This window comes from Pseudomonas sp. BF-B-15 (genome assembly GCF_019946675.1).
In the GTDB taxonomy this organism is placed as follows: Bacteria; Pseudomonadota; Gammaproteobacteria; order Pseudomonadales; family Pseudomonadaceae; genus Aquipseudomonas; species Aquipseudomonas migulae.
The window spans coordinates 1-57671 of the sequence record NZ_JAGYFZ010000019.1; the positions used below are offsets into that span (position 1 = coordinate 1).

The window sequence follows — 57671 nt, forward strand, 5'->3', positions numbered from 1 at the left end:
ACTCGAGGGACCCATCGCCGGCAAGCCGGCTCCTACAGGGGGGGCAGTCAGAAATCAGCGGCGGGTCAGGGGTTGCTGGGTGAACTTCACACCGGCCAGGCCATGGGCAATCAACGCGCGGATGTTGCCGTGATCGCTGCCTTCGGGGGTGGCCACGACGGAGCGGTAATGCTCGCCGAATGCCAACAGCGCTTCTTCATCGCTCAACCCTTCCAGCAGCGCCAGGCCCAGGGTCTTGCACGAACCTTCGTTTTGCCCGGCGGCGTTTTCCACGCCACCGTTGTTGAACGCCTGTGGCTGGTAGTCATAACCGGCGGCGATGAAGGCCAGGGTGTCGGCAAAAACGTGTTCGCCGCTCTTGAGGCTGGCGCGCAGGGTGTTCAAATCACTCATTGGGTTTTCCTTTGGCGAACGCTGCTTGTTGCTCGGCGCTGGCTTCTTGCTGATATTGGGCTTTCCACTCGGCGTACGGCATGCCGTAGACGACTTCACGGGCGTCGTCGAGGCTGACCTCGATCTGACGTTCGTCAGCCGCGGCCTTGTACCATTTGGACAGGCAGTTGCGGCAGAAACCCGAGAGGTTCATCAGGTCGATGTTCTGCACATCCTTGCGGCTGTCCAGGTGCGCGACCAGCCGGCGGAAGGCGGCGGCTTCAAGTTCGAGGCGTTGTTGGTCAGTCATGATGGGCTCTGTGTTACTCAGTCGTGCGCGAGATAATAAAAGTCTGGCGAGCAATGCGCCAGACGCGGTCAGCGGCTCGCGGCCAGGGTGATCGACACCGACTCGGCGAAACGCAGGGCGTGGGGCTTGTCGACTTCGACCTCGGCGTACAGCACCGACTCATTGGCCATGACCAGATCGAGAATTTCCTGGGTCAGGCGTTCGAGCAGGGCAAAGCGATTGCCTTCCACGTGAGCGATGATCGCTTTGGTGATGGTCCGGTAATTCAACGCGTGATCGATGTCGTTGTCACGCACCGCTTCCTGGGCTGCATACAGGATCGTCAGGTTGATCAGCACGTCCTGCTTGTTGAGGATTTCATCCTCGTTGATCCCGATGAACGTCCGCAGGCACAGGTCCTTGACCCGTATGCGTGCCATTCCTGGTTGAAGTTGTGGCATTGCTACTTGCTCCGTCCAATCAATTGCAGGAACTCCTGACGGGTGTTGCTCGACTCGCGGAAGGCGCCGAGCATCACCGAGGTGTTCATGGTCGAATTCTGTTTCTCGACGCCGCGCATCATCATGCACATGTGCTGTGCCTCGATGACCACCGCGACACCGGCGGCACCGGTCACTTGTTGCACCGCGTCGGCGATTTGCCGGGTGAGGTTTTCCTGGATCTGCAGGCGACGGGCAAACATGTCCACCAGCCGCGCAATCTTCGACAGGCCCAGCACTTTACCCGTTGGAATATAAGCCACATGCGCCTTGCCGATGAAGGGCAGCAGGTGATGTTCACAGAGTGAGTACAGCTCGATGTTGTCGACAATGATCATTTCATCGTTGTCGGAAGCGAACAACGCGCCGTTGACGATTTCTTCGACACATTGCTCATAACCATGACACAGGTACTGCATGGCTTTGGCTGCACGCGCCGGCGTATCGAGCAGGCCTTCGCGGTCGGGATTTTCACCGAGACCGATGAGGATCTCGCGGTAGTTCTGGGACAGGGCGTTCTGGGGCCGGGATAACGTCATGAAATATCCTCGCGGGGCAACTTACTTGAGGTGCCGCCCGCCGTTGACGGTCAGGGTCGTGCCGGTGACATAAGGGTTGTCGAGCAAATAACGCAGGCTTTGGTAGATCACGTCGCTACCGGGTTCGATACCCAATGCGGATTTGGCCAGAGCCTTGGCGCGGTACGCCGCGTCGTCGTCAGGGTTGAACAGTAGCAGGGCGGGCGCGATGCCGTTGACCTTGATGTCAGGCGCGTACTTCGCCGCGAAGGACAGGGTCAGGCTGTCGAGCCCGGCTTTGCTGGCGCAGTAGCCGATGTGCTTGCTGCTGCCCTTGCGCGTGACGTCATCGCTGATGTGCACGATGTCCGCCGGGGTCGAGCGTTGCAACAAGTCGGCACAGTGCAGGTTGATCAGGTAGGGCGCCAGCATATGCACGCTGAACATGCGGGTAAACGCTGCGGCGTCGGTGTCCGGCGTTTCGGCCAGCCATTCGGATGCGTTGTGAATGATCGCCCGCAGGCAGTCGGTGTGGGTTTTCAGTTCGCTGATGAAGGCGAGAATCCCGCCCTCGCTGGAAAAGTCGGCGAGGATTGCCGTCGCCCCCAGATCGCGCAATGCCTGTACGCCGGGGCGTTCAGTGCGATAGCTGAAGATCAGTGCATGGCCGTCTTCGAGCAATCGCTGCGCGCAGTGCAGGCCGACACGCTGGCCGGCACCGGTGATGAGGATCGGGGCGGATGAAGAGGTCATGAACGGCTCGCGTCGCGGTGAGAACAAAACTATACCAGCGCAACGCGACGTTCACCTATGACCTGTAGGAGCGAGCCTGCTCGCGATGGTCGTGAACGATAACACTGGGGGCCTGATACCCCGCGGCGCTTGGGCGTCCATCGCGAGCAGGCTCGCTCCTACATAGGTCTCATCGGTTTTGAGGGGAGGGTTCAACAGGTAATCGGCGTGTCGGCGCGCTGTTCAGCCAACCTGCCAACAAACGGGTCGACAGCGGAATAAAGAGGTAGACCATCAACGGCGTCAGACACAGTGTGCTGATGAACACCCGAGGCAGCAGGCTCATTTCGCCGAGCAACGGCCCCAGTACGAAGTTGAACAACAACGACACCGGGAAGAACGCCAACCAGATTGCCACGGCCTGTTTCCAGCGAGGCGGACGTGCGCCGGCAGCACCGAACCAGCCTTCGATGCCGCTCACGCGATGTTCCGTCTTATGTGCAAACAAGTCGCTGCCGCGCGCGAGCCAGGCGGTACGCGAGGCCGAATGCTCCCAGGCGTGCATGGTCTGCGCGTTGGCGAAGCGGAAAATGATCTGGAATTCGTCATCGTCGGGCGGCGGGGCGAGCACGCCTGAGCCGAGATAACCCTGGAAGTCGGTGGCCAGTTGTTCGCCTTCGCGCAACCAGGTCATCAGGTCCTGATAACGCCCATCGGCGACGCGGCGCGCAACCATCAGCGTGACGGGGGAGGTAGACATTATGTATCTCCGTATGACAATTGCGTTACTCCGGATAGGAGTTTCGCCAGGCGCAGCGCCGGGGTGATGGGCTGCGTCTCGGAACAAGCAAGGATTAGTCCGGATTCTACAGGTTATGGCAGCGACAATCGTCGTTCATCAATGTATTGAATGGTGATGGGACAAGAGAGGTAGAATGGGATCCAATTTATGCGCGGACGTTGATTGCCCTATGCCTGTCTTGACTGAAGATGTCGCTGGTTTGCCGCGTGCTCTTTCCATAGAAAAGGAAGAACTGTTTCCGATCCGTGAAGTATCACGGCTGACGGGCGTCAATCCGGTCACCTTGCGGGCGTGGGAGCGACGTTATGGTCTGATTCAGCCAATGCGCACCGAAAGCGGGCATCGCTTGTACGCAATGACCGATATCGAGCGGGTCCGCAGCATCCTGGGCTGGATCGAACGTGGCGTCGCCGTCAGCAAGGTCGGCAAGATACTGGCCAAGACTGCCCCGCTTCAAGCGTTGTCGCACATCATTCCCAACGAACTGGTGCAGGCTGACTACGCGCAGTGGCAGGAACAAGTCAAAGCGGCGGTGAGCGTGTTCGATGAGGTGCAACTGGAGCAGGTCTATGGGCAGATCTTTTCCAGTTACCCCCTGACCGTGGCGTTTCAGGACATTCTGATGCCACTCTGGAAGCAATTTCTGCAACGTCAGGAAGTGTTCGGCCAGGCCAGCGAGTGGCTATTCCTGGACGGTTTTTTGCGTTCCCGGGTGTTACAGCGGCTGCTGCTGGTGCGCGTCATGCAGCCACGGCGCGTGATTGTCTGTCCCCTGAACGATCAATGTCGTGAACTCGAACTGTTGGTCACGGCGTTGTTTTTGAGCAGTGTCGATTCGGCCATTCAATTGCTGGCGGTTGGTCAGCCCTTTGATGAACTGGCGCTGGTCTGCGAAAGGGTCAAGCCCCAGGCGTTGGTGCTGTTTTCCAATCACGCGCCGACCAGTGATTTGCCGCGACGTTTGAATCGTCTGGCGATGAGCCTGGATTGCCAGTTGATGCTGGCCGGTGACGCGTCGGAACTGTCGCAGGAGAGCCTGGACGGATCGTCCATCGGCTGCCTGGGTAACGAAGGAGTGGTGATGCGTCAGCGCCTGAAACAGTTCCTGGCAGGCAACCTGGATACCTGAATCACAGATGCAGGGTCGGGTGGGTCAGTCGATGCTGCTGAAGGATGTACTGGCGAAGGCGCTCGGTTTCATCCTTGTCGCTCTGACTCAACTGATAGGCAAAGAAGCCGTTCTCGGTTTCTCTCTCGAAGGTGCCGCGCAACGCGATACGTTCGTAGCCTGACGGGCTGAACCACAACGCGAAATGCTTGGGCGGTTTGGTCTTGTTGCGAACTTCCAGCAAAACCCCTTTGAACGACACTTCATGCACCCACATCGTGCCGGGATGGCCGGCGGCATTTTCCAGGGCGACCGGTTCTTCGAGGAGCAGGCGCCATGGCCGGACCAACGGTCCGTCTTCATAAATGCTGGGTACGCCGAGACGTAAATGCAGCGCGTGAAATTCGTCTTCCACCAGGTGCAGCGGGAAGGTCATTTGCTGATTTTCGAAGTTGGCCTGGATCGTGACTTGCTCATGAGCAGCAAGGCGCGTGAGCAAGTCACGGATTTGCGAACCACCATTTACAAGCAGACTCGACGTCGCATCCCGCACATTGAGTTGCGGGTTGTGTTGCATGGTCTGGATAAAATCCAGCTCATCCTGGGTCAGGAGTGCGTCGCGCTGCATGATGGGCTCGAAAGGAAAAGTAACAAAGTCATCGGTGATTGTAGTTAATGACAATCAATTCTCGGTTTTGTTTGCGCCGTTCGTCGGTTTGAGCGCGGCGAGCTCGGCCTGAAGCTCTGCCACTTGCGCTTCAAGCTGCGCTACCCGCTGCTGCGCCTTGACCTGCACGGTGACGTCCTTTTGCACGCCGACAAAATACGTCTGACCGTCACTCGGGTTTTTCACCGTAGAAAGCGACAGCTCATTCCAGAAGGGCGTGCCGTCCTTGCGGTAGTTGCGCAGGATTTCCCGGCAGGAGCCGCCACTGCTCAACGCATTGCGAATCAAGGGCAGCGCTTCCTGGTCGCGGTCACCTGATTGCAGAAAGCGGCAATCCTGGTAGAGGATTTCTTCGCTGGTGTAACCGGTCAACCGTTCGAACGCCGGGTTGACGTAAATCAGGATGTTGTCGTGTTCACCTTCTTTTTCGGCAATCACGATGCCGTCGTTGGACGCGTCAATCACCATTTGCAGCAGTTGTGCGTTGATCATCGGAGAATCCTTTCCAGATTGATTGAGCGCAGCATTCTAAAAGAACTCTAGCGGCCTTCAATGCTTAATGAGAGCTAATCGCAGCTTTTTTGCTGTGGCTGTTAATATCCCTCATCTTTTTACTCAGCTTCAGGATCAGATTGATGAAAGTCGCCATCTTTTCGGGCTCGGTGTACGGCACGGCTGAAGAAGTCGCTCGCCACGCTGCGAATATTTTGAAAACCGCGGGCTTCGAAACCTTTCACAACCCGCGCGCCAGCCTTGCCGATGTACAGGCGTTTGGCCCGCAAGCCTTTCTGGCAGTGACTTCGACCACGGGCATGGGCGAACTGCCGGACAACCTGCAACCGTTGTATTTCGCCATTCGCGATCAATTGCCGGCCGCCTGGCGTGGTTTGCCGGGCGCGGTGATCGGCCTGGGCGATGCGAGCTACGGCGATACGTTCTGTGGCGGCGGTGAGCTGATGCGCGAGCTGTTCGGCGAACTGGGCATCCGCGAAGTGCTGCCGATGCTGCGCCTGGATGCCAGCGAAAGCGTCACCCCGGAAACCGATGCCGAACCCTGGCTGGCGGAACTCGTCACCGCTCTGCAGGGCTGACTGGCCATTCGCGAAGCAAGGCAAGCCAGGATTGTGCCGATTCGGGGCTGCGGAATCGGTTCGCTGCCCCCTTGTTGGCGGCGGTACTTTGACATGGATCCAAGCTGTCTGGCGCAGTGACTCGCTAGGTCATCAAGCTGGCTGCCAATGCAACTACATGAACCCCGGGGGCTGACTAGACTGCTAAACGTGAGCAAAACAATAAGAACAGGAGTTCCTTGTCGTGAGCGTAGCCCCCGTCCAATCGCCCCACAGTGTCAAAGACCAGGTCAGTGCCGCCGAGTGGCAGACCCGCGTCGATCTGGCCGCCTGTTATCGTCTGGTCGCCCTGCATGGCTGGGATGATCTGATCTTCACGCACATCTCCGCCAAGGTGCCAGGCACTGAAGATTTCCTGATCAACCCGTTCGGGTTGATGTTCCACGAAATTACCGCTTCGAGCCTGGTCAAAGTCGATCAGGCCGGCAACAAGCTGATGGACAGCCCTTACGAGATCAACCCGGCGGGCTACACCATCCACAGCGCCGTGCACGAAGTGCGGCACGATGTCGTCTGTGTATTGCACACGCACACGGCGGCCGGCGTTGCGGTGTCGGCGCAGAAGCAAGGCGTTTTGCCGATCAGCCAACAGTCGCTGTTTGTTCTGTCGAGCCTGGCGTATCACGCCTATGAAGGCGTTGCGCTGAACCACGAAGAGAAGGCACGGCTGCAAGCCGACCTCGGTGAAAACAATTTCCTGATGCTGCACAACCATGGGTTGCTGACCTGCGGCGGCACCATCGCCGACACGTTCCTGATGATGTTCACCTTTCAGCGCGCCTGCGAGATCCAGGTGCTGGCACAGAACGGTGGCGCGGAACTCATCGCCATCGAACCGCAGATTCTGGCGGGCGCCAAGGCGATGATCGCCGGCGTCACCAAAAGTGCACAAGGGATGGGCGGCGCACTGGCCTGGCCGGCGCTGCTGCGCAAACTCGATAAACAAGACGCGGGATATAAACTCTGATGCCTCTCGCCGAGATCCCCCTGTGTGTCTGGCGCAAGCGCAGCCAGACGTTCGACTTTCGTGATCAGACGGTACGTTACTGGACGGCGGGGCAGGGTGAGCCGCTGTTGCTCATTCATGGCTTCCCGACCGCCAGTTGGGACTGGCACTACCTGTGGCAGCCGCTGGCCCAGCGTTATCGGGTGATTGCCTGCGACATGCTCGGTTTCGGCGATTCAGCCAAACCGGTGGATCATGAATACAGCCTCTTGGAGCAGGCCGATCTGCAACAGGCGTTGCTGGAACATTTGAACGTCGAGCAACCGGTGCACGTGCTTGCCCACGATTATGGCGACAGCGTGGCTCAGGAACTGTTGGCCCGGCATTACGAGGCACGCATTCACCTCGCCAGTTGCGTGTTCCTCAATGGGGGGCTGTTTCCTGAAACCCATCGCCCGGTGCTGATGCAAAAACTGTTGCTCAGCCCGTTGGGCTGGATGATCGGCCGCGCGTTTTCCCGTGATGCGCTGGTGAAGAGTTTTCGCCATATCTTCGGACCGCAGAGCCGTCCTACCGAGAGTGAGATGGATGATTTCTGGAGCCTGATCGACAGCAATCACGGGCCACGGATCATGCACAAGCTGATTGCCTACATCCCCGAACGTCGGGTTCAGCGCGAGCGTTGGGTGAGTGCCATGCAGCGCGGCGAAGTGCCGTTGCGGGTGATCGATGGCGAGGTCGATCCGATCTCGGGCGGGCACATGGTCGAGCGCTATCGGGAGCTGATCCCGAACCCGGACACGGTCCTGCTGCCCGGCATCGGCCATTACCCGCAAACCGAAGCACCGGCTCAGGTGCTCAAGCATTATCTGGCGTTTCGCGACCGGCTGATTTCAACGCCGCTGAAAGTGGCCTGTTCGTAGGCATCACCGCAACCTTGCCGGCTAATGCGTCCTTGAGGGTTGTGGTGCTTGTCGGATTGCCATCGCCAGCAAGCCGGCTCCTACAGGTTTTGTGGTGTTTGGTGAGGTGGTGTTCACCCCAATCCTTGCCGGCGAATGCGTCCTCGAGGCTTGTGGTGCCTGTCGGATTGCCATCGCCGACAAGCCGGCTCCTACAGTGTTTTTGTGGTGTTTAATGAGTTTGGGGCACCCCGGTCCTGTAGGAGCCGGCTTGCTGGCGATGGGCCGAGACTCGGTCCACGCGCTCATCATCCCCCCGCCTTATCGAGCACCATTCAGCCTACCCCGTGTTCATTGTGACCGGCAGCGCCTTGCCTGAGACTCGGACTTATTGTCCCTCGGCCTGCTGGAGTCCCCCTAATGAATGAGCCTGTGCGCTTCGAAGATAAAGTCGTGATCATCACCGGAGCCGGTGGTGGCCTGGGCCGCGCTCATGCGCTGTTGTTCGCGAAACAGGGCGCCAGGGTGCTGGTCAACGATCTCGGTGGCTCGGCGCAAGGTGAAGGTGCAAACGCTTCGGCAGCAGACCGCGTAGTCGCGGAAATCCGTGAGGCCGGCGGCACTGCCGAGGCCAACCATGACTCCGTCACCGACGGCGACAAAATCGTCCAGAACGCCCTCGACGTTTTCGGCCGGGTCGACGTAGTGGTCAACAACGCCGGGATCCTGCGGGACAAGACTTTCCACAAAATGGACGATGCCGATTGGGACCTGGTCTATCGCGTCCACGTCGAAGGCGCCTACAAAGTCACCCGCGCCGCCTGGCCGCACATGCGCGAGCAAAATTATGGTCGCGTGATCTTCACCGCATCCACCTCGGGCATCTACGGCAACTTCGGCCAGTCCAACTACGGCATGGCCAAGCTCGGCCTCTACGGCCTGACCCGCACCCTGGCCATCGAAGGCCGCAAAAACAACATCCTGGTCAACGCCATCGCCCCAACCGGCGGCACCCGCATGACCGAAGGCCTGATCCCGCCGCAAGTGTTCGAACAACTCAAGCCGGAACTGGTCAGCCCGCTGGTGGTGTACCTCGCCAGCGAAAACTGCCAGGAAACCTCGGGGCTGTTTGAGGTCGGTGGCGGCTGGATGGGCAAGGTGCGTTGGGAGCGCAGCCTCGGCGCCGGGTTCGATCCACGGGTCGGGTTTTCACCGGAAGATGTGGCGGCGCACTGGCAGCAGATCTGCAACTTCGAAGGCGCAGCGCATCCAAAGGACAACATCGAGGCGCTGAAGGAAATGATGGGCAATTTGCAGAAGTATTCCCTCTGATTCCTTCGCCTCGCGCAGGGCTCGCCTGAGTCCTGCCTCCGCGCAAAACCATCGCCCATAAAAAAGGCCGCTGCAAACGCAGCGGCCAAAGTAAGACGTTGGATCAAGGAGCTACAAATCAACGTCAGTGAACACGGGGCGATGAGTCGAAACCCTCGACACATCTGAAATCTGTCGCCAATGGCGCGGACTGACCGCAGGCCATCGCTGTGTGCTGTCAGGCCGTTTGCCGTGAAAGCCCGACAAGAATAAGCGCTTGAGTCCAAAGGAAAAATAGCGATTCCAGACATGCAGTATTGCAGCCTGGGCAACAGTCTCGCGCTCATGCATCCGGCTGATGAACCTCCATCCACTTCATCCATACCTCGCGCAACTCCCCGCGCCGCAAGGCCATTCATCCTTTAGAGCGACACAACGAATACCTCCTTGGTGCGCTTATCGCTCCCGACCTGCGGCAGTAGGGTGTGGCCTTCTGTCACTCACCGGGGAAGACGCATGACAAAAACAACAATGCGCGCCATCTTCACACCGCAGGCGCTGGCCGCTGCGGTTGCCTTGGGTTGCTGTGCCCAGGCGCAGGCCGTTTCATTCAACATTGGCGAAATCGAGGGGACATTCGACTCCTCGCTGTCCGTCGGCGCGAGTTGGGGCATGCGCGATGCCGATAAATCGCTGGTGGGCATCGTCAACGGCGGGACCGGCCAGGCGTCGACCGGTGACGACGGGCGTCTGAACTTCAAGAAGGGCGAAACCTACTCCAAGATCTTCAAGGGCATTCACGACCTCGAACTGAAGTACGGCGACACCGGCGTGTTCGTCCGTGGCAAGTATTGGTACGACTTCGAACTGAAGGACGAAGACCGCGAGTTCAAGCCGATCAGCGATCACAATCGCAAGGAGGGTTCCAAGTCTGCCGGCGCGCAGATCCTCGATGCGTTCGTCTATCACAACTACTCCATCGCCGATCTGCCGGGCACCTTGCGCGCGGGTAAACAGGTGGTCAGTTGGGGCGAAAGTACCTTCATCGGCAACTCGATCAACAGCATCAACCCGGTCGACGTTTCAGCGTTCCGTCGTCCTGGCGCGGAAATCAAGGAAGGCCTGATTCCGGTGAACATGCTGTTCGCCTCTCAGGGCCTGACCGACAAACTTACCGTGGAAGGTTTCTATCAACTGGAGTGGGACCAGACCGTTCTCGACAACTGCGGCACCTTCTTCGGCGGGGACGTGGCGGCAGATGGCTGCAACACGGGATACACGGTCGCCAGCCCGGCGATTGCACCGTTGCAACCGATTGCTGCCGCATTCGGCCAAGGCTTCCAGGTCGGCAAGGAAGGGGTGATTGTGCCCCGTGGCGGCGACCGCGACGCCCGCGACTCCGGGCAATGGGGCACGGCGTTGCGCTGGTTGGGTGATGACACCGAGTACGGCCTGTACTTCATGAACTACCACAGCCGCACCCCGAATGTCGGCACCACCACTGCCGGGGCGGGGACGCTGGCACGGATACCGGCCATCGTTTCTACCGCCAATGCCGTTGCGCCCGGCACTGGTTCGGCACTGGCCCAGAGCGTAATGCTCGGTCGCGGTCAGTACTACCTCGAATACCCGGAAGACATCCGCCTCTACGGCGCGAGTTTCTCCACCACCTTGCCGACCGGCACCGCATGGACCGGCGAGATCAGCTATCGCCCCAACGCACCGGTGCAGGTCAACAGCACCGACCTGACACTGGCCTTGCTCAACCCGATTGCCGGCGGCGCTGCTTCACCAATCGCCACCCGGCCAGGCGCGGACAACAAAGGCTATCGCCGCAAGGAAGTGACGCAGATCCAGAGCACCCTGACGCACTTCATCGATCAGATCGCCGGCGCGGACCGTTTGACCCTGGTGGGTGAGGCGGCCGTTGTTCACGTCGGCGGGCTGGAAGACAAAAGCAAGCTGCGTTACGGCCGCGACTCGGTCTACGGACAGTACGGTTTCCGCGGTGATACCGACGGTTTCGTCACCTCGACGTCCTGGGGCTACCGCGCCCGCGCGATCCTTGATTACAACAACGTCATCGCCGGAATCAATTTCAAACCCAACCTGTCGTGGTCCCATGACGTCGCCGGTTACGGCCCCAACGGGCTGTTCAACGAAGGCGCCAAGGCCATCAGCGTCGGCGTCGATGCGGACTATCGCAACACCTATACCGCGAGCTTGAGTTACACCGATTTCTTCGGCGGTGACTACAACACCCTGGAAGATCGCGACTTCCTGGCGCTGAGCTTTGGCGTGAACTTCTGATCTGGCTGAGAAGGATGATTTCAATGCGCAAAATGATTCTGCAATGCAGCGTTCTGGCCCTGAGCCTGTTGGCCGTCGATGTAATGGCCGCGGTGTCGCCGGAAGAAGCCAATAAACTCGGCACCAGCCTGACGCCGTTGGGCGCCGAGAAGGCGGGTAATGCCGATGGCTCGATTCCGGCCTGGACCGGCGGCATCCCGAAAAACGCCGGCGCGGTGGACAGCAAAGGGTTCCTTGCCGACCCGTTCGCCAATGAAAAACCGCTGTTTACCATCACGGCGGCAACCGTCGACAAGTACAAGGACAAGCTCTCCGACGGCCAGATCGCGATGTTCAAACGCTACCCGGAGACCTACAAGATCCCGGTCTATCCGACCCACCGTACAGTGGCCTTGCCAGCGGACATCTACGAGTCGGCCAAGCGCAGCGCGCTGAATGTAACGCCGATCAACGACGGCAATGGCCTGGCCAATTTCACCGGCAATCGCTACTACGCGTTTCCGATTCCGAAGAACGGCGTTGAGGTGATCTGGAACCACGTCACCCGTTATCACGGCGGCAATTTGCGTCGCACCATCACCCAGGCCACGCCGCAGTCCAATGGTGACTTCACGGTGATCCGCTTCAAGGATGAAGTCGCCGTGCCCTCGCTGCTGGGGGACTTGAAACCCGGCAGCGACGACAACGTGCTCAGCTACTTCAAGCAGGAAGTCACGGCGCCGGCGCGGTTGGCCGGCAACGTGTTGCTGGTTCACGAGACCCTCGACCAGGTCAAGGAACCGCGCAAGGCCTGGATCTACAACGCCGGTCAGCGTCGCGTGCGGCGTGCGCCGCAGGTGGCCTATGACGGCGTCGGCACCTCGTCCGACGGGTTGCGCACCACCGACAACTTCGACATGTTTTCCGGCGCACCGGATCGCTATGACTGGAAGCTGATCGGCAAGAAGGAAATGTACATCCCTTACAACAGCTACAAGCTCGACTCGCCCAACCTCAAGTACACCGATGTGATCAAGGCCGGGCATATCAATCAGGACCTCACACGCTACGAGTTGCACCGGGTCTGGGAGGTGGTCGCCACGGTCAAGCCCAACGAACGGCACGTGTACGCCAAGCGGCACATGTACATCGACGAAGACAGCTGGCAGGTGGCACTGGCCGATCACTATGACGGTCGCGGTCAGCTTTGGCGTGTGGCCGAAGGTCATGCCCAGTTCTACTACGATCACCAGGTTCCGGCCTATACCGTTGAAGCGCTGTACGACTTGATCGCCGGTCGCTACATCGCACTGGGGATGAAGAACGAGGAGAAGCGCAGCTTCGAATTCGGCATCGATGCCAAAGCAGGTGACTACACGCCAGCAGCGCTGCGGAGTACAGGGGTGAGGTAATCATTCCTACGGGCTCTACAGAAAAAGGTGACTTCGCGGTCACCTTTTTTATAGGTGTCGATAAGTGTGTTGAATACTTCTTCAACAAGCCGTGTAGAGAGGGCTAGGGTGGCGCCACAATTATAAAAAGGCGCACCACTATGACCGCCATGACCCCGTGTCTGGACCGTCCTGGACTTCTGCCCCGTTTGTCGTCCCATCACCAGTCTCGAGAGCGGCTGATCGAGCCGTTGATGGCCTCGACCGCACGCGTGAAATTGCTCTGTGCGCCGGCTGGCAGTGGCAAGAGTGCGCTGCTGATCGAATGCCTGTTGCAGGCGCCCGAGCAGTGCCGGGTCTGTTGGTTGCCGTTGGCGGGGGCGCCGATGGAGGCTGCCGATTTTCGGCAGCGGCTGGCCCACGCGTTGGGATTGGTCGCGGCGGACGAATCCGCATTGCTGTCATCGCTGGCTCAATGGCAGACGCCGACCTGGCTGTGCCTCGATGACTATTGCCGCACGCCCAACCCGGAGCTGGACCTGCTGCTCGACCGGTTGCTGGCCATCAGCAGCCCGATGATTACCTGGTGGCTCAGTGGTCGCCGCCGCCCGCAATGCAATTGGCCACGCTTGTTGCTCGCCGATGAGCTGTACGACTGCGAGCGCGCCACGCTGGCCTTCACTCAAACGGAAATTGCCCGACTGCTGCATCACCTGGAGCCGGAGCAAGCGGCGAAACGAGCCGGCAGGATCATCGAACTCAGCGGTGGCTGGTGCGCAGGTGTGCGGATAGCGCTGCTGCAAAAATGCGACTGGTCGCGCAACGAGTCGCTGCACGGTCGGCCGGACACCCTGCACGATTACCTCGAACACGAATTGTTCGGCATGCTGACCCCGGAGCTGGCAGAAGCCTGGCGGGTGCTGGCCCACTTGCAGCGATTCAATGCGCGGTTATGTGACCACCTGTTCGGTGCAGGCGAGGGCGCCCAATGCCTGAGCACGTTGCAGGCGTTGGGCTGCTTCATCGAGCCCTGGCAGGACTCGACCGACTGGCTGCAGATTTTCACCCCCCTCACGCAATTGATGCGCGAAGAGCAGTGGCCGGCGGGACGTTCCTGGCATCGCCGCGCTTGTCAGTGGTTCGCCGCCGAACTGGACTGGAAAGCTGCGTTTGAACAAGCCTTGTTGGCCGAAGAGTTCGAGGTCGCGGTCAGCCTGTTGCAGCATTTCAGTTTCGAGCACCTGTTCGAAGAGCAGACCGTGGTGCTGTTGTTGCGTCTGCATGAACACAAAGGCGACGAGCTGATGCTTGGCTCGCCGCAACTGGTGGGGTTGATCACCGCGGCGTTGCTGTTTGCCGGGCGGTTCGAGCAGGCGGGTGAGTGCATCGGGCATTTGTCACGCTTCGCCCCTCAGCCGTCGGCGTTGCATCAACGGCAGCTGATGGCGCGTTGGCAGGCGATGCAGGGTTGGCTCCTGCATTTGCAGGGGCGCATGGAGCCTTCGCGCGCGCATTTGCTTGAGGCACTCGACGAACTCGACCCCTCGCTCTGGACGGCTCGGCTGATGTGCCTGTCAGCGCTGACCCAGCAAGCCTTGCTCAGGGGCGAGCTCGACGTGGCGCAGGCGACCAACCGTGAGGCGTTGTGCCTGGCGCGAGCGCAAGGTTCGCTGGTGTTCGAGGGGCTGCTGGAACTCGATCATGCGCAATTGCTCGAGCAGCGTGGTGCGTCCGGCCGGGCTGAAACCCTGCTGGCCAACATGCATGGATTGCTCGTCCAGCAGCAACCGCTGGCCCAACCGCTGCTGGGGCGGATTGCCTTGCAGCGCGGACGCTTGAGCCTGTGTCAGGGACGAGAGACGCAGGCGGCCGCGTACTTCGAGAGCGGCCTGCAAATCTGCCTGCGCAGCCAGGACAAACGCGTGCTTTACGGTTTCCTCGGCCTCGCGCAATTAGCCGCCAATCGCCAGGACTACGCCCAGGCCTTTGTCCTGCTGCGTGACGCCGAACGATTGATGCAACAGCGATGGATTCCAGACACGGTCTACCGAAGTGTTCTGCTGCAATACAGCTGCCATTTCTGGCTACAGCAGGGCCGTCCGGATTTGGCCCATGAAGCCCTGACCCGGGTGCTACGCCACTATCACGGCGTCCATGCTCGTCAGGCGCCGCCGGCGACGCTGGAGCTGATTCCCGGCCTTGAATACCTGCTGGTGCTGACCGAAGTGTATCGAGGGCAGGCGCCAAACCCTCTGGTGCAGCTCGAGGCTCAGTTGCACTGGGCGCGCCAACGGGGAATGGCGGGGCTGCAAGCGCAATTGCACCTGGCGCTGGCAGAAGTGGCCTGGCTGACGGGCGACACGCCTGCCGCTCGCGAGGCGATGCAGGAAGGTTTGGCACTGGTCGAGCGCTGCAATCTTCAACAGGCCCTGCGCGATCTGCAATTGCGCCAGCCACGCTTGCCGGAGGCGATCGGGCGTACCGAGTCGGGTAACCCTGCTGAACCGCTGGCTTCGGTCCAGAACCGCTTGAGTCAGCGTGAAATAGAAGTGCTTGAGTTAGTCGCCCTGGGTAACTCCAATCAACAGATAGCTGATCAGTTGTTCATATCGTTACATACCGTTAAAACCCACGCGCGGCGGATCAATGGAAAGTTGGGTGTAGAGCGGAGGACTCAGGCTGTGGCCAAAGCCAAAGTTCTGGGGATTGTTGTTTGAAGTGTTCGGTGTGTTTACGTCTACATACAAGTTTTGGGGTGTACTAAATTAGTTGGGTTGTTTATAAAGTGGGCGTCGGCCCGTCAATCAGTGTTTATATTTTTTGAATGTGTTTTGGCCGACTTCCATTATTAGTAAGGATGCTATTTGTGAGTAATAATTTGCTGGAAGAAGTAAGTAAAAAGTTGACTGGTGCGTTCGGTGTTTTAGGGTATGCCATTAATGTTGATGAAACTTACCTGAACTCGGTAGTGATCAACGACGAGGGAAAGCAGGTGGTTGATTACTCCGAGAGTTTGAGCTGGGCTATCATGGAACAAGTGCAGGCGGATGAGTTGCCCAGGTTCAATACTGAATACGCGGGTATTTTTTCAAAGCGATGGACTTTTGATAAAGCTGATCGCGTTGCCTATTTGGACAGCATTGATCTTAATACTGCAGGTCGTATTGTGGTTGAGTCCTACCGAGAAGCAATTAAGCGCAACAGTAGCCTGCCAGCTTAATTAACCAGTGACAACGGATGGCTCATATCCCATTCGCCAACTAACGGCCCGCGTCGCAGCCAGCAATCGCTGCGCCGCCGGGCCGTTTTCGTCGGCGTGAAACAGTGACGCCGGGCCAACGATGGTCATGACGGCCACCACATTCCCCACCGCGTTGAACACCGGGGCCGACAACGCATCGACGCCGGGCATCAACAATCCATGCACATGGTGCAGGCCGCGCTCGCGGATCTGTTCACACAAGGTCACATAAGCCTGATCGTCCGCCAGCGTATGGGAACTGTTTGCCAGCACTTCCTGCTCGCGCAAATCCACCGTTTCACGCTTGGGCAGATAAGCGCCAAACACCAATCCCGTGGATGAACTGAGCAACGGCAACACAGAGCCCAATTGCGTCACCACGGTCACCGCGCGCACCGCCGGTTCGATATGCACCACGGTTGCGCCCTGATTGCCCCACACCGCCAAAAAACACGTTTCATTCAATTCATCGCGCAGTTCGGCCAAGGGCAGGGCGGCGACTTTCAGCACGTCCATACTGTTAAGTGCGGCCAACCCCACGCGCAGCGCTTCGCGGCCCAGGCCGTAATGGTTGGTGGCGGTGTTCTGTTCGGCAAAACCGCTGGCGATCAACGCCTGTAGATAGCGGTGAACCTTGCTTGCCGGCATCTGCACATGCTCGGCCAGGCGCGACAGTGAAGTCGATGGCGACAACTCGGCCAGTGCCTTGAGGATGTCGGTGCCGACCTCGGCCGAGCGGACTTTCTGTTTGTCGTTGTTGCGCGGCGTTTCCATGGAGGCAGTCTGATCCCGGGACGAATGGGCGTCTTTATAGCTTGACGGTCAATACCAATCAAATTACGTTATGCGTAATTGAATTACGATAAAAATAACCCAGGCGTGCCGAGACCTCTGCAACAGAGCGACAGGCCATTGCCTACTCCCTGTTCAGGAGGCTCCATGAACCTCGATTCAACGGCGCCCGCGCTGGCTTATCAGTCCGGTTTCGGCAATGAGTTCAGCAGTGAAGCGTTGCCCGGCGCACTGCCCGTCGGCCAGAACTCCCCGCAAAAAGCCCCATACGGCCTCTACACTGAGCTGTTCTCCGGCACCGCGTTCACCATGGTTCGCGCCGAAGCGCGGCGGACCTGGATGTACCGCATTCAGCCGTCGGCCAATCACCCGGCGTTCGTCAAACTGGATCGGCAACTGGCCGGCGGACCGTTGGGTGAAGTGACCCCCAATCGCCTGCGCTGGAACCCGTTGGACATCCCGACCGAGCCCACCGATTTCATTGACGGGCTGGTGAGCATGGCCGCCAATTCGGCGGCGGAAAAACCGGCCGGAATCAGCATTTACCATTACCGTGCCAACCGCTCCATGGAGCGCGTGTTCTTCAACGCGGATGGCGAACTGCTGCTGGTGCCGGAGCTGGGCCGCCTGCGCATTGCCACCGAGCTGGGCGTGCTGGAACTCGAGCCGCTGGAAATCGCCGTGCTGCCGCGCGGTCTGAAATTTCGCGTCGAACTGCTCGACCCGCAGGCGCGTGGCTACATTGCGGAAAACCACGGCGCGCCATTGCGCCTGCCGGACCTCGGACCGATTGGCAGCAACGGTCTGGCCAATCCACGGGACTTCCTGACCCCGGTCGCTCATTACGAAAATCTCAAGCAGCCGACCACCCTGGTGCAGAAATTCCTCGGCCAGTTGTGGGGTTGCGAGCTTGATCATTCGCCGCTGAACGTGGTCGCCTGGCACGGTAATAACGTGCCGTACAAATATGACCTGCGCCGTTTCAACACCATTGGTACGGTCAGCTTCGATCATCCGGATCCTTCGATTTTCACCGTCCTGACTTCGCCGACCAGCGTCCATGGCCTGGCCAATCTCGACTTCGTGATCTTCCCGCCACGCTGGATGGTCGCCGAAAAAACCTTCCGTCCACCGTGGTTCCACCGCAACCTGATGAACGAATTCATGGGCCTGATCAAGGGCGAGTACGACGCCAAGGCCGAAGGCTTCGTGCCCGGCGGTGCGTCGCTGCACAGTTGCATGAGCGCCCACGGCCCGGACGGCGAAACCTGCACCAAGGCAATCAACGCAGAACTCGCACCAGCGAAAATCGACAACACCATGGCCTTCATGTTCGAGACCAGTCAGGTGCTGCGCCCGAGTCGCTTCGCCCTCGACTGCCCACAACTGCAACCCCATTACGATGCCTGCTGGGCCACGCTGCCCGCTACTTTCGACCCGACCCGGAGATAACCCATGACTCAGACTTCCATCACTCGTAGCTGGGTTGCCTCCGCCAACGGCCATGTCGACTTCCCGTTGCAAAACCTGCCGCTGGGCGTGTTCAGCGTGAAGGGTTCTGCGCCGCGCAGTGGCGTGGCGATTGGCGAACACATCTTTGATCTGCAAGCGGCACTCGACGCCGGCCTGTTCGACGGTGCTGCAAAAGCGGCGGTCGAAGCCACCCGTGGCGGTCAGCTCAATGCGTTTTTCGAACTCGGCCGCGAGGCTCGTGTTGCCCTGCGTGAGCGCTTGATCGAACTGTTCAAGGAAGGCAGCATCCTGCACGGCAAGATCGAAGCCCAAGGTGCAAAACTGCTGCCGCTGGCGGCGAACTGCGAGATGCACCTGCCGGCGAAAATCAACGATTACACCGACTTCTACGTCGGCATCGAGCACGCGCAAAACGTCGGCAAACTGTTCCGTCCCGACAACCCGCTGCTGCCGAACTACAAGTACGTGCCGATCGGTTACCACGGCCGCGCATCGACCATTCGCCCGTCCGGCACCGACGTTCGCCGTCCGAAAGGCCAGACCCTGCCGGCCGGTCAGACCGAACCGACCTTCGGCCCGTGTGCACGGCTGGACTACGAACTGGAACTGGGCATCTGGATCGGCCAGGGCAACGACATGGGCGACTCGATTGCCATCGGCGACGCCGCCGATCACATCGCCGGTTTCTGCCTGCTCAACGACTGGTCGGCGCGGGATATCCAGGCGTGGGAATACCAGCCTCTGGGGCCGTTCCTGTCGAAGAGTTTCATTACCAGCATCTCGCCATGGGTGGTGACGGCCGAAGCGCTGGAGCCGTTCCGTCGTGCGCAACCGGCGCGTCCGGAAGGCGATCCGCAGCCGCTGCCTTACCTGTTCGACAAACGTGACCAGGCCGCGGGTGCCTTCGACATCGAACTGGAAGTGCTGCTGCTGACCGAAGGCATGCGCGAGCAGAACCTGCCGGCCCATCGCCTGACCCTGAGCAACACCCGACACATGTACTGGACCGTGGCGCAAATGGTCGCGCACCACAGCGTCAACGGCTGCCAGTTGCAGGCCGGCGATCTGTTCGGCTCGGGCACTTTGTCGGGGCCGGAAAACGGTCAGTTCGGCAGCCTGCTGGAAATCACCGAGGGCGGTAAAAAGCCGATCGAACTGGCCTCCGGCGAAGTGCGTAAATTCCTTGAGGACGGCGACGAAATCATCCTGCGCGCCCGTTGCAGCCGCGACGGTTTTGCCTCCATCGGTTTCGGCGAATGCCGTGGCAAAGTGCTGCCGGCGCGTTAAGAGGAACGGGTCATGGAACTCTATACCTACTACCGTTCGACCTCGTCTTACCGGGTGCGTATCGCCTTGGCGTTGAAGGGCCTGGATTACCGGGCGCTGCCGATCAACCTGATCGCGCCGCCGGGCGGTGAGCATCGCCAGCCAGCGTATCTGGCGATCAATCCGCAAGGCCGGGTGCCGGCCTTGCGCACCGACGAAGGCGAGTTGCTGATCCAGTCTCCGGCGATCATCGAGTACCTGGAGGAACGTTATCCACAGGTGCCACTGCTGTCCAAAGACCTCGCCGCTCGCGCGCATGAGCGCGGTGTGGCGGCGGTGATTGGCTGCGACGTGCATCCGCTGCACAACGTCAGCGTGCTCAACAGGCTGCGGCAGTTGGGGCACGATGAAGCGCAGGTGGTCGAGTGGATCGGGCACTGGATCAGCCAAGGGCTGGCGACGGTGGAACAGTTGATTGGTGATGAAGGTTATTGCTTCGGCGCTGAACCGGGGCTGGCTGATGTGTACCTGATTCCGCAGCTGTACGCGGCTGAACGTTTCAACATTTCGCTAGAGGCGTATCCACGGATTCGTCGAGTGGCGACGCTGGCCGCGACGCATCCAGCGTTCATGAAAGCGCACCCGGCCAATCAGCCAGACACTCCTTGAAAACATCACACCGCCCCCTGTAGGAGCAAGCTTGCTCGCGATGAACGATGACGCGGTGTTCCTGACTGACCGCGGCGTCTCAATCGCCAGCAAGCCGGCTCCTACAGGTTCAAATACCGCACAATTCCCTGTAGGAGCGAAGCTTGCTCGCGAAGAACGATCACGCGGTGTTCCTGATGGGCCGCGGCGTTTGAATCGCCAACAAGCCGGCGCCTGCAGGTTCAGTGGACGATTGAGTTGGGGGGCAGGTGGCCGAGTCGTTCGGTCAGGCGGATCCGCTGGATCGGGTCGTCGCTGAGCAGCAGCGCATGCTCCAGATCGAAACGCTCGGCGTTCGGGCAGTCCAGCCGCTGGTAAAGGCTGGCCCGGGCCAGGTAATCGGAGGCGCTGGCGTTGCCCAGTTCCAGCACGCGTTCGGCGTCGATCAACGCGCCAATGTAGTCATCGTGGGAAAGGTGCAACTGGCGCAGGTTGCGTGACAACCGCTGGAGCATTTGCACCGGCTCGGCCGTCAGCAAATGTTCGGCGCTGAGTTTCATGTTCGGGCCGTACTGGCGTTGCAGCAGTTCCCGGCAATCGTTGGGGTACAACCGTCGACCGCCGCAAGGGTCCAGCAGGTGATCGGCCCCCGGAACCCGCAGCAGGAAATGCCCAGGGAAGTTGACCCCGACCAAGGGAATTTCCAGGCCTCTGGCCAGTTCCAGCGCAATCAGGCCCAGGGCCAATGGCTGGCCACGTCGGCGCTCCAGCACTTTGTCGAGCAAGGCCACTTGCGGTCGCAATGGCGTGAAATCGTCCTGGGCGTATCCCAGATCATTCAGGCGTCGCAACAGCGGCTGGGCCAGCTCGCTCACCGGCAACATCGGCAAGCCGTAACTGACGCGCTGTTGCAGGTCCTTGAAATTTGCCAGTACCGCCTGCGGATCCACCTCTTTATCGTGCTCGACGGCAATCCACAGCGCCGCTTCGAACAGCGCGGGCGGTGATCGTTGCAGACAGTCGAAAAAGCGTTGGCGGGGCGTCATCAAAATCTCCGGGACATGCCTCGTTTTAGCCTCCCCTGCGGCATTCGTCCAGTGCCGCGCAGGTTATGTCCGAAAGCCTGAATGGCGGCGCCGCTTATTCCGGTGCGCTTCTGCAAATTTTGGGCGCAAGCCTATACTGGCGACTACAAGAAGTGATTCGGGAGCCCTTACGATGTTCGCTCTCATGCAAAGCACTCGCCTTGAATCGCTGCATCTGAGCGTCGACTCGGTCACCGGGTTGAAGGCGGTCATTGCTATTCATAACAGCCGTCTGGGGCCTGCCCTGGGCGGGTGTCGTTACCTTGCCTATCCAAGCGACGAGTCCGCGGTCGAGGATGCCATTCGTCTGGCTCAAGGCATGAGTTACAAGGCGGCACTGGCCGGCCTGGCTCAGGGTGGCGGCGTGGCGGTGATTGTTCGACCGGTCCATGTGGAAAACCGCGCCGCGTTGTTCGAAGCGTTCGGGCGCTGCATCAATCAGCTCGACGGGCGCTACATCACGGCCATCGACAGCGGCACCTCAGTGGCGGACATGGATTGCATCGCCCAACAGACCCAGCACGTCACCAGCACCACTTCGGCGGGCGATCCGGCGCCTCACGCGGCGATGGGCGTATTCACCGGCATTCGTGCCACCGCCATGGCCCGCCTGGGCAGCGACAACCTCGAAGGCCTGCGCGTGGCCATCCAAGGCCTGGGCAATGTCGGTTATGCCTTGGCCGAGCAGTTACACGCTGCCGGTGCCGAACTGCTGGTCAGCGACATCGATCACGGCAAAGTGCAACTGGCGATGGAGCAACTCGGCGCTCACCCGATTGCCAACGAGGCGTTGCTCAGCACGCCTTGCGACATTCTCGCGCCGTGCGGCCTCGGCGGTGTGCTCAACAGCAATACCGTCACGCAACTGCGATGTTCGGCGGTGGCCGGTTCGGCGAATAACCAACTGACTCATCTGGATGTCGCGGATCAACTGGAACGGCGAGGCATTCTTTATGCGCCGGATTATGTGATCAATGCCGGCGGGCTGATCTACGTGTCGCTCAAACACCGTGGCGAAGAGCTGACGACCATCACCGCACACTTGTCGAAAATCAGCTCACGGCTGACCGAAGTGTTCGCCCATGCCCAGGCTGAGAAACGTTCCCCCGCCCGGGTGGCAGACGAGTTGGCGGAGAAAGTCTTGTACCGGTAAAGGCTCGCCGCGCCCTTCACTTCGCTGGCAAATTCTAAAGACCTGACTACGCTGCAAGCGGGATGGCGCAACGCCACCCGCCCGGTTGATGAGGGCCTGCCAGCGTCTGGGGCAATCATGACTGGCGCACTGCTTTTTCGTGATTTCAAGGAGCGAATCATGTCTTCCAGTTCTTCTCTCACCTGCAATTTCACGATCAACTCCAGCCTTGATATTGGCGTGTCGTTTGTCAGCGACGATAACGGCGCCAATTACGGCGGGCAGATCACTATTTTCACCCCCGGCACCGCAGGTCCGGTGAGCACCGGTTTATGGGACAACGACGGCAACGTCTTCTTCACCCTCTACCAGTCTGAAAACCCGGCCATCAACTGCGTTATCAATTCGGGATCGACGCCCGGTTCCTGGGACCCCTACGTGGAGGTCGCCCAGCAAAATGGCCTGATCTGCACCATCACCGGCCCGGTGCAGCAACCCGGTGAAAACACGTTTGGTTATACCCTCAATGTCGCGCAGGGCACGGGCGTTGGTCAGGGCGCCGTTACGGGTCAAGCAGCAGGATCGCCGACGCCGCAATACGTTGCGCGAATGATGCTGCCTGCCGGCGGTAAAGAGGCGTGGACGCTGATCATGCAGGGCAATACCCCGGTGCCCGACGAAATCAGTGTTGGCTCGCCGGTCGTCATGGCATGGGCGCGGTTTGACGACGGGACGCAGGTCGCCGGCGGTGTCTACAAATCGGCCACCCCGACAGACTACAACGTCAAGTTCATGTGGGTGCTGGACGCCGACGGTAATCAGTACCCCGGTTGGCCCATCGATGTCAGCGATCACGAGGACTTCCTCAACAATGGCTACCTGTTTTCACTGACGCCTGACAGTGAAGAGGTCTACCTGTTGAACGTCGTTGAACGGCCATGGGTGAAATCATGAGCACTTCTTACACCTTCTCCGTCAGCCTGTTTGACGCGAGCGCCAACCCGAACGGGTTGCAGGTTTGGCAGAGCGGCACGTTGACGTTCGACACCGATTCGGTGACGGGCGCATTGGCGCTACCGGATTTCTACCAGGATCCGATCCCGTACGAGGGAAGCACCGTATCGCCAGCAACGTTGGCGGGCACGATCATCGAGGCCTCGGGCAAAAGTGCCGAGGCACAGATCACCTTCACGGTGACCTATAACTTTGATGGTTTCCTTTACAACGGTAGCTATGTCGGCGGTTTGATCAGCGTGCTCGACTACGCTGCGCAAGAAACGTATCTCTACGTCATCCAGGGACTTTCTCCGCAGTCGCCATGGGGTGCGTCAGTACGTGGAAGCTCGACAGCTGCAGACGAGCGAACGCCGCGAACGGTTTGAGCCGCGTTTTTCGCAGGCATGAAAAAGGCCCTGAGTCATTCGACTCAGGGCCTGTTCAATTCGGCTGTTGCTTACTTCGGCGTTTTAGCGGCTTTGGCTGGCTTGGTCGGCTCAGCTGTTTCTGCCACTTCAACCTGTTCTGCGACTTCAACAGGCGCGCTCAGCAGCTCGGACAACGCATCCGGCTGGCTCTTGAACGCCTTGGCGAACACATCGCGATTCTTCGCCATGTAGATCCCGGCTTCTTCCACTTGCTGCTCGGTCAGGGACGGAACGGCTTTTTGCAACACTTCAGCCAGCAATTCGGCCAGTTCGAGCATTTTGTCATGACGGTCAGCTTCGGCTTTATCCATGATTTAGTGGAACTGAAGGTGCCTAGTTAACCTCACAAAAACAGATGGATTTAGGTGTGGCCGATCTGTTGAGTGAGGACTAAGGTGAATACGGGGCATCATCGTAATGCTTCGGGATCATGGATAGCGACCGCCAGACGGAGTCCGCTGACGCGCATCTGTACCCACGAACGTTTTCCAAAACGTCGGGGTCGCGCGCATGCTTATAAAATACTCATACCATCCTTCTTATATTTGCCCTGATCGCCAAAGAGGCCTAGCGTCTAAAGTCGTGTGGGCTTTTAATTCTACCGACACGCCGTGTGATCTCACAGCGGCCGCGCCCCCTTCAATTGGCACTCCAAATACTCATGAGATACGGTTCGTGCTGCAGTCTGGCTGGAGATCGGTGAACACCCGTACCGCGAAATCGGCGGGTGTAATATGAAGCCTATCAAGCATAACCCAGAGTTACGGGCGGCCTTGCTGTACAAATTGGTGAAGTTTCAGGCAGGCGGGCTAGGTAGATGCTTGTTAGTCAACTGCAAGACGTTAACTCCTTCATTGGCAGTCTCAATCTATGAAACATCATATGCGATAGGGGCCGCTAGGAATAAGGGGAGTATATTCACTGTTCTTCACCATGTTGCTTATTTATACACATGGGCTAGTTACAAAAACATCGATTTAGAAATGTACTTGCTCAAGGGGTTTGGGCTTCGTTATAAGCAGATTAAAGGTTTTGCGGATTGGCTCAATGAGATCATTGATGGGGACTCAAATGCGGTTAGTCCCTATAATCGAAAAGTAATGCAGAGTTGCAAATCTTTCGTGATATGGTTTGTTTTCAACTATGTAGCGAATGATGAGTTGATTAAGGCAGATGTTGAGTTGATGGAGTTGGTTAAGGCTCAGCGTTATTTTTGGAAGAGGGCGACCAAAGGAGGTAGTGGCGGAGAAGTCGCTTTAGATTTGAGCGATGATGAGTTGGCCTCCATTCAGAGTCTCCTCAAAGATAAGTTAGACAAGGCAATAGGTAATAAAAATATTTGCCATAGAAACTATTTATTATGGCGTTTAGTAAAAGCTTTTGGTCTTAGGATAGGGGAAGTCCTGGCGCTAAGGTTAGATGATCTAGATTTGTCGGGCAGCGACCCGTACATTGAAATTGTTCATCTAGACAAAAGAACTTCACGCCCAGATCCTAGAGCCCCCTATCATCCTAAAGTAAAAACTTTAGGTAGATATTTGTATATTCAGCCGGAGGATGACGATCTGGTTGCACTGCTTGAAGAATATATCAGTAAATATAGAGTGGTGGAGAAAAACGTCATGGGGGGCATGAAAGTTACAAATTTTTTGGATCATGATTTTTTGTTTATTGCGCATGGCCCAACTGGTGGAGCCAGGCCCATGTCTTGCTCTTCCGCTAGTCGTATCGCGAATACCATTCAAGTCAAGTCGGGGGTAACGTTTCGCTGGCATCTTCTACGTCACTCGAAGTTCAATCGCTTATACGCTGCGGCCCAAGTATCTCCAAATCGGGACGCGGCAATTGATAGTATTATATACATGGGGGGGTGGAGTAGCGAAGCGTCATTACTGCTTTACGCAAATAGGGCAGTGAGGGACTCTACGCGTCGGAAACTTAATGAGAATAATAAGAGGAGGGTGGCAGATGGAAGTTAATGAGCAGGGCCGATATGTAGACAATAATAACCGCGTTTTTACGAAGTGTTATGCGGATCCTTCTACATGTTTTCTCATTGATGTCACTGGACCACGGGTAGAAAGCTTTTGGCGGGGAAGTAGGTATTGGATAGATTTCTCTAATTATATTTTTTCCCCGGAAGTGGTTGTTGCTGCTCACAAGTATGTTTGCGAGAAGCTCGAGGACCACACTCCAGCAATAATTAACGAAGTGAAATCGGCTCTTAAAATGTTAGCCTCAATCTGGGTCAAAGACTGGATTAACTTTTCTTCACTGTCATGGAATGAGCTTTTTGAGATTTTTGCAACCGCTACAAAATCCGAAAAAACTTATTTTAGGAGGTTGTACACCTATTGCTCTGATAATGAAATGGCCGGTGCTGACGAAATTTATGCATCTGAGCTTCAGCAGTTAGTTGTGGGGTCCGCAGCAACGAGGGTCATATTGGAGTGGGACCAAAAGCGTGGAGCGTTGACTACTGCAGAGCAGGAGTTGGTGCGCCGGGCAATGCTTGAGAGGGGAGAAGAGTCCTGGGACGCTAATGTCGCAAGATTGTTTGTATGGATCTCCTTCGAAACATTAAAGCGACCAGCGCAACTAGCAGGAATGAAATCTGATGCTCTTTGGTCACCCCAAGTTATATCTGGGGAAAAAGAGTTTTTTTTGCGAATCCCAAAAATAAAATATAACTCTGGACAGCCTAGCGAGCTATGGCCCATCACCCCAGAATTGGCCGATGAGATAATAAGGTACTCGAGTCGCATAGGTGTAAGTGAGGCGCAAACGCAGAAAGGTCGACTTATTGTAACATCCAAACCTGGAGCTAAATCAAATTTTAACACCATGATTAAAAACTGGTGTAAAAAAATGAAGGTCATAAGTCCGAGGACAAACGAGTTGTTGCTTCTAACACCCTACCGTATTCGTCATAGCGGAGCTACTCAGATGGCCATGCAGGGATGTACTAGTGAGGAAATAAGGTATGTATTGGAGCACAAGAGTCTCTTTGCTGTCGATGCATATATTGATTGCTTAGCATCAGATTTTTGCCCGCTTTTGGATCGTGTAGGGAGGAAGCTCGGCGGAGTCTTTTCGGAACTCACCTCTGCATTTTTCGCTGGAAAGGTGGCGTCCAATCTCCCTGGCAAGCCCATACTAATCCCAGTAATTGAGAAACCTGCAGTAGTGGGGAGCTGCGGGAGTAATGGTACCTGCGGCAAACACCCATTTTTTAATTGTTATAACGGATGCCCATTTTTTATTGCTTGGAGCGATGCGGATCATCACCGCTCATTGCACTATGTCGAATCAATGTTAGAGAAATGGAACGTTGCAGTTCATGGCAATGAGCGTAGCAAGGTGCTTAAAGAGTTAGAACGTGTATATCAATCAATTATGGATGTTATCACAACGATAGAGGAAGGTAAATAATTTGGACTTTTCGACGAGGTTAGATGAGATCGGCCTACCTTCGGAGTTGCACGAGAAGTGTATTCGTTGGATGACCGTATTGGATGATGATATTGACTTTTTTTCTGATAAGTGGAATGTCGTGCGGTGGAAAACACGACCGGGAAATGCACGAGTTTCACATATTAACTATTTATCCATAAATAACGTTGGGCTCAGGGCAGTGGCCAAAGTATTTATCACAAACAAAAGGTGGGCATCTAATATTGGTGATATGAGTGCTGCTGGATATCTCTCTGTGATAAAAAAGCTAGATCAGTTGGTGGGCAATAAAGGCGTTAAGCAGCTAAATAATCTTGACTTTGAAAACGCGGCGGGAACAAGCAGTATTATTGTTAAAAACAGATTTTCTCATTTTGGCAATTGGTTGAGAATAAATTTAGGTCTTAGAATTAACTATAAGCCTCTTGCAGGAGATGCGGCAGAGCATGGTCGTGACGGGACCGAAGAAGGACGACAGGCTAAGCTAATACCCATTGAAGTCATGAGGGATTTTTTTCACCTGGCCTCGAACGAAACGCTTTTTACCAGAGATCGATTTTTTATTAATGCAATTGTTCTTAATGCGGCTGTTGGGGGACGCATTAACGAATTGGCAACCTTACCGGTCGATTGTCTCATCAACGTCGAAGGGGTCTGGGTCATCAGGCTATACCCAGAGAAGGGGGGGAATCATACATTAAGGGTATTTCCTCAAGATTTGTTTCCCGCAGTAGAGGCCGCAGTTGATTATCTGAAAAGCCTCACATCGGAGGGGCGACGCATAGCGCGGGCAGAGCGAGAAAATCCAAGTATTGATTGGTATAGAGTTTGGAGATCTCGCGAGGCTACCGAATATTATGCCCGTAAGTTTTGCTATGAGTGGACCAGTGAGCACAGCATATATACGCCGCAGGCAGTTTGGGTAAAAACCAATGGCCAATTTGTAGATTGTATCGGAATACAACAACGCTTCGGGATAAAAGAGGGGGCAAATTTTTTAGGCATAACAGTGCGGCATTTCAAAAAACAGATTCAGAGACAGGAAGCGCTAGGTGAAGGGAGCTACTATTCGTGGGATTCGAACTGGCGCCTTTTTCCTGTGACGCCTGACACGCCAAATTGGAAAACAATATTGTTAAGGCATCCTCATTCATTGTCATTGTCCCGAATGGAGCAGTACTATCGGGCAAAATTTGCACAAAATAGAGAAGCGATTGATGTTGTAGCTAAAGTTCTTGATGAGGCTATGCTGCGACAATTAGCGAAGATCCCCGAATCATTCGTATATGATATTGAGTTGGAGAGGGAATTCCAGAAAGTAATGCAGCCGGTTATCCGAGATTCTGGAAATACCGTATTGGAAGTTGAAGATGCACTGATGGTTCTTCCGCGTTTTTTCTTAAGTAGTTCCTTTAAAGTGGACTTGGATCATTATGCGATGATATCCAAAGGTAGTTTCTCACATTGGCTGGCCGAGGCAGGCAAGGGTTTGAACTCAGTCTTTGCCAAGTATAATATAATTGATCCTAGGACTGGTGATGTGGCTAAGTTCAAGTGGCATGATATTCGACATTGGTTACACACCATTTACAAGCAGGGCGGGTTGACCGACGTGCAAGTAAACGCACTTATGGCCAGAAAGGATATATCGCAGGCGCGGGTCTACGATCAAACTCTGGCTATTGACAGAAATAAGGTTGTCCAGGAGTTGATGATGAGCATTCGCCAAGATAAAGCTATAGGCAAAGTTCAAGAAACTTACAATATTTTGATAGGAACGGATCGTCAGACAGCAGAAGAGTATCTAAAGGCGGCTGTGCGGATAGTTAACCCTATGCCGCATGGAGGATGTACTTTGGACTTGGCACTGAAAACCTGCAGGCACAGTCTTTCCTGCTTGTCAATAAATGATCAGGGTGACTGCTGTGAAAGTTTGGTGATCGACGTTGATGACGATCGACAATTTATTGAGTTAAAGCAAATTCACGACGACGCAAATACTATTCGAGGGCATATTCTCGCGAGCGGTGGCGAAGGGGGGCACCAAGAAAGTCATTACAGTCGAGTGGCAAAAAGCACTGCTCGATTGTTAAAGTCGCGCAATAAAAAAACACGTTAGGGGGTAAAGATGCAGCGTAGAGGAGATGTCCTGATTGACTATCTTGCTCAATCGTTAAGAGCGTTGCACTCTGAGTATGCTGGGCGTGGGAATGAGTATATATATAGTCAGAAGGAATTGGCGGCATTTTCAGGAGTGTCTAGAGAGACTGTAAGGAAACATCAGGTGAAACTTGATGAGGTTCTTTCTGTTCTGTATGTGTCAAAGCGCAGCATGGATAAAAATGCGCATGTTTCAAATTTGAAGGAGCGGATTTTGAAGATTGAAAATGATTTGGCTCGGGTCACTTTGAGTTATGAGTCGCTGCGGCTGGAGTATCTGCACATCATAAGTGTTCTGGTAAGAGAGTCTCTAGATATTTCGAAATTTGTTATTCGGGGTCAGGCATCTGGTAGTGAATGTCCTATTTGCCATCATAGAGCCGATTCGCATGCGGCTAATTTAAACGCACCTTTAAACGCACCGCGGTAACTTTAATTTTTGGTCGATACTATTTAGGGGGCGTATTATATCTACAAGAGGTGGAGTGAGGCATGCTGCCTCTTTTTTGATGTTGACTATTTAGACCGGCCAAGCACCTGGATAGTATGTTGTCCTCGCTAGAGAACTGAATATTCAGCCTCAGGACGTTGTAGGACAGCTGTTCGTTGCGAGACATCCAGAAAGTCTGCACCGACCCGATTTGAGAATCATCGATCAGTATCCCGTCAGGCCCAGTGAGTGCGTCAAGAATTGGCTTGGTGATGTTGTCAATATCCCCCGCCTTGTCCGTCTCTTGGCGTTTAATGCTACTGAGGTACCACGCGAACTCGATCTGAACGCCGCCGGAAATCAGCCATTTGAACCGCGATAGTTCACTCTGAATGATTTGAGTGAGCTCTTGCTTGCGTTCCAAGCGAGATTGAGTGCTCACGATCTCATCGAAGTGAAGCTCCAAGCTGACCGAAGCAGTTGCTATCCCCTCTATGAGGTATTAATTGTCTTGGTCGCAATTAGAGGTTTTTACGAAGATGCGAGCCATGTTGCAGGACTTTCCTTGGGGGGCTGTGCTGTGTGAATGGTCTTCTTGCGTTCATGTCCACAAGGGGGAGACGCAGTCGTGCAGGGGGAGGGCGTTCAGTACAGTAAGTCGCAGCAGACTGAGCAGTAATAAACCCGGTGGCAAAGCATATGGTACAGGGTGTGATGAGATGCTACTTCAGGCTCTGAAGCTCGCTGACAACCCGAGCTAAAAGCTGCTCCGAGTCCTCGGGTCCCATATTGCTGTAAACGGCAGTGCCCGTTTAATCACGCAAGGTGTGTTGGGCGGACGCTTACCTTGCAACTGCTCAGCCAGGTGTTTTTCAAGCTGACGAAATTCTGCGAGTTTGGACATGAAAATCTCCGTTTCGGTGGTTGCTAACGCCACATTAAAGGTAAGGTTCAGAGGCAGCTTATATGAGGGCTATTAAGCGCGCATCGATAAAATGGTGCCCAGAGTCTATATGTTGATTTCACATTAATCATTCTCGTGTAATTCATTCGTTCGACCGCGATGATATGTAAAGTCTAAGGACTCTGTTACCCGCACAACGGCCGTGGTGTGCTTGAACTGCGAAGAGCGATCGCCGAATCCTGGCTCATACTGGCGCAGGACTATCAAGAGGACTAGATGCGCGTTATTCGCGGCAAGGTAGTTTCGAATTAAGTCGGACCGGCATAGCATGCGAGTTCCGCTCGAGCGATCTCCTTCATTGCGTTGGGCCTCTTGGCACCAAGCCTCGCAACGCATGAGAACATACCCAGACGGGTCGGCCCAACTGCGCCCATACGGGTCTTGAGGAGTGATTCGTGCAAATGCATTCACGCCACTGGACAGCTTTCTCCGCTCAGCAGCGTCGACTACTCCGAATGGATCGGTCTCATCAATGCCAGCTTCTGAGCTCGTATTGACGACCCAAGGTACAAATGGAGGGTGCGCTAGCTCGGTTACAGGATTCTTATCGTCGTATTCGTCCAGACGCGGGATATAGGCTTGAAAAGGGTCCTGAGAAGCTAAATCGGATGAGACTGTTGAGCTCTCCTCGGCAGAGACCAATGCAGAGTTGATGTGAACGTCAATTCCGTCGACTGACTTCCAGTCACCATCAACCACCATCCAGTCGCCCACATCGATATCGATGCCCAGCAGGGATTGAAGCTTGCTAGGCTCTCCCGTTATGCCCACTCTATCTCTACTTACATCACGTAAATTAATTCGTGTTTCCGTAGGCCGCCAATCCGTTCCATCCGCCAACCAGAGTCCATCCTTACGAGTCAAAACTCTCCGACTCAGCCATTCATGCCAAGGGTTACCCTGATCATATGGCCGCCGAGATACCGCATATTTGGCAAGAAACTCACCGGCTACCCCATGTAGGGCATGCCAACATAACTGCCCTCCATAGGTATGCTGATCAGCAGAGAAGTTCATATGTCCACCACGACGGTATACAGATCGACCACCTTGATCCGACATGTGTGTGATTTCAGCATCGTGCTTTCTCACCCATTCATTCATCGCATCTGCCGTAAACCAGTACTCTTTGCCGAATACGTCTCCTAAATTAGAGACATCGCACTTACCAAAGTCGTATTCAAGATGTAGCTCCTTTTGTGGTTTGAGCGTGCCTTCTGGGCGGGATTTGTAAAAAGAACCACTAAAATACTTTTTTGTCTCATGTAGTAAATATTGCGATTGGTTGACATGCTGAAGCGCGCTTAACGTTGTTTGACTAATATTTAGATGGCCGACGCGGGCACAGATGAGTAGGGCTTCCGCTGCGAAGTGTTTGAAAAGCACGTGAGGGTCTACGCTGCTCAGAGCTATTCGCTCAAGAAAATCGTGATGTTTAGCGACAGCTTTTGGTTCATCGAGAGCAATTCTGGCCAAGGCTATCAGTAGCCAAAGCTTTGCGTGTAGATGAAAGAATGGTAACTCCTGTGCTTGAAACGAATCTGCGCAGGTCGTAGTAAATTTCAATACGGCCTTGTCCAAAATTTCCGGTCGGTTAAGTCGTACGGCTACTCTGAGGCTATGAGCCGCCATCCATCGCCTCTCAGCCTGAGCAGAACCCAGCGCAAACCAAATAAGTCCTGCCGCGACTTCCGTTTGATTGCCTCGCGGGTAAAGAGCAGATCGCCAAGGTCCATCCACTACAGAAGACGCAAGTTTAGCTGCCCCAGTATTTAATAGCCTCTGCAGCGCAGCCTGGCCTACACCACTCGCAGCCATAGTATTTACGGCTGTTGCAAGGGCTAACCAAACGGATGCAGAGACTTCAGCACTCGGCCGACAGAACTCCCTGATCAAAGCCAAGATAATTGAATGACGATCTAATCCTGAAAGCTTTGAGAGTTCGGCTATATCTGAGATGGATAAATAATCAAATGAAACGAAGTCCGAAACGTGCTGGCGAATGATGATCTTGGCGCAGCCGGTTAGGGTGATAGCAACAGCATTCGACGCCTTAGACCAAGCCTCCTTGCACGCACTAAGTATGCGAAGCTTCTCATGGAGTACCAATTGGTCTTGGCGAGCGATCAAAGTGATATATTGAGGCCACTCGCCATATGGAACCTTTACCTGTAATCGATCAAAAAAATCGCGCTGATGCCCCCACCCCGACCCATTCAGACTTTTTAGCTCTTCCATTGCATTTGCGAGGGAAAGCTCATTTACGGGGGTAGATTTGATGACAAGTGACGTGAGTAGCGACTCGGCGGCGTCCTGTGCCTGTTGTCGTCTCTGAATATCTGAAACAGGCGGTGAAGTTCGCCAATTATTCAGATCCTTGAATTCGCGTGTAGATACTTCAATTTGATCAGCCACAGCGAACAAGTCGTCATACTTATTTGAATCGCCCAAGGTGGCCTTCGCCAAACGCGCCAATGCCCGCGGTACTGCTGGCCCAAATCCGTTAGGATTGTTTTGTTTGTATTGAGTGATCAGCTCCTCCGTCAAGTCATCCGCATGAGGTACCTGCTGGCTTTCCAGCGACTCGACCAACTGCTCTGTACCACAGACCCATAGCTCCGCTGGACTGGAAATGCGGAGAATTGCTGTCGCAATCGCGGGATCTATTTTCCCGCAGTGGATCAACGCTCTGGCATAGGGGAGTAGTGTGTAATCCAATGAGATCCTACCGCGATCCTCCCAACGCGCTAGCTTGGCAAGCCCCTTAAGCCCTGAAACTTTGGCCATCGCCATGCCATACATTCCCCAATTGAACTTGTTTTCCTCACCAAGATTCAGCTCGCAGATGTTGGAAAGCGTATGACTGTCTTCGTCGGAAAGCTCTTCTCCTTGCAGAGAACTCGCAAACTGCATCAACTCGTTCACAAACTTATAATCGCCAGAACCGACGGCATCCATTTGCTCTAGCCCGCGATGGAAGTAGTCCGTCGACTCGTGCCGGCTGGCCGGTGATATCGCTCTTGCCAGATCTGCAAAAAATGACGCTCGTTGACTGACGTCATCGGCTTTCTCAATTGCCATTTTCACTTTTATGGCAGTTGTGCCTGCTGAGATCTGAAGCGCAGGTCGGACCGCTAGCACGCTGACAATCTCGATGGCGTGCGAGACATTTGTAATTCCACGAGCCTCAACTGCTTCTAGGTATTTGACGGCCTCTGCCTGATCCAGAGACGGATCTGCTTCGAATGCCAGCGTCAGAAGCCGTTCCGATACTTCAAAACGTTGTCGCTGTGCATCGACCCCACCTGATCGGTAGTCTTTACGATTGAGAAGATCGGGCCAAAGATCAAGCAACGGGCTCAATCTACTTACAGTTTTCTTCCGTTGATCGAAGCACGCCGCAAATGCGATGGAAATTTGTAACCAGTGCTCCAATTGGTCTGAAAGGAAGCGCATGGCAGAGCTTTTTGTGTCGGCAGTAATCTGCTTCTTTTCACTGTTTTTGGTTTGTCCCCCCACAGACTGCTTTTCGAGCTCTGACTTCATTGCTTTTTTGAAATCCGTCCCCTGGAGCTGGGCCGGAAGATTCACGACGAGCTCAGCCAGTTCTTGGGGTAGCAGGTGCTGCTCTATGACGTCTTCATCAGACGCCGCACAGAGAAGCGCTTGCATTGCCAGAAATGAATGAATCTCTCCGGACCAGTAGTTGCTCGTATAAACGTGTAAAGAAGGTGCAGGTATTTGCAACGCGGATAGGATAGTGCGGGCCTCAGCTTTCATGCCCTGCACGAGGGCGATCGATGCGCATCTCAGCAATCCACGGATTATCCGTCGCTCATTTGAACCGTACGGTTTCTCACCTAGCCGGACCTTCTCCACGGTCCCACAAGCTTGAGCGAGTCTGCTAATCAGCAATTGCTGAAGGGATTCGTCCTCTTCAACAAAGGGGATAGAGGCTGCAAGCACCCCAGGCCCCAACAACGTTGATGTAAGGAAAGCGCGAATTGAGTCCTGTTGGACAGTCCCGACATGAGCACCAAGACGTAAGAGGGAAAGCAATGACTCAGCAACATCGAATGCGAACCAATCTATCCATCCCGACATATCCCGTGCGGCGACCTCAGTCTCCCCTTTGACCAGCTGGCAGAAAGGAATAGCTGCCATGTCCAACGCGGTCGGATCTGCCTTTTCTCTTTGAGGCTGCTGGTGCTGATCAAGCCAGTGGGTCCTCCACTCGATAACCCTTTGAGAGTGGTGATAAGCATCTGCCAAATCACCATCAAGGCCGTAAGCAATTGCCAACCTCGCATGGCGTGTACCAGGCCAATTTGTGCGTAACTCAAAAAGACGCCGTACGGAGTCTGCATCACTGGAAAGGACTGTCAGATCAGGATTATCGAGAATGTAGCTGGTACCACGCTGATCCATCGCTGCAAGTGTCGAAAGCTCAACAAGAAGAGGTACAAGTCGATCTACTTCATTCCTGTCAGCCGCATATGCAGATGCAGCTCGCAAACGCGCATGCCTGATGGACTGTCGACTCACGGCGCTCTTTATAGCTGCCGGGATCCTCTCGTCAAAGGCAAGGTCGAACAGTTTCTCGCCATCCTCTAATTGCTGTAACAGATCAGGTAATGTGATCGCGGCATAAATCGAAGTTGCCTGCATGCCAAGAAGGTTTCTAGCAAGGCCCCCTAGCGTCTCCTTGTCAGCACAGTATTGTTCTCGAATTAGGGTCTCTGTCGGCTCATCACGAAACATAAGTCCATGCTTCGTCTGCTCAAGCAGCGGGGACAAATCCGCGGCGAAGCTAGCGACCGCCCCCTCGTCCAGCCCGCTTGCTTCCGCAAATTCTCGCAAGGGGACTGGAGGCGGCAAAGCTGCCAATCCGGCCAAGAAGGCGTTGATGGCTGCGTCTCGATACCCCTGCTTTCGCGCCACTTTTAGCGCGTCTTCGATACGCTTGTGGAGTAAGTCATCAAGTTGAATGACTTTATCAATTTCGGATGGGGCGAGAAGAGTGGCGCCATCCGACACCAAGTGTTCGAGAACTCGAGCGTTACCTCGCGATCGGGACTGTGCAACGTGAATCCTGGCTTCAGTGTGCCCATCGAGACGCTGGCGCAGAAACTCGCCAGTCTCTTGAATAGTGAACGGTTTTAACTCGAACTCTTCGCATGCAGCGCCCCCGGTCGCAGCCACGCGTCGATGACTGCGCGAACTAACGACTAGTTGTACTCCCGTGAGCGCACCGCCGTGACTTATGCTCGCTAGCAGCAGTTCTGGAAAAGACGGTTCGCCTCGGTCTTTCGCCTGTTCGCCGGCGTTATCGATCGCGTCGAGCAAGATGATCAGCTGTCGATCACTCATAACTCGACGGACAGTCTCTGCTGCTTGGCCTATTTTCAGCCGAAAGGCACGAATCAGGTCATCGCTATCGTCCGTACCCGGCAAAAGCGGATCACACAGGCCGCGACACGCGAGCTCATTGACGATATGAACTAAGCCTTTTCTCGGCAGATGCCTTGCATCCCCGGGAGCACGATACTGTCCCATGCCGAAACAATCGAAGAGTACTATTTCATGCTCATTCGCAAGCCGGCTCGCGATCGAATTCATGAAGACGGTCTTGCCAACTCCCCCGTCCGCATGGATAACCAGAGGACTATCGAGTAGTGGAATTTTCGCTACAACCTCGGACAGTTGGCTTCGTTCGAGGACTGGGCCGACGTTTGGAAAGCAAGCTGGACATGGCAATAGATCGTTTTCATCTTGCAGCTCAAGGGCTGTAAGGACGTCAGCGCGCGATATGACATTCCGATTCTGGTTTGCCAGGTTGGCCTTATCCCGAGCAAGCTCTCGAATAGAATTGAGCCGAACTCTCGCAAGAGGGTCGCGGGCAGCAGACCAGTCCGCGAGTGCTATCGCCAATCTATTCTTGCTTTCTCGCAAGTCGCCTCTAACACCGGTGAAATGTAGGCGGCTAACAAATTCAGCGAGATCCTTGCCTTGGAGCTTACAAGCAGCCTGGATTTGGTCTGCCTGGTCTTTCACCGTGCCGCGCAATACAGCTCCTGCAATTATTCCTGCTACTGCATCGTGCAGTTCGGCCAAAATGGGACGGTTAGTGACCAATTCAAAACGGAGTTTTGCCCGTGCCTGCTCGGTGCCATGTTTTCTCTTGTGAGACCGATATGTCTTGGCAAATTTCTCAATCGTTTTTTTTGCGTCGGCCGCCCGAAATGGCTTGTCCTCCGAAGCTTTCGAATACTTGACCTGAACCACCACGACCTGATTCGCGTGTTCAAACGAGGAGCGATCCCCATAGTACAGAACGGCGTCTGCGATTTCGTTTCCGGCGTCTTCCGCAGTTTTTTGGTCAGCCGGAGAAAAACCCTCGATCGCCAAGCCGATGAAATCGTCTTTCGGCAGCAGCAAACCCAAACATTTTCGTGCTACCCAAGCCTCATGGAACTCATGACCGTCTCTTGACGCTCGAACACTGTCGTATTTATCGCGTATTTTCGTCATTGCGATCGATTAGCTCCCTGCCAAGACATTGCACTCATTGGTGACCATGCACGTCACTCACTGACCAGCAGCTTTTCAAATTTTTTCATGGAGCGAGCGCCAAAATGCACCGCCAAAATCTCGTACTCATCCTTGTGAAGTGACTCTGGCTGGAAGTTCTTTAAAGCTGCTTGGCTGACAAGCTGGTTACTTATTTCGGCGATACGCCCTTTTGTTGAATTGGTAGAGGCACCTGAGAACTGCTTCATCAAGCGCATCGCCATTTCAGCCTGTAGATCTTTAGAGTTCAGTACGGTCATGACGATGCTGAAGTCGTCAAACACTGCCTTGATCGTCTCATCTGCGTTGGCGAGTGCGCTTACTTTGGGTATCAACTCTAGGAAGAACGGAGCGCCGAGCTCTTTGACCTGCTCAATCGAGCAAGCCCATAACCTCCGTCTATGGGTATCCTCCAGCGCGTTGCTTGCTAGCAGATTTGCCATAAGCTCGTGCCCTTTGTCCTGCTGGGATTGAATCCAAATACGGGCCGCCAAGTCAGGCTGTTCTGTATTCCCAAGTAGACCTCGCTGAAGAATTCGCACCATTACCTCACTAGGTGCGGGGCGTTTCTTATTGGCTGCAATGGCTGTCCAAGCCTTTTGTAGTGCATCAAGGTGCTCGGGTTTATCCCATGAGATGTTTGAAGCAAGGTTGGCAGCTTGATCAGGGGTAAGCTCGCAATAGCCCCTCTCGAAGGTGTCCAATGCGGAGTTCGGATTGGCTGACCAGGCCGAACACGCAGCGGCAATGAGTTTTACGCGCCCCTCACTTCCAACAAGGCCGCTCTCAACCATATGGCGCATGGAACGCAAAACCCCCCGCTTTGTCTCGGCGGAGTAAGTCACTGCAAACGTGCCAGCTTCATCAAAAATGGCCTGTGGGTCGTAGCCTGGGAGGCTGTCTGACTTCGAAGGCCAACACTCCGCAAGACAGTGGTGCAGCCATGAAAAAAGACTCGGATAGCTTTTACCCTGAACAAAAAGTTGCTGCAGGTTGGGTCCTAGGATGCTCGGCGATGCATGTTGTATGAGGGGCGTGCTCGGCTCTAAGATCGATCTAATGTATGTCTCGGCGCTGATCTGAGATACCAAGTGCGGAAGGAGGCTGTTTACATAGCCATGCAACGGACCGACTTTCCACGCCGCTTGAGGGGTAGCAAGAGAGAATATTTTGTACCTTTCCAGTGCAGGATCAGTCACAGCAACACTGGTGAGAAAGGTTGAAAGAGAACTACCTATCGCGGTTTGAGTCGGTGCAGGCAAAGTTTCAAACTGAGTCGCGATCAGTTTCACGCATTCGATGGGAAGGCTAACGAAGAGTTGAGGGACCCACCCGCCAAGCACTCGTATGAAGTCCGCTTCATTACTTTTTCGTAGTTCCGAAAGCAACGCACATGCCTGCTCAGGAAGCACGTCGCTTTTACCCCATTGATCAGCCAAATCAGCGGTTGCTTTTGCCGCCTCATCGTCAAGGGCATCTACCCGTTCGCGGACAAACGCTAGCAAAATTGATGCTGCCACTTCGTGTTTGATTGTTGACTTTTCATCGTTGAAGTCTCTCAACAGTCGCGCGACGAAATCGCTCACGAACTGACAAACATCTTCATCATCAGCGTATCGGTGGTTGCTTAGAGCGACCTCCCAAGCCATACGCACGGCAACCTCCTCAGAGAGAGATACATATCGTGCCAGCGGGGCCCATAGCAGCGTTCGTGACTCGGCGCCTTGCGCCATCATCTGGTCAAAAATACCTCGGGCCCGAGAGATACTAGAGGCCATATCAAATTGAGGATTCTGACTTCTCTCAAGCTCGTCCGCGAGCGCATTTATGTAGTCGAGGCCTAAGTCTGCAACTAACTTCTCACCATAGCTTTCCAGCCATTGTTCCAGCTCGTTGAAGGACAGCTGGGCGTGTTTGGTGCCGATCGAAATATTCCGATCGAGCAACCAGCCAAGCAGTTGTTCGTCAGCCCGACGCTCTAGTCCAATGCTTACACGCACTGTCAGAATCATAGGGACTGCCATGTGAACCATAGCGATTGCTTCATCAAGACTAGGGGGCTCCATCGTCTCGCGCAGAAGCTTCACGGCGTCGTTACCGCCGAGTACATCGCCTACAAGGCGAGAGGCAATAACTCGTTGGTCGTCGGAAACGGCAGATCGCAGAATCTTGCCGATCTTTTCTAGCCCAAGTTGTGAGCGCAGATCCAGAGAGTCCGCCATTTCACGACAAAGCATACTGATGAGCTGGTAGGCCGGTGGCTCGGGTAGGCGCTCCACTAGGTCTGCTACTACCCGTGAAGCGCGAGCTCTGAGCTCAGGCAATTCCTGTCGCAGGTCTTCAAGCATCTGATAAAGCGCTCGGGCTTCGTCTTCGTGGAGAGGAGCGTTATCGCTGTGCCTGGCGAGTCCTTCCAAAACCCCCTGCGTGTTACCGGAAATAAAGTCACCGTAGATTGGGGCGATCTTCGGCCCCAAACGTCGAGTGATGTGGTCCTCGGAAAGTATAAGCAGGCTTTGTAGTGAGGGTGGCCACCTTAAACCAACGAGGCTTGCGATAAATTGCCGAAGTGGCCGGTGCTCTGCCTTAAGAGTGAACTCTCCATCAGTGAGCTTGTAATAGCGCTCCTTTAAGCGATCCTGTGTTTGCAGAGGCTGGTCGTCCAGCTTTAGCCCGCGGATGACAACATCAGTAAAACGCTGCAGAAATGCTGGATCTTCCTGAAGGTCGCGATAAAAATCAGGAAAACTTACTTTCATCGCACAAAGTGCACCAAGTGAAATGGGATGCGACGTGACAGCCCCTTCGTGGAGTCCTCCAGGCTTGTTAGTGCCTAGACCTTCGGCTTCCCTCTTTCGAGCAATCCACCAAGCTTGAGCGAAAGCATTCACGATCTGAAGGGCGTTTCTCGGATCCTGGACGCTGACATGAATCATACGATCAATAATCGGTGCAAGCTGGAAACCACGGGCCTCAAGATCTGCCGTCACGCTAGTCAACTTAGCCAAGTGAAAACGCGCGAATTCGCGCATGTCATGACGGGGGGGCGGTGGAATCTCCAAGCGGAATTGGAAGATCCTATCCAGATATCTACGTGCGTCGTTGTGAGTCACTACCGAGCCAGGAAGGTCACTATTTCTTCGCCCCCGAGCAAGAGCATCAGCTACTTTGGCTTCGTCACAGGAAATAACAAACACTAAGCCAATGCCCTTCGGAAGCCGATTTGCAGGAATCTCCATGAAGGTGCGTACAGCGTCCAAACCAAGGACCATTTCCTCGGCTGAAAGGCGATCCAAATCGTCAACAAAAACAACCAACCTTTCACAGGCTTTTCCAGAACGCCCCTCCAAAGATCTACATTCACCAGACTTGTAGTTTCGGATTTGATCGAGAAGGAGGTCTTCGTATTGTTCGGACGTAGTGTTAGGAAGCTCCACTCGCGTGATCGGCGTCGACGATGCAACGGCAGGTGGTTTGATGTGCTTTAGAAGGTAGGTGTAAGCCGCCGTTACACACAAAAAGACGATGCTTTTCAGAAACTCACTTTGAACATTAAAAACGAATAGGGTTAGGTAACAAACCCCAAATAAGAGGGACATCGCTGCGATCAAAGCAGGTACCGGCAACGCCCATGCCTTGAGCGTCTCCAGAGTAACTGTTAACCATCCCTTCGGTTTCTGGGTTGTCTCACTGATCTGCCGAAAAAGCTTATCGTGTAGGTGATCTTCTTTTCCGCCTAACTCCAGGAACACATGACGCAACAGGGCACGCTTGATGTCCTGGTCGTGCCCACCGAATCGCCAAGCGTTGAAAGTGATGCCATGGAACCGATCCTTTCTAAGCTTCCCCCCTTGTTTGGAAGCATCGTTTTTCAGATGATTTGTGTACAGTTCCTTAATACTGCTTTTGCCGGTACCCCATCCACCAAGGAGACCAATGCTAAACGGAGGGGCTAATTGCTCTGACTCGATAAGGCTTTGCAGGCCCTGAGCGAAATGCCTATGGCCAAATGCATCTTGATCCGCACCAGAAATTTCACGATCCAAAATGGCGGGCATGATCCTATTATCGGTGGGCATCAAATCAATCCTTTGGCTGCTGGCATTTGGCTTCACATACTGTCGCTACTTCAGTAGCGCTGCAATAGCTATCCACACTGCAGTGGCAGGCCTATTCGTGAACGCACGTTGGCACCCTATTTTGCTCAGTTCCTCGGAGTTCTTGGCACTGATGGGCAAACGCGACTAACCCCTTATATGGTCCGAAGTGAGGACTTTCGAGTTACCTTGTAAACAGCGTCCGCTGCGTTACCAGTAAGTGCTGACTGCCAAGGGTGAAGATTTTCGCGTGATGATCATGATCGTGTGGCTTGGCGTAGCTACAGCGAATACGCATCGCTCAGCACCTGCTCCGGAGCGATACCTAATATGAGGTGTGAGATGAATGAATCGAAACTGCGGCCTAGGGTGTTCGTCGCCGGCCTCATCCAGCTCGGCGATGTTGTCCTGACGACCACGCCCGAACCGATGAGCCAAACGATCCGTAAGGTCATCGGTGCGGACATCTCTCACGCCATGATTTGTGTGGGTAAGTCGAGTGTGATTGATTCCACTGGTGACGGTGTCCACGCACGCAACCTTGATCGGCTCATTCTTGAGCCAGGCTGCGCTGGTTATGTACTTCGACCGGTGGAGCCGCTGACGACTGACCAATTGCACTCCGTCATCTCCTTCGCCAGAGCTGCGGTTGGTACTCGATACTCCATGACCGGCGCCGCGAAAAGTGTGTTGGCTGGTTTCGTGGCCGGCCGGAGGCAGTTCTGCTCGCGTTTGGTCGCGCAGGCCTATCGTGATGTGGGCGTGAACCTAGTTTCGGATGCCGACTTTTGCCATCCCGGGGAGTTCCTGAAGAGCGCGGCGCTTGTTGAGGTGCCTAATGTGCTTAGGAATCTCAGTGCAGAAGAAGAGGCTGACTGGCGTGAGGATATTGACAACGTTCAGGCCATGCGCGACTCAACCAACGTGTTGCTTCGGGAGGCCCGCAAACTGTTCTCTGAGATTGAGTCACTCAACGACATCGATGCCTACCTGGTGGAGCATCAGGAGGGAGATGCTCACCTTGTGCAAGCCCTGCGATCTTCGAGGTATCTGGAACTGTGGCGAGATGAATTCGAAAGGAATTCCTGGCAGTACCACGTCGCCATGATGGAGGGGCACGATGGCTCGGCGGAACGCAAGCAGAGGTACTGCGAAGAGCTGCTGGCAAACGAGAAGTTGTGCCAAAACCGTTTTGTCCTGAACCACGCGGGCTACGTGACCGTGAACGCGTTGCACCCTCGCCAATATTTCGCCCTGAAGATAGAGCTGTACGACCTCCTGACGCAGTTTCATTCTCGGCGCATTAGGGCGGCAACTACCTGGCTTGAGCGCAGGGGACTGCTTGAGCCAGCGCCTCCCAAGATGCTCCGTCCGCACACGCCTGAATGGTTTGCTTCGCTGCGCGAATGGAATCCCAAGCAGGCTGCAATGACGGAGGCGGCCATTAAGGCAACGGGAAGTTCTGATGTGTGCAGTGTCTGTGCGGATGAACCAGTCCGCGATTATGCCTTCGTGAGTATCCCAGCGGCTGGACCAGGGACGTTTCGGCTCTGCGACGACTGTTTTTGCATCCAGTCCATCGACGAACCAATGAAGCCTTTCTAATCGCACAATCCATCGCGGACATTCGGCCAGTCCCCAAACTGGGAAATTGCACGGACTTGCCCACCCATTTGCATCGGATTTGACCAGCACGATTCGTGGGCATGACCGGCAGAGAACGACCCAAAGCTGACGATGGCGACAGGCGGATATCGGCCTGTCTTCGGCGCAGGCGTTGCCTCTGGCTGGGCCAGGTCTCGACAAATGTCCGCAGCCATTGGCTAATGCCCACACGTCATACACGTTCCATAACTGCTTATGACGTTGCCTGGGCAATCTGCGTCATACTCTTTTGTGCACTCAGTTCTTTCTACTTCGTACTCATCATCACATACCGGGCAATAAAGAATATTGCAGGCAGCCTGAGGTGTACTAAGTCGGGCAAGTTTTGGTTCAAAATCCCCATAGTCACGGCTTGCTTCGTCGTGGCAGTGGGGGCAATAATATGCTCTTTTTTTCTTGTCGATTTTGAAATATTCTTTGACTTGTGCAGGCTGCAGTGCCTCAATTATGTAAAACAGTTCCATGCAGGCTTCGTTTGTAATGAATTCGCTGCTACCCAGTTCTGTAGAGGGCGAATTTGTTAATGCATCAAATCGTAGCCTTGCCCAGGAATCATTGGGGAAGAGGGTTTTATGCATAAAGAGTAGTGTGCTTAGTATATCGTTGAATGTAACCTCTAATGACTTACTTACAGAGTGCATTATCGTGTTGCGTTTTTCCCTCAAGTTGTTAAAAGCGTCCACAAATCCTCCTTCAAATGGCGCGCCTGAAAAAGTATCGTGAACTTTAATTAAGTCTTGCGCATCAATTGTGCGAAAAGTACTGAAATCTAGTGGCCCACTATATGGTGATGGCCATTTTGATGGTGAGTCAGAAATTAATATGTACGGGGAAATGGCGCATATCCGTCCCTTTATTACAAGTTCAACGCCTTGTTGAGTAATCGTAAGTGCCGTTGTTAGATGCCTTTGAGAAAGGTTCCAGTATTCTTCGGAAACCTCCGACGGGTCAATGCCATATTGTTCCGCCTCATTCAGGTTGACAAGAAGTTTTGCAACAATATCCCACGCAAACGATAGTAGTTCTTTACCTGTTTTATAAAAATCTTCGGATGTTGGAGTATTTAAAATCATTAAAGATGCCTTGAGTTTATTTTTTGTGCATAAAATCACATCAATATAGGGCCAAAGCGCAAACCGGGGAAGCCCCGGCCTGTTTGCTGATCTGGTGTTCTAAGAAAGTATGAGGGTGGTCGTAAGGTGCGGTGCACTGGAACCAGGGAAAGGTTTTCGACGTAGGTCTTGGCCGGGCTCTCGTAAGCGGAGCTGTAGACGACCATTACAAACGACCGCTATTGGCTGTGGAGTCAACCGGTCGGTGCAACAGATTGGCTAAATCGTTCAGCGGGTGTTCATAGTGACGTACCCCGCTCAACGACGTACCGAAGACTGCCTACGCTGGTTTTGTTTTCTACGATGGATTTATGATAGTGCCGTCCGCAGAGCGCGCTACCCAAATGTTGTTCTCAACGGTGAAATTGATAGTCTCTTTGGCATTTAAAGTCCATTGCATCGGACGGCCCAGCCATTTTATATGTTCATCTTCAAAGGTGGTGCTGAAATCGATCTCTCGCACGGTTAGTGACTCAGCGTGCCGTTCCGTAATCTCAATTGCACGGACATTGGAAAGCCGCATACATGACTGTGCTACCACCGTTTGAATTGCAGCAATCCAGTGCCTCGGTCATGGCTCGGGGGCTGGCAATGCTACTTCGCTCAGCGGGTACGGCATGACCATCTGGATGGGTTGGAATTTATTACTAATACGGCTGAGCATCTCGTCTTCCTTCTGGGCTCTCAGCATCCGCGGCTTCTTGTTCAGGTCGTTGCCGAAGAAATCTTCCCAATGCCCGATGAGTAGCTGGCGCGGCTGGAGATAGCGCAGTAGCGCGTCGGGATATTGCGAGACCTGAGTTGTCGAGGCGGCGCACATGATCATCACGTCTACCCGCTTGCCGTCCGGAATCAAGGGAGGGAAACCAAAGGGTGGATTGCTCGCAGAGTCCTGGTAATGGATGCGGTAGACAGGTTTGTCATCGTCATCCAGCAGGTCAATGAGAAACGCCAAGGTGGTGACGGCCAAAAGTGGACGTATGTAGCTGGGACTCCCCGGTGTTAATCACCCGGTTAGCCTGGTCTATGTTTTTTTACATTGAGATAGCAAGCTCTTCGACATTGTCGCTTCCAAACAGGTTGTTTATCGCTTCGAGTGCGGTATCCGGCATGGTTTGCGTGGCAAGCACTGCGAGCCGAGTCATGGGTCGGGAGATGGACACATAGAAGAGGTTGCGGGCACGATAAAAGCCCTTCGTATTCTTACTATTCAGCGCCTTTGTCTTAACAAGCTCTAGTAGCTGAGGCCAGTTGTAGTGATTCCAGCCCCCTCCGAGCACTACCAAAACGTTCTCAAACTCGGCACCCTTGACGCTATGCTGAGTGGCAAAGAAGGTCTGTTTCTCAATGAATTTGGCCACCTCGATAACCTCTCCGTAAGATATTTCCCGCAGCTTGCTGTATCGCTGAAGTGCGGAAGCATCGTCAGGTATGGGGTCGCCATTTAGGGCTCTGAGTTCTTCGTCGCGCCGGAGCAGACGATCCGGTGGCGATGGGCGTTTCGTTGCTTTTAGGTGATCGATGACCTGTCCAATCGTGCCTTCTACACGCAGCATCTGGAGAGTATCCATGTTGCGACGCCAACAAGTTTTGTCTTCATGCTTGGTGATCGTAGGACCGGAGCCGAACACCCTAAACATATCGCCGAAGCGAGATGCGCCATAGGCCGCACACATGGGTTCGACTACTTCTACAAAGAACTTGATCGCCGGGTCTTCCTTCTTTACGAATTGTTCGGTGCGACCGCTGAATACCTCTGCGATGTTGGGATAACCCTGCTCAGCGGCCAGGACGTTGTGGGTGAGCATCAGTACCTTCGTCTTGCTCAGGTCCCAGCCCTCGGCTTGCAGTCGCTGCATCAAGTCTTCTCGGGTGCGTCGCGCCAGGTCGGGTGGAAGATCCTCTTTGGAGTGTCTGTCATTGGTCCGTAGCCCTTGGTAGGCGTTGGTATGAAAGAACCGCGCCTCGCCCTTCGCCTCGGGTTCATGGACGGCTTGCTTTAATTCAGGGCGTAATTTGTTCAGCACATCGACAACAGCAGGCACCGATCGAAAGTTGGAGCCTTTGGGGATTTCTTCTATAGGGTATTCAGCGAGCTCGTATTCACTACGATAAATAGTCTGCCAGTGGTCCCCAAATAGACCAACGAGCGGACCTGTGGCGGGCCTTAAAAAGTGCTCGGTAATTGCCTCCATAAACAGGGGATGGGTATCTTGATACTCGTCGATGAAGATCACTGGAAACTGTTGGCTCAAGAGACGTCGGAACTTTTCCTTCTGCATGAGATTGGCCATCATCTCCGGAATGTCATCATGGCTCAGAGTGATTGTATCGGTATCGACGCTGAAGTATCCCAAGTTGTAATCCACAGGCTTTGATCCGACTCCTCCGCCTTGTTCCACCTTTTCTTTCCGGTCATCCATTTCACCCACGAGGTCGCGCAGCGCCTTTTGAAACTGGTGCAGAAACGCCCAGGAAAACCCGTGGATGGTATTGACCAAAATGGCGGGGTGATCCTCAATCTCCTGTGCAATTTCGTTACGGGCAACTTCGGTGTAGGTGATGCAAGCTACCTTTTGACCTGCTTGAACCAAGGCTGGGCCTCGCTCTGCAATCAATCGCTTAAGCGCGGCGACTAGGGAATACGTCTTGCCTGCGCCGGCGCCGGCTTCAAGGCGAAAGCTAAAACCTGCATCAAGGGCCTCATTGATCTTTCTTTGGGCCTCTTGTGCAGCAATTAGTGCTGGATTTTCGGTAGGCTCCGTCATACCGCCTCCTCCTTCACTGATGCTTCTACGCTCTGCGCGGGAGAAGGCGGGGCGGAAAGCCATCCTAGGCCTTCCTTGATATAGCGGGGTACAGTCCATTCCTTTTCGCGTATGGCGAACCGCAAAGCCGTATCCGCTTTCGCGAGCCCCTTGGCGATCTCCCATGCCTCAGATGCCTCGTCCTGCTCCTTAGGCCATTCAAATCGATCGGGGTTTGCTAGGACGAGTGCATCTTCATAGCTGCGGGCACAAATGCTAGTGCCAAGCTTCTCTGCAATCTGATAGGCAATACGACGGTAACCGCTTTGCTTCTCTTCAGCAGTCTTGGCAACAAGCTCTGCCGGAGTGATCTGCCAGCCATCCTTATCTGCGGCGTCGTCGGGACGAAACCAATCTTTTATTGCTGCATTCGACGTCCGCTCGCCTTCTGCCACGGGGCACTTGTCCCAAGTCGTAATCTTTTTCCCATGCTTGTTCTGCTTTTCCACCGGCTTGGTTGAATCCAGGTCGGTGACGACCAAGGTCTTGAGCTCGAGGAAGTCTAGGAGTGGATAAAAGATGTGCGCATAAGCTCCGCCGACCTCGACGCAGGTCACATATTGTCTGGCCAGCTTGTGTTTGTCTTCGAGCGACTTATCAACCAATTCGCACAGACGGGGCATCAGTAGTCTCTCCGTTGTCCCCTCAACCATGATGGCCTTGTCCGCAAAGTACAGGTCACACTTGGTTAGCGTCATGTACTGGTGCAGAAAGTCCTGGTCGTCGGGGGAAATGCTGCTTAAGCCCTTCTTGAAGTCTTTGACCTTGGTCTGACGAGCATTTGCCGGAGTAGGCGACTCATTTAGGAAATACCTCACTGCTTCAAACGATGCGGTATTTGCCACATGCGAAGAATGCGTCGAGATGACGAACTGAACGTTCCAGGCAGCCTCTTCAGGATAGCTCGTCGACAGTTTTCCAATGGCGGCATTGAGTTGGTTGATGAAAACTTCTTGCATCTGCGGATGCAAGTGAGCTTCAGGTTCTTCGATGAATATTAGGTGAGTTGCCGGACGTGTTGTCTTGGCCCGGTAGGCCTTGTGGTAGCTCTCGAGCTGCAACAGCATGTAGATCAAGTTGCGAGTACCGAGGCCATTATAGCCCTCCGGGAGATGTACCCCGTCTGCGCCTGTGTAAACCACCCTTGTGTGGTCCGACAGAAGGGCCTCAACGTTCAATGAGGTCTCGGGTCGAAGCTCGGTATCGTTGAGGCTTGGAAAGCCCAGTACCTCCATGGCTGGCAAAAGCTTTTTCAGCATCTCGTCGAAGTCGCCTTGAACATTGCGCTCGATGTCTTCGACGGATGCCTTCAGCTTCGCCGCCAGCTCCTGATCAGCAGCCGCAGCAGTTGGTGCGGAGGCAGTTTTAAATAATGCGCTGAGCAATTTCCCAATTACATCGGCATCGCCATGCTTCGCATGATCGAGAGTTCTTTGTGCCCGAACGAAATTACACTGCAGCAAAGCCGCCAGTGCGGCCGAGCCCTCAAAATCACGGCGATTGGTATCGTCGGTGGGGTCGATGGCGAACACATGGATGCTGTATGCCTTGGGTACCGTATCGCGCAATGAGCGGAAGAAGTGTGTTCTTGGTTCGACACCTTCTGGTGCGGGAGGGGTATCGAGCAGCGTGTGGAGGCTTGCTAGTGTCGATCGGTATTCGAGGCGCACAATGGCAGTGGTGGAGTCTAGATCCAAGTCAATGACGAAAGGGGAAAGAGGTCCTAAATTCGGGGCGGTACTGTCGTAGCGGAAGGTAAGCGTAAGAGCAAGTGTCGGGAGTGCCGCGAGTACGTCTTCTGGCTTTGTCGCTTGTTCTCTAAGCATCTTTGCAGCGAAGAATCGCTCACGCTGTGCGGCCGAGAAGTCTTCAAGGCGAAACCGTGCCCCGGACTCACCAGTGAAGCGATCAAAAATGTCGGTAAACGATGTCTTTCCGCTGTTGTTGCGTCCCACGATCACCGTGGAATTTTCTTCCAGCATGATCTCAACATCCTGGAGCAGTCGAAATCCCTCGACTCTAACCTTCTCGACTCGCATTCTAGCTCCCCCCGATTGGTTGTCCTAAGCGGCTTCTTACTCGCCGGAAACGAAGATTTTTTATTCTGACCTGGTGAACGGTATGTGCTGTGCCTTGTTAACAAAACGTTACCGTCAAGTACAACTTTTAGCCGAGCCAGCCCTTTCTGTCTCACTTTTTCCACAAACCTAAGTGGTTCGCGCTGCTGTTAGGGGCCGAGACAAGCGCTATTGAAAATAAAAGGAGTATCGATTGACCCAAGCAAGCGAACCAGTCTGGCTCAAAATTATGGAGCACGGAGCAGCCGGAGAAGCTCGCACTAAGGCGTTCCTTCTTGACCGTTTTTGGGTCTTAGAACGATCCGTTGACATTGATGGCGCTGACTTTTTGATCCAATTGCGCTCGCTCTCTACCCGCTTTACCGACTCTGCGCCTCCCCGCGTTGGAATCGTTCAGGCCAAATATTACCAAGATCAGAATACGACTCAGTACATTCCGTGCCGGTACGTGGCCGATGATAAAGGCAAACCACTAAAGGGATTCTTCGCTGTCCTTCACGTTGGCCAGGAAGACCAATCAGAAATGTATCTACTGTCTTCCTCCGAAATAGTGGCGGCACTTGATATGACAAAGGATAGCCCTTCGCGTTACATCGCAGGCAGGAAAGCTTTCGATGAGAAGTTCCGTGTTCTAAACCGACGACAGGCACTGGACAAGATTCAGCACGAGTTGACGCATCGCTCGTCTTCGGAGTCCTTGCGGTTTTTGGACCAGGTCAATATTCCGTACCGCAAGGTTGAAAAGAGCAACATCGATTTCGCGTACACGCTGCCAATTCCAAACTCGCAGGCAGACATCTCCAAAGCCTTCTATGATTACAGGGACAAACTGCGCCCACTCCTATATGACATAGAGGAGGCACTGATCGCGATCGACAACATCTTCAAGACAACCGACCCTCGTTTCGCCGTGCAGGAACTAGAAAAGCTGCAGGAATATCGCTCCTGCCATCAATTTTATGATGGTCTTACTTTCTCGTCTAGCAAATGTGATCTCGACTGGGAATATTTGAAAGATGCTCTTAATGAGCATGACAAGGTGATAGATGCACTGGACAAGGTCAGCAAACGAGCAGCGTTCCTAGACCTCTCTGCTCGCACCAAGGACAGCCTGACAACCAAAGTCCGCGAGATATATGATGAAGCCAAGACGGGGCAGAGGTACTTTGCGCTGTTGAAATTCGACCATGAAAATCTAGCCTTTCAGCGCATTAAATTAGAACTTTTAGATGCGGGAAAGTCGATGCCTAATAAGAAATTTTCTGCATACTGTTCAGTGGATAACTACTTCAAAGATAGAACAAAGGAGTCGGCTACCGAGATTGTTGAGAACTTATGGCACAAACTGGCGACTGAAGTGTTGCGCTTCCTCAGCATAGATGTGGGGGACGAAGAATGATCAACGGTTAGCAAAGGAATAAATAACGCTAGTGATCATCTCCTTCTATGCGGAGCACCAACCGCGTCTTGATCGTCTGTTTCTGGCCGATTGCAGCCGCTCAACAACGGCTACTATCGGCCTGAAGCAATGTGATGTCTAACTATGCACATGGTACATGTGACATCTGTTAAGAGCCTCTCAAAGAAAAAGAGCTTTACCTTTCAAGGTACGATCTATCAATTCCACAAGTGTCGCTGTCTTGGCGCCGACTAGGTAGCCATCCGACGTGTGCCATTGAACCAGAACTGCCTGTAGCTTAGCTTCGAGATTCGGTTTTGCTTCGCTCCCGCGATTGAACCATGCTATTGCAGGCCCACCACTCATTCCGTGAGCATCAAGATTATATATGCGCGTCATTTTATCGGTGCTGACTAGCATATCGTCATTGAACCAATATACCTTGGCCCTGGCGATCTTGGTAGTTGTGTGGATACTCCTCGTTTCGAGCCAGGTGGAAACCGGAACTGCCGTTATAATCTCGTCGGGGCGAAACAAATAGGGAAAACCTATCACTACAACTCCCTGAGCACTGTCAGCAAGTTCGTCTAGGTCACGCTCCACTCTTATTCTAGGTATACCGACGGTAGCTAGTTTGAAGTCTCCTTCGACTCTAAAAAAACCCACATCATTGGCCGCGCAATAAAAAAAATCTTTATCGCCAAGCGCGAATGGGCGGCCGTTTAAGTCAAGGTATGCGTAAGATTTTTTGCCCCCCTTAGCGAGAACATGCAACGCGCTCACCAAATAGCAATGACCTTCAAAATGAGCGAAAAACGCAGTCCCCAATATGCGTGACGCGTCCTTAGCGAGAGAGTTCCGAATAGGAATCAGTGCTTGCCCATAATCCGCACCAATTTTATCAATAGCCTGAAGCAACTTGATCATTGCAACCTCAATATTCAAAACTCAGCACACTACCTTTCTCAGGGTATTTTACCTGATCCTGATATTCGTGCATTCGATAGTCCAAATACGTGGTTCTTTCTGGAAAGTAGAATTCCGCGCGCCCATTTGGAGTGGCATCAAGGATACGTCTGAGCACTTGTTCATCTGGATGCCGCCGCCCGTCCGACAGAAATAAATACCGCGAGCACCGCCACTTCGAAACTAGCTCTTTGGTGGTACTGCTCTTACTGCCGTGGTGGGATAGTTTAACCAGCTCGTATTCTGGAGTTGACGACGGGTAACGGGCCTCCAAAGCTTCTTGTATCCTTGATGGCCAAGCATCGCCCAAGAACAACCAAACGCGGTTGTTGAAGCGCACTTCGAAAGCGAGACTCAGAAGGTTGGACTTAGAGTTATCCTCCTCGAATTCATCGACTTCAACCTGCAAAGCTTGGTATGAACGACAAGGTTCTGGCACCGAAATATCTTCAGGAGAGAGCACTTCGCAGATTGTACTGCCGCCATACTTGATAACGTCTTCCTGGCGAGGAGATAGAAAAACCAGTTGTACCTGACGATCCATCAAGTAATGTACGTGCCCCTGCGAAACCACAGTGTGATTGCACGCTGTCATTATTTTCGCCAACTCAAGCCCCTGCCTCGCGGAGATGTCTGATAATTCTGAATGCCTCAGAAGTCTGTCCACGACAAGTGGAGAGTTGAAGATCATGTCCTTGAACACAATTCCACTGTCCTCTGATAACAGATGAAAGAACCCTCCTATATGGTCATCATCATGATGAGTAACGATGGCTAGGTCGACAACGCCACTGGGAATGAGGTCATGTATCATTTTGGCCATACGCTCGACATTACAATATGGCCGTTTCGGCCCTGCATCGATCAATATGTTAAAATTGGCATTATTGAATTGCAGCAAGGTACAATCGCCAGCTCCGACTGGTAGAAATGAGATTGTAAGAGAGGTATTTGAGTTCAATGAGAGATACAAGAAAATATAGGGAGTGGGATAATTTAGCGTAAGACGACTAACCTGGCAATATATCTCTCGGGTAATATTAGCAAGCCAGAAAAAACTTTTAGAGTTTTTTGTTTTCAGGCCTAAATTGTGCGGCAAAGTAATGGTTCATACCAGCTTAATCGACCACTTGATTTCATTCTACTAAGGGGAATTGGCCGGGCCGGTACGAATTCATTACCGGTCGCGATAGGCCGCAATTGGCCGAGGCTGTGTAAAAACGTTTTTGAGCGCGTCAGGTGTTCAAAACCGGACTGGAAATCGCGTTTCTACGCGAAATCCACATCTGCAGACGTGCCGATAAATTTCAGATTTAACGTAGGCGCGGAAGCTTCAGTTTTGGCGAAGCGTTTTTACACCCTCTGTGCCGATAGCTGCCTCACAACGGCAGCATTAAGTCGAAAACTCCAACATGCATTCTGACGTTATGATCCTGAGCTGCCGTTTTCTCAATCAGCTTGGTTTTGTGGGTGCGAATATTCAAGTTGTAATTTCAATTTTGTTCCTGCCAATAGATGCTAAAAATACAACCCCCTGGCGCAGGAAACATTATGAGTTACTTCGAAAGCGAAGGAAGAATCAGCATTGAAGTATTTGTGGGCTCTGCAGCGTCCAGGCCCGTAATTAAATCAGAATTATGGTTCCACCTGGCTTCATCTATAATTCTTCTAATTGTAATTTCGCCTCGAAGCAATGCAATCACGATATCAAAATATCCTTTTAAAATATTTTTTATGTAGCCTTGGATTTCATCAGGGTTGATAAGCGTCGCAGTTGAAAAGCTTTCCATTACCGCCTTATAAACCTCACCCCAGTCTCCATTTAGATCGAAATATAAGATAGGGTAGTGATAATCTTGGATTGATGGCAGTACATACTTGATGCCATTTTGACTTGCTTTGACTTGCAAGCCGGCGGGCTTGGCACCCACGCCGTTATTTTGACTTATACAAAGCAGTTGATTTTCGGTGTTGTCTTTTTCAACCCAAATAATATCCCTTTGGGTGTCACATGGATTATAGTGCTGCGGATAATTATGTTTTGTTCTCATTGAGCCAGTTGCTACGGCTACATAATCATCAAGTTTTTTGTGAGGTCGCTGGCCGAATCGAGCATACATCCCTAGCGTTCTGTTTACTTCAGGTGATGAATTGCAAAGATTAACAACTAGAGACTCAGCGATACTGCCAATTAACCGAGTCGCATCAGCGCGAGGATCGCCGGTCAGAATTTGTTTAAGTATCAAATCCTGCGATATATATGACTCCTCAATCAATACGTCGAGTAACGTACCTCCATGTGTTGCCATTTGCAATTCAATAGAAGGCATTTGTAGATATTCTAATAGAGCTTGTGAGTGCCTTACCTCTCCACCGTCCCCTTCTACAATTACTTTTATATTTGGCGGTAAATATATCAAAATATCCCATCCTTTGGTTACTGGTATTGGTCTAGATATACGCATTCATAGTTATGCATTGGCGGCAACGCTTAGCTCCGCACTCCAGGGCTTGTTCAACCAGTTACACGCCACCTGCAAAATACCAGAAATCACTTCCCCAGTGAGTCCTAGGACATTTAATTTCGAACCGTCCGCTTGTGGCCGTTCTCCGCCGATCATGGTTTCAACGCGTGTTGGTAGAATCCGATGCAATCGCTGGGCAGAACGAATGCAAGTGACTGGTCAGGTCGAATGCAAACGGGTGGTCAACTGGAGCGCAATTTCGCACAAACTGAACAAGAATGACCTTAGCTCCGCTTTTTTGAACTCAAACAATATTACTTGGCAACATAGGGCTCTAACAGTGTTAATGCGCGCAACTGGCCGGTCATTTGTGGAGTTGGTCGTTGAAAAATAACTGAAGACCAAGGGCGAGCTGATCAACCCGCTTCAGAAGGTCTACAGTTAGATACCGTTAGGTATTAGCCGTCGACTTAAAAATTCGCTCGATCGTATCCCACCACTTATAGGCAGCACCAGCAAATGCCCCAAGGAAGATGAATAGGGCCACGGCCCAATGCGTGCGAAGTGAGTAGATGCCTGCGGACAGGGAAAGCGCCCAGGTGTCTCGCCACGGCGCTTCGTGCTTGAAATTGCCTCGATGCAATTTGTCAAAAATATCGCTGAAAATGCCCAGCTTCCGCAAAGTTGAGCTTTCTATTTTTGAGTGCTCCCCTCGAATGAAAGCTTTTCCTTCTTCTTCGCCGCTGATGGCTTCAAGCCGGCTGATACCATTGAGTTCCGCAATAGAAAAAATCCGCCCCTTGGTACCATCACTTGCAATAGGCTTAGCGTGCCTATCCCCAAATAATTTGTAAATCGCATTTGAAAGGTCGAACTTGCATGAGTCTTGGAGGGAGTACAGCTTTACTCCTAGAGCACTGGCTCGCCTGTGCAGATGAGTGAACCCAAATTTGGTGTCACGCATATTCCAATGTATGAAGGTGCAGTCGTCGAATTTCCTAACATGGCGCGAGAAGGCTTGAAGCAGGCTGCGCTCAAGGAGATCCAGATCTTGGACAAGCGTTTCCGTGCGCTTTTTACGTTGCGCCTCTCCGAAAACAGTCCAAGACATGGTTTGGCCGGACTTGAGGTTTCGAACCGCTATGCCCGAAATTCGCACCGGAGTGCCGGCCGCTCCATCGAATAATTCACAAGCGTAGTGAACGAGGAAGGTGCGGTTTGAGTCGGCGTGAATTTGGCTAATTCGATCACGAATTGCAGCACGCTCTTTGATTAGCGCGGCGGTGTTTGAATCCATCTGCGAAACTCTGCTTCTTGACGTTAGGTGGCCAGCGTCACCCCCCAGGAATTATGGAGTGTGTCCTTGCCAACAGGTGTTGTCGGTAGCGGTGACAACGGCGGGATTGGATCTTGCCTCACTGAGACGGCAAACGCCAGTGGCCTTTGGCTATGATACGTTGCGCGCATGGCGCGTTATTGACGGGTATTGCGCTGAATTTCACACCTATTGGTTGGCTTCGCCATTTTTAGCAGGTCAGATACGCGCATGCGTTAGTTTGGCTTCCATGGCCTGTCCTACCAAAGCGATGCAAAGGAGACTCTTTTCGTTATCGACGGGCTTTGAAAGGTACTTGATAGGTTCCTTCACCGACGGTCCAGTCACCTTTCGATTTATCTGTTCTGAAGCAAAGAGCTTTGTTGCATGTCGTCCATTCAAGGCGCACTCCACGTCGTTCCAAGTCGATTGCCATACGCTCCAAATAAGCCAGCTCTTGTCGGCGCTCCTGAAGCTCACTGGTGGAGGGAACAACCACGCTAATGATCAACCATGCAGCTCCGAAAATGACCGCTAGGGCCAATAATACGAACATCAGGACTTTCAACTTTAACCATTGTGCTGCGCGTTCGTAACGCAACGCTGCCGCGTTTGCCTGCTCGTCTGCCCGAGCAAATTTTGCCTGCAATAATTTTGCAGTTTCAGTTGCGGTCGTTTCTGCCGCAGATTCGACCTTTTTTATGACGTCCCGGGATAATGCATTGACGCTCTGCTCGATGTTGCGTCGCATGTGATCCAAGGCCCTGATTGCTGCCTCTGCAGTTTCTTGGTTCTGATTGCTGGCAGATATGATCATGGTCACAACGTTTAGTTGAGCCTGGACCTGGTCGTCAAATTCTCTGTGTGTCATTCATGCTCCGAACTCAGGGCCATCGATGTCGATCTTGCGGGTGAGTTTCTGGCGTTGTTTCTGCTCTCGCTCATGCTCTCGTTGTCGTGCGAAGTTCAGTTCGCGTTCCAGGCGGTGCTGCCGCTCCTTGATCCACATTCCGTGCTCAAGATTCAAATCGAATAAGTCTGCCAGAGGAGCAAATCTCAGCAGGCCGCCTGGTTCTGCCATTAGCAACAGGCCTCCGCTCCCCACCTCGCCGGTACCTTGAGTTTTTCTTACCCAAGCCAGATAGGCGTTAACTTGTTCGCCGGTATACCTAACATTTTGACTTGCGATGTCCTGGGCCAAGGTATTGATGAAATCTTCAAGCCTTTGAAGCTTTGGACCTCGTGGACGAGGAAAGGCGTCGAGGTAAGGTACTGTCCTCAGACCCAATGTTTGTTCGGTAGCTTTAGTCTCAATCGACCAATGTACCTCCCTGGATATTGCTTCAAAGTCGAGTTTCTTTGCTGCTATTTCTAAGGCAGCATGCCTCCCTCGTTCCTTCGCTAGTTTTGCTCCTTCAGCCTTGAATTCGATCAGTCGCACGACACCAGTGAACTTGAGTAAAACGTCCCCCAAAAGCTGGTCAGCTGGGGTTTGCTGAAGCAGGTTGATGGATCCCGCCAAAAGCCCTTTGTCTTGTTTATCGCGGAGAGAGTACCCAAGCGCGAACAGAAAATTGCCTATCGTAATGTTCTCGTACAACTTCATTCGTTTTGTAATCCTTGTGATGATAAACAGCTTCCAAGCAGCATGCGTTCCAGTGGGCAAGAGGGGCGTGATGCATAGAAATCATCGCACGATGATGCGTATGTGCCGCATCGCCTGGAGGTTGCGCTCGATGAGAACGTGTTCGTGGCAGGCAAGCGTCATCCTCGCAGTACTCATTTCGAGTTATTCGAAACGCTTCGGTATGGTTTAAGGCTATCGTTCGGCAGGCAGGTAACTTGACTCCGATGTTCAAGTCGGTTGGACTTATGGGAAGGTGGGGGCTAGCCATGCAGGGGGAAGTACTACGTGAGCAAGCTGGTGCCAAATCGAGGTGGATCTATGAAAGGTAAGCGCAAAGCAAAAACAACAAAGTGGTTACTTGCCGAGCAATGCAGGGCTGAAGCTTGTGTGATTCTTAATAGAAGGTCTGCAAAAGCTAGCCGATTTTTGGACGTAGCTTTTTTCGTTGGTCCAGATGTCGAGCCGTGCGGGTTGTTGGCGGGTAGCGTGCGTCATTCATAGCTAAATGTTTCTGATGCGGCCTGCGAGCATAACCCATTGGCTTT

The 57671-nt window shown here is 53.8% G+C and carries 44 protein-coding genes and 1 pseudogene; 21 read left to right on the top strand and 24 right to left on the bottom strand.

Annotated elements, in window-relative coordinates; all coding sequences use genetic code 11:
* Positions 1-54 precede the first annotated feature (54 nt).
* The 6 genes from KGA97_RS08675 to KGA97_RS08700 form a co-directional block, all read right to left on the bottom strand.
* On the bottom strand, positions 55-393 hold the full coding sequence (locus KGA97_RS08675) for a HopJ type III effector protein (RefSeq protein WP_008037347.1): 339 nt from the start codon (positions 391-393) through the stop codon (positions 55-57).
* Entirely contained in the window at positions 386-682 is a 297-nt protein-coding gene (locus tag KGA97_RS08680) for a DUF1244 domain-containing protein (RefSeq protein WP_008026968.1), read from the bottom strand. The genes KGA97_RS08675 and KGA97_RS08680 overlap by 8 nt, the downstream gene beginning before the upstream one ends.
* A gap of 68 nt (positions 683-750) precedes the next feature.
* Entirely contained in the window at positions 751-1122 is a 372-nt protein-coding gene (gene folX / locus KGA97_RS08685) for a dihydroneopterin triphosphate 2'-epimerase (protein ID WP_008026970.1), read from the bottom strand.
* A 2-nt stretch (positions 1123-1124) separates the two neighbouring features.
* On the bottom strand, positions 1125-1700 hold the full coding sequence (folE, locus tag KGA97_RS08690) for a GTP cyclohydrolase I FolE (RefSeq protein WP_008026971.1): 576 nt from the start codon (positions 1698-1700) through the stop codon (positions 1125-1127).
* Positions 1701-1721: 21 nt separating this feature from the next.
* Complete coding sequence (gene folM / locus KGA97_RS08695) at positions 1722-2432, bottom strand: dihydromonapterin reductase (RefSeq protein WP_008037344.1); 711 nt, start codon at positions 2430-2432, stop codon at positions 1722-1724.
* A 169-nt stretch (positions 2433-2601) separates the two neighbouring features.
* Positions 2602-3171 carry an antibiotic biosynthesis monooxygenase gene (locus KGA97_RS08700; RefSeq protein WP_223480590.1) on the bottom strand — a complete coding sequence of 190 codons (570 nt, stop codon included), beginning with the start codon at positions 3169-3171 and terminating at the stop codon, positions 2602-2604.
* Between the two features lie 211 nt (positions 3172-3382).
* Here KGA97_RS08700 and KGA97_RS08705 point away from each other — a divergent pair, with 211 nt between their 5' ends.
* Complete coding sequence (locus KGA97_RS08705) at positions 3383-4342, top strand: MerR family transcriptional regulator (RefSeq protein WP_223434778.1); 960 nt, start codon at positions 3383-3385, stop codon at positions 4340-4342.
* Between the two features lies 1 nt (position 4343).
* On the opposite strand, the gene KGA97_RS08710 is transcribed toward KGA97_RS08705, so the two are convergent.
* Together KGA97_RS08710 and KGA97_RS08715 are read right to left on the bottom strand one after the other, a co-directional pair.
* Positions 4344-4949 (bottom strand): hypothetical protein, encoded by a 606-nt coding sequence (locus KGA97_RS08710; RefSeq protein ID WP_192227748.1) that lies wholly within the window; start codon positions 4947-4949, stop codon positions 4344-4346.
* A 54-nt stretch (positions 4950-5003) separates the two neighbouring features.
* Positions 5004-5480 (bottom strand): PAS domain-containing protein, encoded by a 477-nt coding sequence (locus KGA97_RS08715; protein ID WP_008037334.1) that lies wholly within the window; start codon positions 5478-5480, stop codon positions 5004-5006.
* Between the two features lie 143 nt (positions 5481-5623).
* On the opposite strand from KGA97_RS08715, the gene KGA97_RS08720 reads away from it, so the two are divergent.
* The 8 genes from KGA97_RS08720 (at position 5624) to KGA97_RS08755 (ending at position 16177) form a co-directional block, all read left to right on the top strand.
* Positions 5624-6079: a flavodoxin gene (locus KGA97_RS08720; protein WP_008037332.1), complete on the top strand. Its 456-nt coding sequence runs from the start codon at positions 5624-5626 to the stop codon at positions 6077-6079.
* 223 nt (positions 6080-6302) lie between these two features.
* Positions 6303-7085, top strand: a complete 783-nt coding sequence (locus KGA97_RS08725) for a class II aldolase/adducin family protein (protein ID WP_008026984.1) — start codon at positions 6303-6305, stop codon at positions 7083-7085.
* Positions 7085-7987 carry an alpha/beta fold hydrolase gene (locus tag KGA97_RS08730; RefSeq protein ID WP_223434777.1) on the top strand — a complete coding sequence of 301 codons (903 nt, stop codon included), beginning with the start codon at positions 7085-7087 and terminating at the stop codon, positions 7985-7987. Before KGA97_RS08725 ends, KGA97_RS08730 begins: the two co-directional genes overlap by 1 nt.
* Positions 7988-8386: 399 nt before the next feature.
* A complete protein-coding gene (locus KGA97_RS08735) occupies positions 8387-9298 on the top strand; it encodes an SDR family oxidoreductase (protein WP_223480591.1) in 912 nt (303 codons plus the stop codon).
* A 495-nt stretch (positions 9299-9793) separates the two neighbouring features.
* Positions 9794-11587: a DUF1302 domain-containing protein gene (locus tag KGA97_RS08740; RefSeq protein ID WP_223480592.1), complete on the top strand. Its 1794-nt coding sequence runs from the start codon at positions 9794-9796 to the stop codon at positions 11585-11587.
* A gap of 23 nt (positions 11588-11610) precedes the next feature.
* The gene (locus KGA97_RS08745; RefSeq protein WP_008037325.1) at positions 11611-12978 is read left to right on the top strand and encodes a DUF1329 domain-containing protein; all 1368 of its coding nucleotides are present in this window, start codon (positions 11611-11613) and stop codon (positions 12976-12978) included.
* 140 nt (positions 12979-13118) lie between these two features.
* A complete protein-coding gene (locus tag KGA97_RS08750; protein ID WP_223480593.1) occupies positions 13119-15674 on the top strand; it encodes a LuxR C-terminal-related transcriptional regulator in 2556 nt (851 codons plus the stop codon).
* A 140-nt stretch (positions 15675-15814) separates the two neighbouring features.
* Positions 15815-16177 carry a hypothetical protein gene (locus tag KGA97_RS08755; RefSeq protein ID WP_223480594.1) on the top strand — a complete coding sequence of 121 codons (363 nt, stop codon included), beginning with the start codon at positions 15815-15817 and terminating at the stop codon, positions 16175-16177.
* Here KGA97_RS08755 and KGA97_RS08760 read toward each other — a convergent pair whose 3' ends face one another.
* Positions 16178-16972: an IclR family transcriptional regulator gene (locus KGA97_RS08760; protein ID WP_008037322.1), complete on the bottom strand. Its 795-nt coding sequence runs from the start codon at positions 16970-16972 to the stop codon at positions 16178-16180.
* 165 nt (positions 16973-17137) lie between these two features.
* Here KGA97_RS08760 and hmgA point away from each other — a divergent pair, with 165 nt between their 5' ends.
* Genes hmgA through maiA form a run of 3 tightly spaced genes read left to right on the top strand, consistent with a single transcriptional unit; the run spans position 17138 to position 20398 of the window.
* Positions 17138-18442, top strand: coding sequence for a homogentisate 1,2-dioxygenase (gene hmgA, locus KGA97_RS08765; RefSeq protein ID WP_207285258.1), 1305 nt, complete (start codon positions 17138-17140; stop codon positions 18440-18442).
* Positions 18443-18445: 3 nt separating this feature from the next.
* On the top strand, positions 18446-19750 hold the full coding sequence (fahA, locus tag KGA97_RS08770) for a fumarylacetoacetase (RefSeq protein WP_223480595.1): 1305 nt from the start codon (positions 18446-18448) through the stop codon (positions 19748-19750).
* Positions 19751-19762: 12 nt separating this feature from the next.
* Positions 19763-20398 (top strand): maleylacetoacetate isomerase, encoded by a 636-nt coding sequence (gene maiA, locus KGA97_RS08775; RefSeq protein ID WP_223480596.1) that lies wholly within the window; start codon positions 19763-19765, stop codon positions 20396-20398.
* A 221-nt stretch (positions 20399-20619) separates the two neighbouring features.
* On the opposite strand, the gene KGA97_RS08780 is transcribed toward maiA, so the two are convergent.
* Positions 20620-21423, bottom strand: a complete 804-nt coding sequence (locus KGA97_RS08780) for a SirB1 family protein (protein WP_008025317.1) — start codon at positions 21421-21423, stop codon at positions 20620-20622.
* A gap of 172 nt (positions 21424-21595) precedes the next feature.
* On the opposite strand from KGA97_RS08780, the gene KGA97_RS08785 reads away from it, so the two are divergent.
* The 3 genes from KGA97_RS08785 to KGA97_RS08795 all read left to right on the top strand — a co-directional run bounded on the left by KGA97_RS08785 (position 21596) and on the right by KGA97_RS08795 (position 23976).
* Positions 21596-22615: a Glu/Leu/Phe/Val dehydrogenase family protein gene (locus KGA97_RS08785; protein ID WP_008025318.1), complete on the top strand. Its 1020-nt coding sequence runs from the start codon at positions 21596-21598 to the stop codon at positions 22613-22615.
* Between the two features lie 117 nt (positions 22616-22732).
* Positions 22733-23548, top strand: a complete 816-nt coding sequence (locus KGA97_RS08790) for a hypothetical protein (protein WP_223480597.1) — start codon at positions 22733-22735, stop codon at positions 23546-23548.
* Complete coding sequence (locus tag KGA97_RS08795; protein ID WP_008041821.1) at positions 23545-23976, top strand: hypothetical protein; 432 nt, start codon at positions 23545-23547, stop codon at positions 23974-23976. Before KGA97_RS08790 ends, KGA97_RS08795 begins: the two co-directional genes overlap by 4 nt.
* A gap of 164 nt (positions 23977-24140) precedes the next feature.
* On the opposite strand, the pseudogene KGA97_RS08800 reads toward KGA97_RS08795, so the two are convergent.
* Positions 24141-24329: pseudogene (locus tag KGA97_RS08800) on the bottom strand (YebG family protein); the annotation flags it as partial.
* A gap of 672 nt (positions 24330-25001) precedes the next feature.
* Here KGA97_RS08800 and KGA97_RS08805 point away from each other — a divergent pair.
* The 4 genes from KGA97_RS08805 to KGA97_RS08820 all read left to right on the top strand — a co-directional run bounded on the left by KGA97_RS08805 (position 25002) and on the right by KGA97_RS08820 (position 30061).
* The gene (locus tag KGA97_RS08805) at positions 25002-25997 is read left to right on the top strand and encodes a tyrosine-type recombinase/integrase (protein ID WP_223480598.1); all 996 of its coding nucleotides are present in this window, start codon (positions 25002-25004) and stop codon (positions 25995-25997) included.
* Complete coding sequence (locus KGA97_RS08810) at positions 25987-27450, top strand: hypothetical protein (RefSeq protein ID WP_223480599.1); 1464 nt, start codon at positions 25987-25989, stop codon at positions 27448-27450. The genes KGA97_RS08805 and KGA97_RS08810 overlap by 11 nt, the downstream gene beginning before the upstream one ends.
* A gap of 70 nt (positions 27451-27520) precedes the next feature.
* Positions 27521-29590 carry a hypothetical protein gene (locus tag KGA97_RS08815; RefSeq protein WP_223480600.1) on the top strand — a complete coding sequence of 690 codons (2070 nt, stop codon included), beginning with the start codon at positions 27521-27523 and terminating at the stop codon, positions 29588-29590.
* A 165-nt stretch (positions 29591-29755) separates the two neighbouring features.
* Positions 29756-30061, top strand: coding sequence for a hypothetical protein (locus KGA97_RS08820; protein ID WP_223480601.1), 306 nt, complete (start codon positions 29756-29758; stop codon positions 30059-30061).
* A 19-nt stretch (positions 30062-30080) separates the two neighbouring features.
* On the opposite strand, the gene KGA97_RS29560 is transcribed toward KGA97_RS08820, so the two are convergent.
* The 3 genes from KGA97_RS29560 to KGA97_RS08835 all read right to left on the bottom strand — a co-directional run bounded on the left by KGA97_RS29560 (position 30081) and on the right by KGA97_RS08835 (position 41674).
* Positions 30081-30503, bottom strand: coding sequence for a RusA family crossover junction endodeoxyribonuclease (locus KGA97_RS29560; protein WP_223480602.1), 423 nt, complete (start codon positions 30501-30503; stop codon positions 30081-30083).
* 585 nt (positions 30504-31088) lie between these two features.
* A complete protein-coding gene (locus KGA97_RS08830) occupies positions 31089-37469 on the bottom strand; it encodes an NACHT domain-containing protein (protein WP_223480603.1) in 6381 nt (2126 codons plus the stop codon).
* Positions 37470-37609: 140 nt separating this feature from the next.
* Entirely contained in the window at positions 37610-41674 is a 4065-nt protein-coding gene (locus KGA97_RS08835) for a P-loop NTPase fold protein (RefSeq protein WP_223480604.1), read from the bottom strand.
* A gap of 360 nt (positions 41675-42034) precedes the next feature.
* Here KGA97_RS08835 and KGA97_RS08840 point away from each other — a divergent pair, with 360 nt between their 5' ends.
* Positions 42035-43297: a YiiX/YebB-like N1pC/P60 family cysteine hydrolase gene (locus KGA97_RS08840; RefSeq protein ID WP_223480605.1), complete on the top strand. Its 1263-nt coding sequence runs from the start codon at positions 42035-42037 to the stop codon at positions 43295-43297.
* 218 nt (positions 43298-43515) lie between these two features.
* Here the strand turns inward: KGA97_RS08840 and KGA97_RS08845 are convergent, their stop codons facing one another.
* The 4 genes from KGA97_RS08845 to KGA97_RS08860 form a co-directional block, all read right to left on the bottom strand.
* Positions 43516-44430 carry a hypothetical protein gene (locus KGA97_RS08845; protein ID WP_223480606.1) on the bottom strand — a complete coding sequence of 305 codons (915 nt, stop codon included), beginning with the start codon at positions 44428-44430 and terminating at the stop codon, positions 43516-43518.
* A 610-nt stretch (positions 44431-45040) separates the two neighbouring features.
* Positions 45041-45439 carry a hypothetical protein gene (locus tag KGA97_RS08850; RefSeq protein WP_223480607.1) on the bottom strand — a complete coding sequence of 133 codons (399 nt, stop codon included), beginning with the start codon at positions 45437-45439 and terminating at the stop codon, positions 45041-45043.
* Positions 45440-45503: 64 nt separating this feature from the next.
* The gene (locus tag KGA97_RS08855; RefSeq protein WP_223480608.1) at positions 45504-47237 is read right to left on the bottom strand and encodes a UvrD-helicase domain-containing protein; all 1734 of its coding nucleotides are present in this window, start codon (positions 47235-47237) and stop codon (positions 45504-45506) included.
* Complete coding sequence (locus KGA97_RS08860; RefSeq protein ID WP_223480609.1) at positions 47234-49315, bottom strand: ATP-dependent nuclease; 2082 nt, start codon at positions 49313-49315, stop codon at positions 47234-47236. The genes KGA97_RS08855 and KGA97_RS08860 overlap by 4 nt, the downstream gene beginning before the upstream one ends.
* 232 nt (positions 49316-49547) lie before the next feature.
* Here KGA97_RS08860 and KGA97_RS08865 point away from each other — a divergent pair, with 232 nt between their 5' ends.
* On the top strand, positions 49548-50753 hold the full coding sequence (locus KGA97_RS08865; RefSeq protein WP_223480610.1) for a hypothetical protein: 1206 nt from the start codon (positions 49548-49550) through the stop codon (positions 50751-50753).
* A gap of 180 nt (positions 50754-50933) precedes the next feature.
* On the opposite strand, the gene KGA97_RS08870 is transcribed toward KGA97_RS08865, so the two are convergent.
* The 6 genes from KGA97_RS08870 to KGA97_RS08895 all read right to left on the bottom strand — a co-directional run bounded on the left by KGA97_RS08870 (position 50934) and on the right by KGA97_RS08895 (position 57105).
* Positions 50934-51680 (bottom strand): hypothetical protein, encoded by a 747-nt coding sequence (locus tag KGA97_RS08870; protein WP_223480611.1) that lies wholly within the window; start codon positions 51678-51680, stop codon positions 50934-50936.
* A 7-nt stretch (positions 51681-51687) separates the two neighbouring features.
* Positions 51688-52620, bottom strand: a complete 933-nt coding sequence (locus tag KGA97_RS08875; RefSeq protein WP_223480612.1) for a ComEC/Rec2 family competence protein — start codon at positions 52618-52620, stop codon at positions 51688-51690.
* A gap of 655 nt (positions 52621-53275) precedes the next feature.
* Complete coding sequence (locus KGA97_RS08880; RefSeq protein ID WP_223480613.1) at positions 53276-54184, bottom strand: hypothetical protein; 909 nt, start codon at positions 54182-54184, stop codon at positions 53276-53278.
* A gap of 451 nt (positions 54185-54635) precedes the next feature.
* Positions 54636-55481, bottom strand: coding sequence for a hypothetical protein (locus KGA97_RS08885; RefSeq protein WP_223480614.1), 846 nt, complete (start codon positions 55479-55481; stop codon positions 54636-54638).
* A 310-nt stretch (positions 55482-55791) separates the two neighbouring features.
* The gene (locus KGA97_RS08890; RefSeq protein WP_223480615.1) at positions 55792-56316 is read right to left on the bottom strand and encodes a hypothetical protein; all 525 of its coding nucleotides are present in this window, start codon (positions 56314-56316) and stop codon (positions 55792-55794) included.
* 54 nt (positions 56317-56370) lie between these two features.
* Positions 56371-57105 (bottom strand): hypothetical protein, encoded by a 735-nt coding sequence (locus KGA97_RS08895; protein WP_223480616.1) that lies wholly within the window; start codon positions 57103-57105, stop codon positions 56371-56373.
* Between the last annotated feature and the right edge of the window lie 566 nt (positions 57106-57671).

Excerpts from the sequence above, each read along its gene's own strand:
- KGA97_RS08675 (WP_008037347.1), bottom strand. The coding sequence starts at position 393 with ATGAGTGATTTGAACACCCTGCGCGCCAGCCTCAAGAGCGGCGAACAC.
- KGA97_RS08680 (WP_008026968.1), bottom strand. The coding sequence starts at position 682 with ATGACTGACCAACAACGCCTCGAACTTGAAGCCGCCGCCTTCCGCCGG.
- folX (WP_008026970.1), bottom strand. The coding sequence starts at position 1,122 with ATGCCACAACTTCAACCAGGAATGGCACGCATACGGGTCAAGGACCTG.
- folE (WP_008026971.1), bottom strand. The coding sequence starts at position 1,700 with ATGACGTTATCCCGGCCCCAGAACGCCCTGTCCCAGAACTACCGCGAG.
- folM (WP_008037344.1), bottom strand. The coding sequence starts at position 2,432 with ATGACCTCTTCATCCGCCCCGATCCTCATCACCGGTGCCGGCCAGCGT.
- KGA97_RS08700 (WP_223480590.1), bottom strand. The coding sequence starts at position 3,171 with ATGTCTACCTCCCCCGTCACGCTGATGGTTGCGCGCCGCGTCGCCGAT.
- KGA97_RS08705 (WP_223434778.1), top strand. The coding sequence starts at position 3,383 with ATGCCTGTCTTGACTGAAGATGTCGCTGGTTTGCCGCGTGCTCTTTCC.
- KGA97_RS08710 (WP_192227748.1), bottom strand. The coding sequence starts at position 4,949 with ATGCAGCGCGACGCACTCCTGACCCAGGATGAGCTGGATTTTATCCAG.
- KGA97_RS08715 (WP_008037334.1), bottom strand. The coding sequence starts at position 5,480 with ATGATCAACGCACAACTGCTGCAAATGGTGATTGACGCGTCCAACGAC.
- KGA97_RS08720 (WP_008037332.1), top strand. The coding sequence starts at position 5,624 with ATGAAAGTCGCCATCTTTTCGGGCTCGGTGTACGGCACGGCTGAAGAA.
- KGA97_RS08730 (WP_223434777.1), top strand. The coding sequence starts at position 7,085 with ATGCCTCTCGCCGAGATCCCCCTGTGTGTCTGGCGCAAGCGCAGCCAG.
- KGA97_RS08735 (WP_223480591.1), top strand. The coding sequence starts at position 8,387 with ATGAATGAGCCTGTGCGCTTCGAAGATAAAGTCGTGATCATCACCGGA.
- KGA97_RS08740 (WP_223480592.1), top strand. The coding sequence starts at position 9,794 with ATGACAAAAACAACAATGCGCGCCATCTTCACACCGCAGGCGCTGGCC.
- KGA97_RS08745 (WP_008037325.1), top strand. The coding sequence starts at position 11,611 with ATGCGCAAAATGATTCTGCAATGCAGCGTTCTGGCCCTGAGCCTGTTG.
- KGA97_RS08750 (WP_223480593.1), top strand. The coding sequence starts at position 13,119 with ATGACCGCCATGACCCCGTGTCTGGACCGTCCTGGACTTCTGCCCCGT.
- KGA97_RS08755 (WP_223480594.1), top strand. The coding sequence starts at position 15,815 with ATGCTATTTGTGAGTAATAATTTGCTGGAAGAAGTAAGTAAAAAGTTG.
- KGA97_RS08760 (WP_008037322.1), bottom strand. The coding sequence starts at position 16,972 with ATGGAAACGCCGCGCAACAACGACAAACAGAAAGTCCGCTCGGCCGAG.
- hmgA (WP_207285258.1), top strand. The coding sequence starts at position 17,138 with ATGAACCTCGATTCAACGGCGCCCGCGCTGGCTTATCAGTCCGGTTTC.
- fahA (WP_223480595.1), top strand. The coding sequence starts at position 18,446 with ATGACTCAGACTTCCATCACTCGTAGCTGGGTTGCCTCCGCCAACGGC.
- maiA (WP_223480596.1), top strand. The coding sequence starts at position 19,763 with ATGGAACTCTATACCTACTACCGTTCGACCTCGTCTTACCGGGTGCGT.
- KGA97_RS08780 (WP_008025317.1), bottom strand. The coding sequence starts at position 21,423 with ATGACGCCCCGCCAACGCTTTTTCGACTGTCTGCAACGATCACCGCCC.
- KGA97_RS08785 (WP_008025318.1), top strand. The coding sequence starts at position 21,596 with ATGTTCGCTCTCATGCAAAGCACTCGCCTTGAATCGCTGCATCTGAGC.
- KGA97_RS08790 (WP_223480597.1), top strand. The coding sequence starts at position 22,733 with ATGACTGGCGCACTGCTTTTTCGTGATTTCAAGGAGCGAATCATGTCT.
- KGA97_RS08795 (WP_008041821.1), top strand. The coding sequence starts at position 23,545 with ATGAGCACTTCTTACACCTTCTCCGTCAGCCTGTTTGACGCGAGCGCC.
- KGA97_RS08805 (WP_223480598.1), top strand. The coding sequence starts at position 25,002 with ATGTACTTGCTCAAGGGGTTTGGGCTTCGTTATAAGCAGATTAAAGGT.
- KGA97_RS08810 (WP_223480599.1), top strand. The coding sequence starts at position 25,987 with ATGGAAGTTAATGAGCAGGGCCGATATGTAGACAATAATAACCGCGTT.
- KGA97_RS08815 (WP_223480600.1), top strand. The coding sequence starts at position 27,521 with ATGACCGTATTGGATGATGATATTGACTTTTTTTCTGATAAGTGGAAT.
- KGA97_RS08835 (WP_223480604.1), bottom strand. The coding sequence starts at position 41,674 with ATGCCCACCGATAATAGGATCATGCCCGCCATTTTGGATCGTGAAATT.
- KGA97_RS08840 (WP_223480605.1), top strand. The coding sequence starts at position 42,035 with ATGAATGAATCGAAACTGCGGCCTAGGGTGTTCGTCGCCGGCCTCATC.
- KGA97_RS08845 (WP_223480606.1), bottom strand. The coding sequence starts at position 44,430 with ATGATTTTAAATACTCCAACATCCGAAGATTTTTATAAAACAGGTAAA.
- KGA97_RS08855 (WP_223480608.1), bottom strand. The coding sequence starts at position 47,237 with ATGACGGAGCCTACCGAAAATCCAGCACTAATTGCTGCACAAGAGGCC.
- KGA97_RS08860 (WP_223480609.1), bottom strand. The coding sequence starts at position 49,315 with ATGCGAGTCGAGAAGGTTAGAGTCGAGGGATTTCGACTGCTCCAGGAT.
- KGA97_RS08870 (WP_223480611.1), bottom strand. The coding sequence starts at position 51,680 with ATGATCAAGTTGCTTCAGGCTATTGATAAAATTGGTGCGGATTATGGG.
- KGA97_RS08880 (WP_223480613.1), bottom strand. The coding sequence starts at position 54,184 with ATGCGTATATCTAGACCAATACCAGTAACCAAAGGATGGGATATTTTG.
- KGA97_RS08885 (WP_223480614.1), bottom strand. The coding sequence starts at position 55,481 with ATGGATTCAAACACCGCCGCGCTAATCAAAGAGCGTGCTGCAATTCGT.
- KGA97_RS08890 (WP_223480615.1), bottom strand. The coding sequence starts at position 56,316 with ATGATCATATCTGCCAGCAATCAGAACCAAGAAACTGCAGAGGCAGCA.
- KGA97_RS08895 (WP_223480616.1), bottom strand. The coding sequence starts at position 57,105 with ATGAAGTTGTACGAGAACATTACGATAGGCAATTTTCTGTTCGCGCTT.